The following is a 55821-nucleotide window of genomic DNA, read 5'->3' on the forward strand; positions in this document are numbered from 1 at the left end:
CAGCCAGGTAATCATGCGCTGGGCCATGTGGACTTCAGCATCCCGCGTGAGGCGGTGATTGAGGCTGCCGGTGAAACGGTCACGATCAACTACACGGTAACGAGTGCGTGCAAACTTGCGACCTCCGAGTGTCTGGCGTTGCACATCAGCCTGCCGGTGCGTTTGCCCACGCCTGGGGTGCCACAGGCAACGCCGCCAGCGACCCAGGGCGGTATTTTGGACCTGCGTACCTTTGCAGGCGATGCCAGCATCACCGTGGAAAAATGGTGGTTCATCCTATTAGGGCAGGTGGGTTGGCTTGAGTGCCGAGGCACCCAGGAAGATGGCTCTTCCTACACCATTCATGTGATGGTCAACCAGCCGATCAACGCGAATGATCTGGCCAATGGGTTGTCACGCGTGCTCAAACGCGATGAGTTGAACAAACTGCGCAACAGGACGCCGTTGGACGTCGTATTCAAGTGCACCACAAAGGTCGGCGGCCATGCCGGGAACGCAGTCGAGTTTCCACTTTTGCACTTGGAATTTCGTAAGGCGTTTTACGACTACACGGATTTTGATCCGGACGGTAAAGGTTGGAACGGCTGGCAAAGAGGCTTGGGCGCCGCCTCCCCGGCTGATTTGGTACATGAGCATGAAGCGGGGCCGCCTCCAGGGCCGAACCCGGTACATTTCCTGAAGGACTGGGGGTATACCGACACGAGGGATCCTGCTACCCAGAGTGAGAAAATGTACAAGGAGTTCAATGAACTTGAACAGGGGCGTACTTACACGTTCAGGGCCAGAGTTCGTGACAGTTACGGCTTTGCTTATAAACCCCGCTTGGTACTGCTGGCGAACGGAACTGAGATTAGCCCGATTGTAGAGCCGGGCCTTGCTTGGCAATTCATCGAGGGGGTGTTCACCGCCAGGTCAACCTCAACTCGGCTCAGTTTTGATAATCGCCGAATGGGGATTGCGCCCGGCAATGATTACGACGTTGAGTCGTTTCTCATAGAGGAGGTCTGATCAGATAACGCGGAAGGAATCAGGACAGGCCTCCATTTGAGGGAGGCCTTTTCTTTGCAGGCTTATTTAGGCCCGAGGATCTTCACCAACTTATCCGGCGAAGGCGCCCCCTGCTGTTGCTGCAAGCCACCCTTGTCATCCAGATAGAAAATCGCCGGCGTCGCCGACAATTCCAGTTCATCCATCAACTTCATATTGGCATCGAGCTTGGCCTCGATATCCGCCGGGATCTTGGCCAACGCCTGCAACTTGCTGCCCTTGCCGGCGGCTTCGTGTTCTTCCAAGGCTTTCTGCGGGTCTTTGGCCGCGAACAGCGCGGCGGATTTGCCTGGGCTGTCTTCGCGGATGATGCCGACCATGATGTGGCGCAATTGCACCTTGCCGGCTTTTACCCAAGGACGGGCTTGTTCCCAGAACATATTGCAGTAAGGGCAGTTGGGGTCGCTGAACAAGTAGACGATGCGTGGGGCTTTAACGTCGCCGTCCTGGATCCAGCTGCTTTTTTCCATCTTGGCCCAGACTTCCTTGGCCATCGGTGCGTACACCAGTTTTTCCAGCGGTGCGCTGCTGAGGTCATTGCCCTGGGCGTCGTACAGGTTGCCGGCGATCACGCTTTTGCCGTCGGCGGTCAGGTACAGGGCCATGCCCCGGTTCTGGTATTGGGCGGCGTAGCCGGTGAGGCCGCTGGGGGCGTCGAATGTGCCGAGGATCCTGGCGCCTTTGGCCTCGATCTGTTTGATCGGTGCCGGCCAGTCGTCGGCCTGGGCCAGGGTGGCGGCAAGCGTCAGCGGCAGCAGGGTCAGCAGGTGGCGGAGGCGGGGCATGTCGGTTTCCTTGTGGCGGCGGGAGCGGTGTCGAAGGGTTCCATGGCACGGGCCAGGCTGGCCTGGGACAGTTCACCCAGGTGGCTGTTGATCAGGCGTCCATCGGCGCGGTAGAACAAGGTGGTGGGCAGGGCCATTGAGCCCACGGCCTGGCCGAGGCGGCCGCTGGCGTCGAACAGCACGTTGTCGAGGGTCAGGCCTTGGGTGGCGAGGAAGGTGCTGACGCTTTGCATGCTTTCGGCCTGGTTGACGAACAGGAAGGTCACGTCGGGGCGTTGGTGCTGAGCGCGTTCGAGTACCGGCATTTCGCGGCGGCACGGCGGGCACCAGGTGGCCCACAGGTTGATCACCAGCGGGCCACCCTTGTAGTCGGCCAGTTGCACCACGTCGCCATTGGCATTGCGCAAGGTGATGTCCGGCAGTTGCGAGCCTTTGTCATACAGGTTCAGGGACACACTGGTCATGCCCCAGAACACCAGGCCGGTGATTACGCCGGCGCTCAGCGGCTTGCGCAGCGCCGGGCGCCGCCAACCGTAGGCCAGTGCGCCCAGGACCAGCGCGATCACGCCGGGCCAGGCGAGAAAACCGCCGTCGCGCAGGTCGACCATCTGCAGCCAGTCGTAGCTGTAGTCGCTCCAGTACATCAGCACAAAACTGACGCGGGCGACCAGCATGCCCAGCAGGAACAGGCTGAACAGCACCGATTCCGGGTTTTCACCGCCACGCTTGGCCACGCGCCAGCCCACCAGGGTGGCGATAATCAGCGCACTGATCAGCAGGATGTGATTCAGGGCGATGGCGAAGGTGCCGATGGTCAGGGTCAGCATCAGAGGGCGTCCCGGGTTTGCGTCCAGCGTTGCAGGAAAGTGGCGGCATCCACTTCGCCGGTGATGCGGTGGGCGCGGCGTTCTTCACCGTCCGGGCCGATCCACACAAAGCTCGGTGGGCCGGGGACTTTGTAGCGGCCGAGCAGCTCGCGGCTGGCGGTGTTGTCAGCGGTGACGTCCAGGCGCAGCAAGCGCACGTCCTTCAGGGCATCGAGTACTTCAGGTTTGCCGAACACCTGTTTTTCCATGATCTTGCATGCCACGCACCAGTCGGCGTAATAGTCGACCAGCACCCACTGGCCTTGGGCCTTGGCGCTGTCGAGTTGGCTTTGTAGCACGGCCGGGTCGTTGAGGGTCATGAAGGCGTCGTGGGCGGTGGGAGCGGCGGCGGCCCGCGAGCCGCTGTAGACCTTCAGCGGTTGCCACAGGTCATCGCTGCCCCCCGCGGCGCCCACCACCAGCACGGCGCCCCACAGGCCCAGCACCAGGGAGCCGGCGCCGAACACTTTGGCGGCCAGGCCGTACTCGCGGGCCAGGGTCCAGCCGCTGTAGGCCATCACCAGCGCGAGTGCGCCCCATAAACCGATCCACAGGTTTTCGCCGACCACCGGGCGAATCATCCACACAGCGGTGCCGAGGAACAGGAAGCCGAAGATACCCTTGAGCACGTTCATCCAGGTGCCGGGTTTGGGCAGGAAGCGATTGCCCACGGTCACCAGCAGCAACAGCGGAATACCCATGCCGATGCCCATGTAGAACAGAATCAAGCCCCCGTGCAGTGCATTGCCACTTTGCGCGATATACAGCAGCACGCCCGCCAGTGGCGCGGTCATGCAGGGGCCGACCAGCAGGCCGGACAGCGCGCCGAGTACGCCCGCGCCCATCAGGCTGCCGCCGCTTTGCTGGCGGCTGACGTTGTCCAGGCGGTCACGCAGGAACGCCGGCAGTTGCAGTTCGAAGAAGCCGAACATCGGCAGGGCCAGGATCACAAACAACGCGGCGAAACTGCCGAGGATCCAGGGGGTTTGCAACAGCGCGGCGAGGTTGCTGCCGAGCAACGCGGCCAATACGCCCAGCGCGGCATACACCAGCGCCATGCACACCACGTAGCTGCTGGCCAAGGCGAAGCCGCGACGCGGGCTGGCGCCACTGCCCACCACCAGGCCGGCCAGGATCGGCAGCATCGGCAACGAGCACGGGGCAAACGCCAACAACAGGCCAAGGCCGAAGAACACCAACAAGCTCCAACCCAGGCTGCGTTGTTGCAGGCCGCTGGCCAGGCTCTGGTCCTGGGCTTGGGCGGTAGCGGCGACTGCCGGGTTGCCGCCCAGGTCCACGGTGATCGACTGCGGTGGGTAGCACAGGCCCGCATCGGCGCAGCCCTGCCAGCCCAGCTTGACCTGGCCGGTGACCCCTGCCGGAATCTTCACTTCCAGGCCCTGGCGATACACTTGCTGCTCGCCGAAGAACTCATCGCTATGGGCTTCGCCCTGGGGCAGCGTCGGTTTTTCGGCGAGGCCGTCGAATTTCATGCGTTGTTGGTACAGGTAATAACCGTCGGCAATCTGCCAATACAGCTGGGTCTCGCCACTTTCAAGACGTTCGGAGGTAAAGGTGAAGGCCTTGCCCACCGGGAGGAAATCGGGTTTGGTCTCAAACGGGTTGCCCGGCGAAGCCTGGGCGAACCCCGCGAAAAAAACCAGCAGGAAGGTAAACAGATACCGCATCGTCAAGCCTTAGTTCGTTGCAAGTAGGCACACAATGTGTGGCGTTGATTAACCGATGATTAACCCAGGCTATTCTAGAGGGAGTGTGGATCGTTTAGCGGCATAATCTGCGCTTAATCCGCTGCACTTTTAATCACCCCCATCTTTCATGAAGGGTTCACCATGCACGTACTGGTCTGTGAAGACGACGAACTGATCGCCAGCGGCATTGTGGCCGGCCTCACCGCCCAGGGTTTTACCGTCGAGCGCGTGGCCACGGCGGGCGCTGCACGCGCGATGCTCAAGGCGGCCACCTTCGACATCATGGTGCTTGACCTCGGCCTGCCGGATGAAGACGGCCTCAAGCTGTTGCAGCAGCAGCGCAGCCAGGGCCTGGAAATCCCGGTGCTGATCCTGACCGCACGGGACTCGGTGACCAACCGCGTCGACGGCCTGCAGGCCGGCGCCGACGACTACCTGCTCAAGCCCTTCGACCTGCGTGAACTCGCCGCGCGCCTGCAAACCCTGTTGCGTCGGGTGGCGGGGCGCAGCGTCAACCTGATCGAGCATGGCCGCCTGGCCTACAACCCCAGCAGCCGCGAAACGTTCCTGGGCGGCCAGCCGGTGGACCTGTCGCGCCGCGAACAGGCGCTGCTGCAAGCCCTGCTGCACAACAAAGGTCGGGTGCTGTCCAGCGAGCAGCTCAAGGACAGCGTCTACGGCTTCAACGACGAATTGGAAAGCAACGCCCTCAACGTGCATATCCACCACCTGCGGCGCAAATTGGGCAATGGCATCGTCGAGACCGTGCGCGGCCTCGGGTACCGCCTGGGCCCGGCTGACGGGGGCGAGGACGCATCGTGAAAAGCCTGCGCCTGCGCCTGACGTTCAAGCTGGGCGCCGCTTTTGTGTTGATCTGGGCCCTGGCGGCGGCGTGGATGCTCAACGATCTGCGCAACCAGATGATGTTCTCTCTCGACCAGCGCCTGGTGGCGTCGGCGCGCATGGTGGCAGGCCTGACCGAGCAGATGCCGGGGCTGGCCAGTGTGAGCGGCGGTGCGCATTTCAGCGCCGAACAGCTGCACGTACCCGGCGGCATGGCCTGTCAGGTCAGCTCCTTGCGTGGCGAAGTCCTGGCGCGCAGCCATACCACTCCGGAGGAGGGGCTGGAGTCGCGCAAGAGCGGTTTCCGGGACCAGGTCATCGATGGCGTGGGCTGGCGCAGTTTTACCTTGTCCCGTGGCGATCTGTTGATCACCACCGCCGACCGCCAAGTGGAACGTGAGGCGCTGAACCTGTCGATCCTGCTGGCGGCGTCGGTGCCGGTGGGCGTGGCGATGCTCGGCTGCCTGTGCCTGCTGTGGCTGGGTATCGGCCAGAGCCTGCTGCCGCTCAATCGCATGCGTGACGCCTTGATGCGCCGCAGTGCCGATTCCCTGGAGCCGCTGCAGATCCACCCGTTGCCCAGCGAACTCAAGCCGCTGCTCGACACCCAGAACCAACTGTTGCAACGCATCGCCAAGACCATCGAACGCGAACGCCGCCTGACCGGCGACGCTGCCCACGAACTGCGCAGCCCGCTGACGGCGATCAAGACCCACCTGCAAGTGGCGCGCATGACCGAAGGCGCGGCCCGCGACCAGTCCCTGGCCCATGCCGAGGAGGGCGCCGACCGCCTGCACCGGACCCTTGAGCAATTGCTGTTACTGGCACGGGTGGAAGGCAGCCTGTCCTTCGACGATGGGTTGCAATCGAGTGCCGAGGAAGTGGCGCGGTTGGCCATTCAGGATGCGAACGCCGGCGACAACTCGCGCATTGACCTGATTCTGCCGGATAACCTCTCCGGCGCCCCCGTGGAAATGCCGGTGGGCCTAGCGGTCGCCGCCTTGCGCAACCTGTTGGACAACGCCTTGCGCCACACACCGGCGGACACCCGGGTGGAGCTCAGTGTGTTCACCTCTGCCGATAACGTGGTGTTCCGCGTGCGTGACCACGGCAAGCAGATCTCCACCGAGGACCTGCAATACCTGACCCAACGCTTCTGGCGCAATGGCAACAGCGAAGGCTGCGGCCTGGGCCTGGCGATCGTGCAAGCGATTGTGCAGCGCTGTTCCTGCTCCTTGAAGTTCGACAGCCAGCCCGACGGCCTGCGCGTCGATTTGGGCATGCCGCTGCGGCGCTGATCACTTTTCTCTCACGTGCCAAATAGTTACCGCCCTCCTGGGGTTCAAATCTTCAGGATGGCGGTAATTTTTTTGCGCTTGAACGGGCTGAACGACTCGGCCTGTATTGAAAAGGACGGTTCTTATGTTGGTCATCGATACCAGTTTCCCAGCCAAAGGCTTTAACGAACGTAACGGCGAGCCGGTGCGGCAGGTGATCCTGCATTACACCGCCGCACCTTTTGGCTCCTCCCTGCGCACCCTGACTCAGGATGGGGTCAGTGCGCACTACTTGCTGCCCGACCCTGATGAGCCCAGTTACCGGGCTGCTGGCTATGAAGAGTTGCGTGTCTTTCGCCTGGTGGAGGAAGGCAAGCGTGCCTGGCATGCCGGTGTGAGCCATTGGGCGGGCCGCGATAACCTCAATAGCCGCTCGATTGGCATCGAGATCGTCAACCTGGCGCGGGATGACGGCGGGGTGTTTACCTTTCCGGCCTACGGGGAGGAACAAATCGAGGTGTTGATTGCGCTGGTTCGCGACGTTCTTGGGCGTTACCCGCAGATCGGCCCCACCGACATCCTCGGGCACTCGGACGTGGCGTACGGGCGCAAGAGCGATCCGGGGCCTCGGCTACCGTGGCAGTGTTTGCATGAGGCGGGGGTTGGAGCCTGGTTTGATGAGGTGACGCGGGCCATGTACCAGCGACGGTTTTGCCTTGGGTTACCGCCCGAGGTCGAGGTGGAGCGGGCGTTTCAGCGTTATGGGTATGCGCCGGCAAAGAATCGGCAGGCATTCGAGCAGAGGACGCGGGCGTTTCAGATGCACTTTCGGCCGCGGGATTATTGTGGGTTCCTGGATGCGGAGACTTGCGCGATTTTGTATGCGCTGAATGAAAAATACCTTGGGTTATGAAGCTTGGCGCGGTTCAAATGTGTGGGCTTGCTCGCGAAAGCGGCCTGACAGCGGACCTGGATGTTGGATCAGACAGGGTACATATCCGTTATTTGGGTAACGGCTGCTATGGGTTCCGCTCTTACAGCGGGTCACTTTTGGAAGAGCGCCAAAAGTAACCCAAAACGCTTCGCCCCAACACTCGGCACCTCGCCTGGGCTCGGTGTGCCCGTAATCCGACAGGTATTTGGGGGGCCGCCTGAGATCAAAAGCCAAAGCGCGGCGGCCTTAGAGCCGACCGGGTTCTTGCTGCTGATCTCGGTCAAATGTGGGAGCGAGCAGGCCCATTCCCATACTTGGCTCCTCATCCATCAGTTAAAGATCGGTGGTGACTAAATCCCTCCCCTGCTGGTGCGTTTCCAGAACAGGAAATCCGTGCGCATGCCCCCTTGGGCCAGACGCCAGCGGATCGGCAGTTTGGTCACCATCATCAGCGTATTGAGGGATCGAGAAATGTCAGTCGCTACCAGCCGTATCGAAGACGCCCAGGTGCATGAAACGCTCTACCAGTTTGACGAAAACCCGCTGCTCGCCCGTCAGCGCCAGCAGGAGTCCAACGCCCGCAGCTACCCTCGGCGCATTCCCTTGGCGCTCAAGCGCGCCAAGGGGATTTACGTGGAAGACGTGGAGGGCCGCAGTTTCATCGACTGCCTGGCCGGCGCCGGCACCCTCGCGTTGGGGCATAACCACCCGGTGGTGATCGAGGCGATCCAGCAAGTGCTGGCCGATGAGCTGCCGTTGCACACGCTGGACCTGACTACGCCGGTCAAGGATCAGTTCGTGCAGGACTTGTTCGGCCTGTTGCCGCCAGCGTTGGCGCGCGAAGCGAAAATCCAGTTCTGTGGCCCCACCGGCACCGATGCGGTGGAAGCCGCGTTGAAGCTGGTGCGCACTGCCACCGGGCGTAGCACAGTGTTGTCCTTCCAGGGCGGTTACCACGGCATGAGCCAGGGCGCCTTGAGCCTGATGGGCAGCCTGGGGCCGAAGAAACCCTTGGGCGCGTTGCTCGGCAATGGCGTGCAATTCTTGCCGTACCCCTACGACTACCGTTGCCCGTTCGGCTTGGGCGGCGCGGAAGGGGTGCGGGTCAACCTGCACTACCTGGAAAACCTGCTGAATGACCCAGAGGCTGGCGTTTTGCTGCCGGCGGCGGTGATTGTCGAAGTGGTGCAGGGCGAGGGCGGTGTGATTCCGGCTGACCTGGACTGGCTGCGCGGTCTGCGCCGCATCACCGAACAGGCAGGTGTGGCGTTGATCGTCGATGAGATCCAGAGCGGTTTCGGTCGCACCGGCAAGATGTTTGCCTTCGAACACGCCGGCATCATCCCGGATGTGGTGGTGATGTCCAAGGCCATCGGCGGCAGCCTGCCGTTGGCGGTGGTGGTGTACCGCGACTGGCTCGACACTTGGTTGCCGGGCGCACACGCCGGGACTTTCCGTGGCAACCAGATGGCGATGGCGGCGGGTTCGGCGGTGATGCGCTACCTCAAGGACCACGACCTGGCCGGCCACGCGGCGGCCATGGGCGAGCGCCTGGGTGAACACCTGCGCATCCTGCAGCGCGACTTCCCGCACCTGGGGGATATCCGCGGCCGTGGGCTGATGCTTGGCGTGGAACTGGTTGACCCCAATGGCCCGCCAGACATCCAGGGCCACCCGCCCGTGCATCGCCAATTGGCGCCGCTGGTGCAGCGCGAATGCCTCAAGCGCGGGCTGATCCTGGAACTGGGCGGCCGTCATGGCAGCGTCGTGCGTTTCCTGCCACCGTTGGTGATCACCGCCACCGAAGTGGACCGCGTGGCGGATATCTTCGGACGTGCGTTGGCGGCGGCGGTTGCCAGCCTCTAATTTTTTTGCAACTTGGTACGTTTCTACAGGTATCAGTGCTGCGCGCGTTGCGCAGCCAGCCTTTGAGCGATGGAGAACAGCAATGACCTCAGTATTTGACCGCGACGACATCCTGTTTCAGGTAGTGGTCAACCATGAAGAACAGTATTCCATCTGGCCCGACTACAAGGCTGTGCCGGAAGGCTGGCGCACCGTGGGCAAGAGCGGCATGAAGAAAGAGTGCCTGGCGTACATCGAAGAGGTCTGGACCGATATGCGTCCGTTGAGCCTGCGCCAGAAGATGGACGGCGCTGCGCTGGGTTGAAGAGGGTGCGCTTACTGTGGTGAGCGGGCTTGTCCCGCGCTGGGCTGCGCAGCAGCCCCAAAGAAGCCGGGAGCGCTTCGCACTCCAGCGCGAGCAAGCTCGCTCACTACAATGATCCTGTTAACCGCAAGAACGCATTTCGGCGGTTACTGGGTGTAGAGGTAATCCGTTGCCAGCGACGCCAGCGTCCGCACGCCCACCACCAACGCCGACTCATCCACAAAGAACCCCGGATTGTGGTTCGGTGCTGCCTTGCTCATGTCCTGATCCCTCGGCGTGACCCCCAGGAATACAAACAGCCCCGGCGCCTCCTTGGCATAAAACGAGAAGTCTTCGGCGCCGCCCACCAGTGGGCCCTGCACCACGTCATCCTTGGCCGCCCAGCGCAGGCTCGGCAGCATTTTCTCGGTCAATGCCGGGTTGTTGATGGTGGGGTCGTACTTCTCGATGATGGTGACTTCGGCCTTGGCGCCACCGCTTTCGGCGATTTTTTCCACGGTCTGCCGTACGTCCGCGTGCAGCTTCTGACGGATGCCGTAGTCATAGGAGCGAATGGTGCCGGTCATGTCCACCGACTCAGGGATGATGTTGTAGCGCGTGCCACCGTTGATGGTGCCAATGCTCACCACCGAGGGGAACGAGGAAATGTCGGTGCGGCGGCTGACCACGGTCTGCAAGCCAACGATGGTCTGCGCACCCACGGTGATCGGGTCGATGCCGTCCCAAGGGCGACCGGCGTGGGTCTGTTTGCCGAGGATCTTGATACGCAAATCATCCGAGCTGGCCAGGGTCGGTCCCGGGCGGTAGGCAATCTGGCCGGCGGGCACACCGGCCCACACATGCAGGCCGAATACCGCGTCCGGCTTGGGCGCTTTCATCACGCCTTCCTGCACCATCATTTTGGCGCCCCAGGTATTTTTGCCGTCGGGAATGAAATCACTCGGGCCTTCCTCGGCCGGTTGGAAGTAGAACACCACGGTGCCGGGCAGGCGCTCGCGCATGCCGGTCAGGATCTTCGCCGTGCTCAGCAGGATGGCGACATGGGCGTCGTGCCCGCAGGCGTGCATCACGTCGACTTCCTTGCCCAGGTAGGTGCCCTTGGCGTTGGAGGCGAAGGGCAGGTCGGCGACTTCCTTCACCGGTAGCGCATCCATGTCGGCACGCAGGGCGACGGTCGGGCCGGGCAGGGCGCCTTTCAGCACGGCCACCACACCGGTGCGGGCTACGCCGGTCTTGACCTCAAGGCCGAGGTCGCGCAGTTGTTTGGCGACCAACTCGGCCGTACGGGTTTCGGTGTTGCCCAGTTCAGGGTGGGCGTGAAGGTCGCGTCGGGTTTCCAGCAACGCCGGTTCAAGCGCTTTTGCCTGGGCGGCGATTTCCTCCCGGGCACTGTCCTGGCCGCTGCTGGCGGCAATCACGGCACTGCTGGCAACGGCGCACAGCGCGCCGAAAACCCACGTGTGTGTCAGACCGGTTAAACGCATAAGGACCTCTCCTGAGTTTATTGTTGTTGATCTTTCTCCTGCACCGTGCCGGCGGTCACCACCTGCACACTCAAGCGCGGCGTGGCCAGGTCCAGCCCGGCTTCGTCCAGATGACGCTTGAGCGACAGGTTGAACGCCCGCGACACTTCCCACTGCTTGATCGGCGCGGTCTTGAACCGTGCGCGCAGGATCGCGCTGCCCGACTCGAAACTTTCGACACCCTGTATCTCCAGCGGCGACCAGATATTGCGGCGTTGCAGCGGGTCGTTGCGCATTTTCTGACCGACATCGCGCATCAGCTTGATGGCATCGTCAATTTCCATGTTGTAGGGGATCGCCACCCGGAAGATCGCGTAGCCGAACTCCCGCGAGTAGTTCTTGATGCTCTTGATTTCGCTGAACGGGATGGTGTGCACGATGCCGTCGATGTCGCGCAGGCGCACGGTGCGGATGGTCAAGCCTTCTACGGTGCCCAGGTGGCCGCCCACATCCACGTAGTCATCGATGGCCAGGGAGTCTTCGATGATGATGAACAGGCCGGTGATCAAGTCCGCCACCAGCGACTGCGCGCCGAAACCAATGGCCAGGCCGATCACACCGGCACCTGCCAGCAGTGGCGTGACGTTCATGCCCATGTTCGCCAGGGCGACAATCGCGGCAATGATAAAGATGGTCACGAACAGCACGTTGCGGATCAACGGCATCATGGTCTGCGCTCGTGCGTTGGCCAGGCCTTTGCGCGAGCGGGTGAGGGCGTGGTGGATCGCCGTGTCGCTGAGGATCCAGATCAGCCAGGCGAACAGCAAGGTGCCACCCAGGCCGAACAGCTTGACGCTGATTTCATGGCCGTCGCCTTCGGTAAAGCGAATCAGCGACAGGCCCCACACCCGCAGGCCCAGCTCGATAAACACCAGCCACACCACCAGGTGGGCCAGGGTGTAGACGAAGCTTTTCAGGCGCTCGGAGTACAGCGCGTGGCGCTTGTGACCGCGTTGCGGCTTGAGGGCGTGACGGCGGACCAGGCCGTTGATGACCATGCACAGCACCAGCAACACGGTGCACAGCAGCGACTGACGCAAGGCGGTGCTGGTATCGCCGGCAGAGACAAAGGTGGCGAACAGCGAAATGCCCACCAGCAGCAATGCGGGGATGTACCAGAAGGAGCCGATGATTTCGATGGTGTCGCTGAGGGCCCTGCGGGTCAGGCGACGGGACAGCGGCTGGTTGCGGATCAGGTGGGCGATGGGCCGGCGGAAACGCAGGATAAACACACCGGTCGACAGCGCTGCCATCACATTGGCGATCGTCGCGGCGGTGTGTGACAGGTGCTGGCCCAGAGCCAGGACGAGACGCGGGTCGCTCAAGGCCTCACCGAAGGCGGCAAAGCTGCCGATCCACCACAGGGGACGGAACGCCTGGTGACGCAGGATGTACAGCGCGCGATGGCGATGCGGGCCGTCGAGCACCGAAAAGGCAATCACGCAGATGGCAGAGAAGCAGGTACCGACCACCAGCGCGTAGGCCAAGACCATCGCCAGGGATTTGCCCAGGGACGAGGGCAGGGCGTAGCTCAGGTAGACCGTGATCACCAGGGCGATCAGCCATGGGCCGAGCTTGCGCAGCGCGAAGCGCACCATGTCCCAGGTGCGTGGGTGTTGCGGCAATTCTTCGGGCAGGCCGAAGCGTTCGCGGACGCGGTGGCTGAGCCAGATCAGCGCGGCGGCGAGCAGGCTCCACACCGCCAGGATCAGGGCAAACCCGAAAATGATCGGCAGCCATTCGTTGGCCGGCAGCATCAGCGCACTGAGTTCTTCCTTGGCCAGGTCGACTTCGTTGGACCAACGCCCCACCGGGCTGTCTTCGCCGGAAAACTGCTGCTCAAAGCCCGACAGCGTACTGCCGATGAGCCCCAGTACGCCTTGCTCGGCGGCGGGCTGGGCTTTTTGCGTGGCGGCGCGCAGCTTTTTCAGGTCGCTCAGCAACTGAGTGCGCTGCTGGTCGTTTTCCAGGGTCTTGATCACCTCGTCCAACGACTGCCCCAGCGGCACGTCGGCCTGGGGCTGGGTTTTGCTGTTGTTACCCAATAGGCCGGGCAGGCCCACGGCTTGGGCAGGCGTGAGCGGCAGCAAGGTGAGCAGGGCAATCAGGCAATAGCAGGGCAGGGCAAACAGACGGGAAAGCACGAGGCGGTCAACCTTGAAAACGACGGGTTGAGCGAGTGTACGAGTGCAATCGTCATTCGGCCAGTTTGGCGAGGATCTTGTACACCACGGTGCCCAGGATCAGCAGCATGCCGACCCACATGCCGAACACGCCGACAGGCTTGTCACGAAAGTTGAAGCCTACAGCCAACAGGATCATGCCGATCAGAATCGGGATAAGCATGGCGTGGAAGGAGGACATGGAGATCATGGTGCGACGGCCTTGTCGGAGTGGGAATACTGACAAGTCTAGGTCGGATTGCAGAAAGTGCAGGTGATGCAGGTCAGGTATACGCAGATCTAATGTGGGAGGGGGCTTGCCCCGATTGCAAAGGGTCAGACTACAAATAGAGTCACTGATCCGCCGCCACCGGGGGCACGCCCCCTCCCACATTTTTGACCGAGTCAGCCCAAATTATCAGGGCAAGTCGTGGCTCGCGTAGAACGCGCCCAGCACTTTCACCAAATGCGCCAAGTCATGGCTGCCGCACAGCTCGCGAATGGAGTGCATGGCAAATGTCGGCAGGCCGATGTCCACGGTGCGCACGCCCAGGTGGCTGGCGGTGATCGGGCCGATGGTCGAGCCGCAGCCCATGTCGCTGCGCACCACGAAGCTCTGCACCGGTACTTCCTGGGCCATGCACAGGTGGCGGAAGAACCCGGCGGTTTCGCTGTTGGTGGCGTAGCGCTGGTTGCTGTTGACCTTGATCACCGGGCCGGCGTTGAGCTTGGGACCGTGGTTGGCGTCGTGCTTCTCGGCGTAGTTCGGGTGCACGCCGTGGGCGTTGTCCGCAGACACCAACAGGGATTTCTGAATGGTACGTACGAACTCATCACCTTCCGGCAGCAGACGGCGCAGGGTCTGTTCGAGCATCGGGCCATCGGCACCGCAGGCTGAGCAGGAGCCCACCTCTTCGTGGTCGTTGCAGACCAGCACGCAGGTTTCATCGGTCTCGCTGGTGAGCAAAGCTTGCAGGCCGGCATAGCACGACAGCAGGTTATCCAGGCGCGCGCCGGCGATGAAGTCGCCGTTCAGGCCGATCACCGCAGCGCTTTGGGTGTCGTAGAAGCTCAACTCATAGTCGAGCACCACGTCGGCGTTCAGCCCATGCTCACGCGCCAGTTGATCGGTGAGCACGGCGCGGAAGTCCACGCGCTCATCACCGGCAAACTGCGCGAGGATCGGCGGCAGCTCGGTCTGGGCATTGATCGCCCAGCCCTGGTTGGCTTCACGGTTCAGGTGAATGGCCAGGTTGGGGATGATGGCGATGGGCAATTTGAAGTCGATCAGTTGGCTTTCGACCTTGCCGTCGCGGCGGAACGTCACGCGGCCGGCCAGGGACAGGTCGCGGTCGAACCACGGTGCCAGCAGCGCGCCGCCGTAGACTTCCACGCCCAACTGCCAGAAACCCTGGCGCTGCAGCTCCGGCTGCGGCTTGACGCGCAGGCACGGGCTGTCGGTGTGGGCGCCGACCAGGCGGATACCGCCTTGCAGCGGCGAGTGGCGGCCGAGCTTGAAGGCGATGATCGAGGAGTCGTTACGGGTCACGTAATAGCGCCCGTTGGCCTCGGTGGTCCAGGTCTCGCGCTCGTCGAGACGCTGATAGCCGGCCGCTTCCAGGCGCTGGGCCAGGGCAGCTGTGGCATGAAAAGGAGTAGGGGAGGCCTTGAGGAAGTCGATCAGGCCTTGATTCAACGCTTCGCGCATAAATAGCTCCAGACAGCAATGCGCGGAGTTTACCGTTCGAGGGTGAGAAGTGCACAGAACAAATGTGGGAGGGGGAAAGCCCTCTCCCACAACAGCTTTAAAATGGCGCCGGGCACTCGAAGCGCAGGCGCTCGCCGCTTTGCGGGTGAGTGAAGCTCAGCATGCTCGCATGCAGGCACAGGCGCGGCCACGCAGCCAGGGCCTGTTCATGGGCATACAGGCCATCACCCAACAGCGGATGACCGATGGACAGCATGTGCACGCGCAGCTGGTGCGAGCGCCCGGTGATCGGCGTCAGCTCGACGCGGCACCAGTCACCACAGCGTTCCAGCACCTTCCAGAAGGTCAGTGCATGCTTGCCGAACTCATGGTCGACCACGTGGCGTGGCTTGGTGGGCGGGTCGTAGCGCAGGGGCAGGTCGATGCTGCCGCTGTCCAGTTCCGGCTGGCCCCAGGCCAAGGCGGTGTAGGCCTTTTCGGTTTCTCGGTCGTGAAACTGGCGGGACAGTTCGCGGTGTGTATCGGCGTCCCGCGCCAGCAGGATGATGCCCGAGGTTTCCCAGTCCAGGCGATGGACGATGCGGGCTTCGGGGTAGCCGTTCTCCTGCAGGCGGGTGATCAGGCAGTCCTTGTTGTCGTCGGCGCGGCCAGGCACCGAGAGCAGCAGGGTAGGCTTGTTCACCACCAGGACGGCGGCATCCTGATAGAGGATATGGATGTTGGACAGCGGCATTAAACAGCCTCGTAACAAACGCCAACGGCGGCTCGCCCACCCGGTCCGCAAAAAGGGATCAGGGTGAACGAGCCGCCGTGGCGGCCGCCTGTTCGATCAACGATCAGGCAGGGTGATATTGAGTTCCAGAATCGAGCAGCTGCCGTCATTTTCCAGGGCGACATGCACGTCATCGTTGCCGATATTGACGTACTTGCGGATCACCTCGACCAATTCCTTCTGCAAGGCTGGCAGGTAGTCCGGCGTGCTGCGTTGGCCGCGTTCGTGCGCCACGATGATCTGTAGACGCTCTTTCGCTACCGACGCGGTACTTGGCTTTTTGTTGGCGCGAAAGAAGTCGAGAAATTTCATTGTTTAGTTGCCTCCAAAGATACGCTCGAAGAATCCCTTCTTCTTAACATCGAGGAAGCGATGTTCCACGGTCTTGCCCAGCAAGCGATCAACCGCATCGCTGTACGCCTGGCCGGCGTCGCTCTGGTCGTCAAGAATGACTGGAACGCCTTGGTTGGAAGCCTTCAGGACGGCCTGGGATTCCGGGATCACACCCAGCAGGGTCACGGCGAGGATGTCCTTCACGTCTTCAACGCCCAGCATTTCGCCGTTGCTGACGCGCTCAGGGTTGTAGCGGGTGAGCAGCAGGTGCTCCTTGATCGGGTCTTCGCCTTTTTCGGCGCGCTGGGACTTGCTGGCCAGCAGGCCGAGCATGCGGTCCGAGTCACGTACCGAGGAGACTTCCGGGTTGGTCACCACGATGGCCTCATCGGCGAAGTACATCGCCAGGTGAGCACCGGTTTCGATACCGGCCGGGGAGTCGCAGACTACGTATTCGAAAGTTTCCTTCAGCTCAGCCAGGACTTTGCCTACGCCTTCTTTGGTCAGCGCGTCTTTGTCACGGGTCTGGCTGGCGGCCAATACGTACAGGTTCTCAAGGCGTTTGTCCTTGATCAGGGCCTGTTGCAGGTTGGCTTCACCGTTGACCACGTTGACGAAGTCATACACCACGCGGCGTTCGCAGCCCATGATCAGGTCGAGGTTACGCAAGCCGACGTCGAAGTCGACGATAACTGTCTTGTGGCCGCGCAGAGCGAGACCGGTACCGATAGCGGCGCTGGTGGTGGTCTTACCCACACCACCCTTGCCGGATGTAACCACGAGAATCTTGGCCAAGGTGTTTCACCCCTAAGGAAAAAGGACTTTTGAGTCCCTGAAAAACATCTCTTGAAACTCGCTGCAGGCGGACAGTCTTTGTAGGAAAAAGATGGGGTTTCCCGAGGAAAAACGCCACTTTCAATTATTCCTACGCAAGTCTTGCCGGTTTCGCTGTGCTATCAGAGTCTAGAGATGCTTGGAAAATGCGGCAGTATCCGTTAAAGACGGATGATGTTCAACACATCGCCCGACAGGTTGACCTGCACCGAAGCCCCCCACAGCGGGTCGCGACGCAAATCTTCTGAAACCTTGTACTGGCCCGCGATGGACACTAGCTCAGCGGTCAACTGCTGGCAAAAAATACGGGCCTTGGTATCACCCTTGATGCCGGCGAGGGCACGTCCGCGCATCGGGCCGTATACATGGATGTTGCCATCGGCAAGAAGTTCCGCCCCCGGGCTGACCGAGGAGATCACGACAAGGTCGCCACCCTGGGCATAAATCTGCTGCCCACCACGTACGGGCGAGGTGATGATCTTTGTCGGCTTGATCGTCGGCTCGGGTGGTTTTTCCGGTTTTTTCTTCTCTTCACCGACCAATGGTTCAAGCGGTCGCTCACGCGCGCCGGACGGTGGCAGTACTGGCAGTTCAATGGCGATGGCGGCGGCAATGTCTTCAATTCGACTGGCGCGGATGGCCAGGGTACGCAGGCCATGGGAGCGGCACACGCGCATCAGCCCAGGCAAGTCGATCACCCCTTGGCCGGCGGGCAGTTTGTCCAAGGCCAGCACCAGCGGGGCGTTGTTGAAGAAATTCGGCGCCAGGGCGACCTTGGCGGCGAGCTGGCGGTCCAGGGCGTCGAGGTCGTTGCGGGCAAGTTCCAGCACGGTGATGGCGAGCATGCTGCCTTTCAGCTGGAACACGGGATCTTGGTCTAGCGGTTCGGTTTGGCTCATGGTCGGCAAAAGCGGCTTGTCACGAAAAGTGTCGAGACTTATAACGAGAACACTCACCCGCCGCAAGCCGAGTCGAACCGTTGTAGAATGCGCGGCCCTTGTCTTTACCGGAATCTGTAATGGATCGCCCGCGTTTTCGAGCTGTATTTTTTCACCCGCGTTTTTGGCTGTTATGGCTGGGGCTCGGCCTGCTGTGGCTGGTTACCCAACTGCCGTACCGCGCCCTGCTGACCATTGGTCGCCTGCTGGGTGCCGGCATGTACCGCGTGGCCGGCGAACGTCGCCGCATCGCCGCGCGCAACCTGGAACTGTGCTTTCCGGAAAAATCCGCCAAAGAGCGTAAACGGTTGCTCAAGGAAAACTTTGCCTCCACCGGCATCGCGTTCTTTGAAATGGCCATGAGCTGGTGGTGGTCACGTCAGCGTTTGGCGCGCCTGGCCCACGTCGAAGGCCTGGAACACCTCAAGCAGGCTCAATTGGACGGCAAGGGCGTGATCCTCATGGCGCTGCACTTCACCACCCTGGAAATCGGCGCAGCGCTGTTGGGGCAGAAGCACACCATTGATGGCATGTACCGCGAGCACGGCAACCCGCTGTTCGACTTCGTCCAGCGCCGTGGCCGCGAGCGTCACAACCTCGATTCCCTGGCCGTGGAGCGTGAAGACGTGCGTGGCATGCTCAAGCTGCTGCGCGCCGGCCGCGCCATCTGGTACGCACCGGACCAGGACTACGGCGCCAAGCAAAGTATCTTCGTGCCGCTGTTCGGCATCCAGGCGGCGACCGTGACCGCCACCAGCAAGTTCGCCCGCCTGGGCAAGGCGCTGGTGGTGCCGTTCACCCAGGAGCGCCTGGCTGATGGCAGCGGCTACCGCCTGGTGATCCACCCGCCGTTGACCGATTTCCCCGGTGAAAGCGACGAAGTCGACTGCCTGCGTATCAACCAGTGGGTCGAAGCTTCGGTACGTGAATGCCCCGAGCAATACCTGTGGACTCACCGCCGCTTCAAAAGCCGGCCACCGGGTGAAGCCAAGTTGTACGAAAAACGCCGCTGATAAGATGGATAAGTACTGCACGTGTGGCGAGGGAGCTTGCTCCCGTTGGGTCGCGAAGCGGCCCCAGCGTTAGGCGCAAGAAGATTAGGACTGCTGCGCAGTCCAACGGGAGCAAGCTCCCTCGCCACAAAGACAGACCTTTCCCTACATGGAGTGACGCAATGCGCCCAGCTGAACCGGTTACTGGCTTGATTCTTTCCGGCGGCGGGGCGCGAGCGGCGTATCAGGTAGGGGTATTGGCGGCCATTGCCGAGCTGTTGCCGCCGGGGGCACCCAATCCTTTCCCGGTGATCGTCGGCACCTCGGCTGGCGCGATCAATGCTGTGACCCTGGCCAGTGGCGCCATGGACTTTACCGCGGCCATCCAACGCCTGACCGCGTTCTGGCAGGGCTTTCGCAGCCATCTGGTGCTGCGCAGCGATTGGCCGGGGGTGATTCGCCAGGCGGGCCGCTTTTTCATCCACAGCCTGCTGGGCATCGGCGCTCAGGTGCCGGTGGCACTGCTCAACAGCTCGCCGCTGCGCGACCTGTTGCAAGAGCGCTTGAACCTCGACGGCATCGACGAGGCTATTCGCCACAAACACTTGCACGCAGTGGCGGTGACGGCCTTCGGTTATGAGTCCGGGCAAGCGGTGACCTTCTACCAGGGCGGCGGCACCATCGACGCCTGGTTGCGCCACCGCCGCATCGGCGTGCCGACCCAACTGACGGTGGAGCACCTGCTGGCCAGCTCGGCGATTCCTTTGCTGTTTGCCCCGGTGAAACTCGACCAGGAGTATTTCGGCGATGGCGCCGTGCGGCAGTCGGCGCCGATCAGCCCGGCCTTGCACCTGGGGGCCAGTCGCGTGCTGGTGGTGGGGGTCAGTGGCAACCCGCGTGGCATTGAGCCGGTGACGCAACGCACCTACACCGGCCAGGAACCGACCCTGGCGCAGATCGGTGGGCACATGCTCAACAGTACGTTCATTGATAGCCTGGAAAGCGATATCGAATTGCTGGAGCGCTTGAACCAGTTCAGCCATGCCGCGCCTGGGGTGGCGGCGGTGGAAGTGCTGGTGATTGCGCCCAGTCAGCCCATCGACGAAATCGCGGCACGGCATCGCCAGGAATTGCCGGCGGCGTTGCGGTTGTTTTTGCGCGGGCCGGGGGCGACCAAGACGAGTGGGGCGGGGGTGTTGAGTTACTTGTTGTTCGAGGCGGGGTATTGCAGCGAGTTGATTGAGCTGGGGCGGCGGGATGCGTTGGCCAAGCGCGAAGAAATCACTCGGTTCCTCGGTTTGAAACAGGACTAAATGTGGGAGGAGGCAAGCCCCCTCCCGCATTAGATCTGCAGTGTTCTGTCAGAAGTGGTACTTGACCAGGAAACTCGCCGTGTCCTGGTTGGTCTTGAACGCGCCGGAATCTTCGATCCCGTACTTGTTCTTCCAGTAGTCGTACTCAAAGCCCACATACAACTGCTTGTCGCCCCAATGCAGCGCTTTACCGAGGTCATATTTGACCTGTGGGTTGAAGTGCAGGTTGGCGTGGTAAGTGCCACGGGCGTTCTTGTCGTTGTCCGTCACCCAGTCCATGAAACCATCGATCAGCACATCGGAGTTGCCGACCGGAATCGTGTACGACCAGACCGGGGTGATCTGCCAAACGCCGTCACCCGGGCGATTGCCTTCGGTCTGGCGCTGGTAGAAGTTCAACTGGAAGTAATCGAAACCGGGGATGTTCAAGTCAAAGCCGGGGCCGACCAGATACGACTCGTTATCGCCTTCGCCGAACTCGTAAGTCAGTGCCAGCAGCACATCTTTGATCGGGCCGAAGGACAAGTCTTTGTCCAGGATTTTGCCGAATGATAGCCGCGGGCTGATTTCGCCGTAATACGTACTTGGGCCGACGTTGCCGTCTTCCTTGCCGTTGTAAAAGATGCGGTCGACAAAGAGGAAGTTGTCGCCGTACTTCCAGGCATCGGCATGTTCGAACGTGACGGTTTGCTGGATCTGCGGGTTGACGGTAAAGCTCTTGCCCCACAGGTAAGTCAGGCTGTTGTTCTGCCACTGCAACAGGTCACCGGCCACGGCTTGGCCACCGGCCAGCAGGGATCCCGCCAGCATCAGGCCTTGGAACATAGGTTTCATTCGGTTGCTCCCGAGTTAAAGTTTTATGGTTTTTCTTCTACGCAGGCGCTCTGGTGTGGCGCCTTTGGCTTCGCTGCAAAAATCGTCTGTTTGGTCAGCTTTAGTGCTTTTAGCAAGAGCTGCGCCAAGGTGTTTAAAAAGCCAAAAAATCCCCGTCGGCTGCATCGGATGCAGTCGAATTCAGAGGACGTTTGCGCACGTTGGCCGCAGACATAAGGCCGGGATAAGTTGGCCTTGCAGTCAGCTTTTACATTCGCTGTTTTTTTTTGAGTTGATTCGAGCGGGCGCGGAGAATACTGGCTCCAAAGCTTGGGCTCAAGTGCGCTGTAACAGCGCGCGTGGGGCGAGAATGGGGCACGGCTTGTGGCCGGCCCCAGGTGAAGGGTGTGCATGTGAGGGTTCCCTGTCTTGTTATTGTTTTACTAACAAAGGAATCAATGCGTGTGAGCAACGGCAGGTCGTTCTGCGCCGCCGAAAATGTTGAACAGGATATTCAGCGACAACGCGCTGAGGGTGGCCATGGCGATGCCGCTGTGGGTAATTGGGCTCATCCACAGCGGCAGCTGCGCGAAGAACTCCGGGCGCACCACTGGGATCAGGCCCATGCCGATGCTCACCGCCACTAACAATTGGTTGCGACGGTCGGCGATGTCGGCTTCCTGGAGGATCTTGATCCCGGTGGCCGCCACCATCCCGAACATGGCAATCGCCGCGCCCCCCAGTACCGCCGGTGGAATCGATGCCACCAGGTAGGCGGCCTTGGGCAGCAGGCTGAGTACGATCAGAAATGCGCCGGCCATCATCGTCACCGAGCGGCAACGCACGCCGGTCATCTGCACCAGGCCGATGTTCTGGGCGAACGAGGAGTGGGTGAAGGTATTGAAGAAGCCGGCAAAGAACGACGCACCGGCATCACACAGCAGGCCGCGACGAAGCATCTTCGGCGTGACGTCCTGGCCGGTGATCTTGCCCAACGCGAGGAACATCCCAGTGGACTCGACAAAGATGATCACCACCACCAGGCACATCGACAGTATCGGCGCCAACTCGAACTTGGGCATGCCGAAGTGCAGCGGCGTCACCATTTGCACCCACGGCGCCTGGGCCAGGCCGCTCAGGTCGACCATGCCGATAGCCCCGCACAAGGCGTAGCCCAGGCCCATGCCGATCAGCACCGAGATATTCACCCAGAATCCGCGCATGAAGCGGTTGATCAGCAGGATGGTGGCCAGTACCAACGCGGCAATTGCCAGGTAGATGGGGGAGCCAAACGTCGCAGCGGCACTGCCGCCACCGGCCCAGTTCACGGCGACCGGAAACAGCGACAGGCCGATCGCAGTGATCACCGTGCCGGTCACCAACGGTGGGAAAAAGCGTACGACCTTGGACATGAACGGCGCGATCAACATGCCAAAGAACCCGGCGGCGATGGTTGCGCCGAAGATCCCCTGCAAGCCGATACCCGGCATGCCAGCCATGGCGACCATGCTGCCGACGGCGGCAAAACTGGCGCCCATCATCACCGGCATGCGAATGCCCACCGGGCCGATGCCGAACGACTGCACCAGGGTGGCGATGCCGGCCACCAGCAGGTCGGCGTTGATCAGAAAGGCGATTTCTTCACGACTCAGGCCGGCGGCCTGGCCAATAATCAGGGGCACGGCGACGGCGCCGCCGTACATCAGCAAGACGTGTTGCAGGCCTACCAGAATCAGTTGCAAGAGGGGCAGCCGCACCATGGCGGGCGCGGCAGGAATCTGCGGTTCGACTAACTCGGTCATGCAACACCTCGGATCTTTTTATTGTTGTGTTGTTCGGCATTCAATTGCCGGGTGTAACTCGATCTTCAAAACACGGCAGGCCCAAAGGTGGGAGGGGGCAAGCCCGTCCCACACTGGATCTCTGTGAATCAGTTAATGGGTGCGCGCTCCCTGGTTGATCCAGGTGCCGATCAGATCCCGCTCCTGCTGGGTCATTTGGGTGATGTTGCCCAGCGGCATGATCTGGCTCGCCACGGCCTGCGCTTGAATACGCGCGGCCTGCTGCTGGATCTGCGCCGGGGTGTCGAACATCACCCCGGCCGGTGCGGTGCTGAACAACGGGCTGGTCGGTTTGGCCGAATGGCATACGGCGCAGCGTTCCTGGATCACGCCATGGACCTTGTCGAAATCAATCGTCGCCTGGGCAGGTGCCGCAGGGGCGGTAGCCGGTTCGGCAGGCGCAGCGGGCGCGGCGGGTTTCAAACCTCCGCCCAACGCCGTTTCCGGCAACGGCTGATACTCGATGGCCGCCGGCGCCTTGGCCACTTCCGGGGTCGTCGACACCGGTTTCGGCCCGGTCACGTACGCCAGGCAAATCATCGCCAAGGCGCCTACCGGCAAGGTCCACGCATACTTCTGGCTGTTATGCCGCGTGTTGAAGTAGTGCCGCACCAACACCGCCGCCACCGCAATACCGGCCAGGATCAGCCAGTTGTATTGGCTGCCGTAGGTGCTCGGGAAGTGGTTGCTGATCATGATGAACAGCACCGGCAAGGTGAAGTAGTTGTTGTGTCGCGAACGCAGCAGGCCTTTGGCTGGCAGCGCCGGGTCCGGTGTGCGGTTCTCGGCAATCGCCGCGACCAGTGCGCGTTGCGCCGGCATGATGATGCGGAACACGTTGCCGACCATGATAGTGCCGATCACCGCACCCACGTGCAGGTAGGCGCCACGGCCACTGAACACTTTGCTGAAGCCGTACGCGGCGGCAATCAACAGCACGAACAGGATGAAACCGAGCAGGGCAGGGCGCTTGCCCAGGGCCGAGTCGCAGAGGAAGGAGTAGATGAACCAGCCGGCGAACAATGAGCCAATGCCCAGCAATACGCCTTCCGGACCACTGAGGCTGCTGCCCGGTGCCAGCAGGTACAACGTGGGGTTCCAGTAGAACACCACACACAGCAGCGCTATCCCGGACATCCAGGTGAAATAGGCTTCCCATTTGAACCAGTGCAGGTTGTCCGGCATGGTCGGTGGGGCCAGTTTGTATTTTTCCAGGTGGTAGATACCGCCACCGTGGATCGCCCACAAGTCACCGGCCAGGCCGCTCTTGGGGTTGACGCGATTAAGGTTGTTTTCCAGCCAGACGAAGTAGAAAGAAGCGCCGATCCACGCGACGCCCGTGATCATGTGAACCCAGCGCACGCTCAGGTTCAGCCATTCCATCAAATGTGCTTCCACAGTCTTTACCTCTCGCCTGTCACCCTTGTTGTCGGGTGATCCGGCCTTCTCTTATTGGTGGGGGGCGAGGATCAACCGCTCATCCTCTTCAAAAAAATGCTCATCGCAGTTATTGCCTGTGCCACTGCGATCAACCACCAGGAAGTCATCCCGCTTTTCGATCGTCAGCACCGGGTGGTGCCAGACGCCGCGATGGTAATTAATGCCCTGCCTGCCGTTGGTGACGAAGGCGCGGACCAAGCCCGATACAGGTGCATCGCCAAGTGGCGCGACCACGATCAGAAAGGGGTTGCCGAGCAGCGGAATGAAAGCCTGGCTGCCCAGCGGGTGTCTCTCCAGCATGCACACGGTCAATGGCATATCCAGCGCGTCGGCGCGGAAGATGCTGATGATGGCGTTGTCTTCCGGCTTGGCGGTTTCGACCGTTGCCAGTTTGTGAAAGCGCATGGTCGACCCGTTGTTGATCATGAAGTGATCGCTGCCGTCGGTTTCGATAACGTCTCCGAAAGGGGCGAAGGCTTCTTTGGTCAGGGGTTCGATCATCAGTGTGCGCATGGCTGTCTTCTTATCCGGATTCTGTGTGTTTGTTTTGCTTCTGTAGTGAGCGGGCTTGCCCCGCGCTGGGTGGCGAAGCCGCCCTAAAACCAGGCGCCTGAGTTCTGTCTGACAGAACGCGGTGGCTGGATTGGGGCGGCTTCGCCACCCAGCGCGGGGCAAGACCGCTCACTACAGGGTTCACCGCTTACTTCGAAACTTTACCCAGTACGCGCAGGCGACTCACGCCACCATCCGGGAACACGTTCAGGCGGATGTGGGTAATCGGCCCCAGCGCCTTGATCTGCTCGGCGAAGGTGTGTTCGGCGTGCATTTCCAGCTTCTGCGCCGGCAGCAGTTCGCGCCAGAACAGCGATTGGGTTTCGATCTGGCTGTCGGTGCCGCCCTTCACGAACGCGCCCTGGATCGAGCAGGTGTCCGGGTAGTTGCCCTTGAAGTGCAGGGTGTCGACGATGATCTTCTCGATCTCGCCCGGGTGGCCCAGGGCGACGATCACCCAGTCATTGCCCGGTGTACGACGACGCGCGGTTTCCCAGCCGTCGCCCATGTTGACGCCACGACCTGGGTTGAGGATGTTGCTCATGCGCCCGAAGTGTTCGTCGGAGCACGCCAGGGCACGCCCACCGTTAAGTGCGGCAGCCAGGTCGACCTGTTCGTTGTCGCCCACCGAGGACCAGTCGCGGAACGGCACGCCGTACACACGCAGACGCGCCACGCCGCCATCCGGGTAGATGTTGAAGCGCAGGTGGCTGAACGCCTGGTCGTTGTTGATCTCGTGGTAGTGGTGGCTGTTGCCTTGCAGCTCGACGGCCGACAGCACTTCCACCCACTGGGTGGTTTCGTCAGGCTCGCCCGAGGCCAGGAAGCAGGCTTCCAGGGAGGCCGACGGCGGGTAGTTGCCGGTGAAGAATGAAGTGTCGATGTCCACGCCCTTGATCGAGCCCGGTACGCCCAGGCGGATCACCGCGCTGTCGTAGCCTTCGAAGCGCTTGCGGCGCGACTCCCAGCCGTCCATCCACTTGCCGTTGTCATCGAAAACGCCCTCCTTCCACACGGCCGGGGTCGGCTGGAACAGGCGGTTGGCGTCGGCGAACCAGTCATCGGTGACAGAGATGATCTTGGTGCCCAAGCGGGCGTCGGCCAGGTTGACGAACTTCTCGAAAGGTGCGGCGTAAGCTTTCATTCTTCTTGTCTGCCTTAGATAAAGTGGCTGGGGATGGTCGTTTAGAGGGTCAGTAAGCGGAACAACGCGATCTTGTTGATCTCGTCCAGCGCGCACTTGAACTCGGTGTCCACCGCGTTGTGGATGCGCGTTTCGAACGCGGCGAGTATCTGATGCCGGTTGCTGCCTTTTACCGCCATGATGAAGGGAAACTTGAACTTGGCCTTGTAGGCATCATTCAGCTCGGTGAAGCGCGAGAACTCTTCGGCCGTGCATTGGTGTATACCGGCGCCAGCCTGTTCATTTGTGCTGGCTTCGGTCAACTGGCCCTGGACGGCGGCTTTGCCGGCCAGGTCCGGGTGAGCGTTGATCAGTGCAAGTTGCTTGGCATGATCGGCGCTCAACAGGATGTCGCTCATGCGCTGGTGCAGGGTTTCGATCTGGTCGATCGACGCGTCCTGGCCCAGGTCGAAGGCCTTTTCGGCCACCCATGGCGAATGTTCGTAGATGTCGGCGAAAGCCTGGACGAAGGTGTCGCGGCTCAGGGTCGACGGTTTCAGCGTTTGGAACGCAGTCATTTCGCTGCTCCCGTGTACGGATGGGTTGCGTGCCAGTGACGGGCAATGTCGACGCGGCGGGTGAACCACACCTGTTCATGGCCCTTGGCGTATTCGATAAAACGCTTCAAGGCGGCCAGGCGGGCAGGGCGGCCGATCAGGCGGCAATGCAGGCCGATGGACAGCATCTTCGGCGCTTCGGCGCCTTCGGCGTAGAGCACGTCGAACGCGTCCTTGAGGTACTCGAAAAAGTCATCGCCCTTGTTGAAACCCTGCACCTGCGTGAAGCGCATGTCATTGGTGTCCAGGGTGTAGGGGATCACCAGGTGCGGCTTGCCGGTGGGGTTGTTGGGTTCCCAGTAGGGCAGGTCGTCGTCGTAGGTGTCGCAATCGTAGAGGAAGCCGCCTTCCTCCATCACCAAGCGTCGGGTGTTGGGGCCGGTGCGCCCGGTGTACCAGCCCAGCGGGCGTTCGCCGGTCAGTTCGGTGAGGATGCGGATGGCTTCGAGCATATGCTCGCGCTCCTGGGCCTCGTCCATGTACTGGTAGTCGATCCAGCGGTAGCCGTGGCTGCAGATTTCGTGGCCGGCCTCGACCATCGCGCGGATCACATCCGGGTGACGCTGGGCGGCCATGGCCACGGCGAAGATGGTCAGCGGGATATCGAATGCTTTGAACAGCTTGAGGATGCGCCATACGCCGGCACGGCTGCCGTATTCGTACAGCGACTCCATGCTCATGTTACGCGCACCTTGCAGCGGCTGGGCCGAGACCATTTCCGAGAGGAAGGCTTCGGATTCCTTGTCTCCGTGCAAAATATTGCGCTCGCCGCCTTCTTCGTAGTTGAGTACGAAAGACAGCGCAATGCGCGCCTTGCCCGGCCAATGGGGGTGAGGAGGGTTACTGCCGTAACCGATCAGGTCGCGTGGGTAGTCAGCGCTCACTGCAGTCTTCCTTCTTGTTCGTCGAAGTAGCGATGAGTGATTGTATACAACTTATTGCTCAGTTTGTAAGCCTGCATTTCTGCATTTTTTCCGAATGGCATGCGTTTAAGTTACTGCAAGAAACCTGCCTGACTGGTCAGCTAAAGCCTAAAAACTTTTTGGTAGACGCCCACCTGTAGGCGTCAGCTTACCGGCAAGCATTCTAACTGGGTATAGCAGGTGCACCCCTGTCGCCACCCTGGTCGTGACTCACGGGGACCGGGTGTTTGTTAAATTTATTGTGTACAAGTTTTTTGAAAAGTGTCTTAATCGTTCGTCGCCGGCTTTTTTGATGCCCTGAAAGAGTGCGGTTTCCTCTATTACTGACCACGGGAGGCGCACAGACGCCATGGGACGTTTGACCACACACGTTTTGGACGCCGCACACGGCTGCCCCGGCAGCGCAATCAAGGTCGAGCTGTATCGCGTCGAAGGCGCGCAGCTGGAACTGGTTGCCACCGCACAGACCAACAGCGACGGCCGCTGCGATGCCCCCCTGCTGCAAGGTGATGACTACCGCAGCGGTGTCTATCAGCTGCAGTTCAGTGCGGGTGACTACTACCGCGCTCGAGGCGTGCAATTGCCGGAGCCTGCGTTTCTTGATGTGGTGGTCCTGCGGTTCGGCATCAGCGCCGAGCAGGACCACTATCACGTCCCACTGCTGATTTCGCCCTACAGCTATTCGACTTACCGCGGTAGCTGACTAACGTACACCACTGACTTCGTTGGTTTTGGCCCGCCCACACTGCGGGCTTTTTTTCGAGTGTTGTTCAAGGAGGGCGATCCGGCACGGGCGCTTTCTAAGGTTTCCCTGGCATACGAACAGGGAGAGCGCCCGCGATATTTTTATTAGGCCAAGGTTATTTATGTACATCGGGAGCAGTCGTCGATCTGCGTAGCCTCGTGTTTTTCAGAGCAACGGAGGCGAAGATGAGCGAGGTACCCGACTCTCAGGCAGGACGTGTCGACGATGACCCTATCAAGGACGGCTTGACCCGCCGAATCAATTCCAGCGCTTCGCCCAGCCGCACGATCAACGAGCTGCACGCCGCCAGCCTGCGAGCCCGGGCATCGACCAAACGCCTGAACACCTTACTGAGCCGTGCCCCACGCATTCGCCGGATTACGCGCGTGGCATTACAAAAGGCCTTCGGCGTTAACCTTGAAACCCTAACGGGCAAAGTGCCGATGCCGGAGGGCCAGGTATGCTCACTGCCGGACTTGATCGAGGCGAGCCTGAGGTTGCTGGCGTCGGAGCCCGATGATGATGGCGTGCCCCCGTGTACGCTGGATGACACGTCCCAGGCGGCCTTGTTGGATGCTCTTGGAGAGTGGGACCACGCGCAGCTTGATGAGGCCCAGGCGGATTACTGGACGGGATTGGCGGGCGACTCCTGGCTGTCACGCCAGGCACGTTGGCGTGAGGTCTACAGCGAGTGGTTAGCCGACCAGGCGTTGCTGGCTCACGGCGTGTTGGAGCTGTCGGATCATGGCGTGGAGATGGTCCAGGGCATCCTCGACGCGCCCACCTTGGCGGCGCGGCAGCAGGCGGGTGGGTTTTGGGGCGGTTTGCAGGTTTCACCGCTATTTTGGCCGGCCAAGGGAGCGGTCCGCGTGCTGTTGGGCGGCGCCTTGCATATCTATCAGGACGAGGGGCGCAGCCATCAGCGGCAGGTGATTGTTCTGCCGGGGTTGGCCCAGGTGTTTCACGAATTTGGCTCCTTGATCAGCTTGCAAGAGCAACTGCCGAGGTTGATCAATCGGTATTTGGAGGCCGTGTGGCCACGTTTGCCCCTGAGTCGTCGACACGAATTACCGGACGTTGTCTCACAGGATGCCGTTCCTCTCACCGTCCAGCCCCCGCAACCGCTGACGGATAACGCACTGCACCACAGCGCCGATAGCGTGGTGCGCGTCCAATGGGAAAATGAGCGCGATTGTGTCCGGCAGATCAACTTGGTCCTGGTGTTTCCTCGCGACGCGGCACGCGGCAGCGAGGGGAGTATTATCCAGCGCTTGCAGCGGGTTGAGCAGGAGCGCAAGCAGTGGATCCAGCCACGACCGGACCTTCACGCTGCGTTGGAGCAAATGCTGGAATGGGACCGGCTGCGTCGGTTGCAGCACATCGATTTTGCCAGCCTGGATTTGGACCTGGCGATCAAAACCCGTGAAGCCAAGCTGCTGCGCTATGAGAAAGCGCTGTCGGGGCTGTTGGACCCCACGGACCTGAACCAGGAGACCTCCGCGCATAGCGACTTCCAAGCGCTGCACCGGCAGTGGCAGGAGGCCTTTGCCGCTGCGCAAACGCTGGTCTCTGACTCGCGCCTGGCAGACCTCGAATACTGGAAGTATAGCCCCGCAGGCCAGCGTTCACGGGCTTCGCAACTGCTGAAGGCATGCCATACGGCTTTGGATGCCGAGGTGCGCCTGCAACACCAGTTGAAGCTGATTGGGCCCCGCCATCTGAAGGTCGGGCTTGAAGCCCTGGAAAAAAAACCAGCCACCGCCGATGCACGCAGTACAACGCGGTGGCTGGGTGTCTCGATCGGCAGCGGCCATCGCTTGCTCGGAGCATGGGTCATCACCACTGCCGAGTCTGTGGCTCGGCCGATTCGCCAAGAGCCGGTGCTGTTTTATTTGCCGGGTATCCACGGTGGGCTTCAAGGGTTCAATTCACTGGAGCAACTGTCTGCCGCGCTGGACGCCAGTCTTAAAGACGCGGACGGCTCACCCCTGTGGCGCAGCGTTCACCGTCCGAAGCGCGCACGGGCCATGGCTGAAGTCAACGCTTTGGCGACCGACCAGCCGTTGACGGTGACCTGGTCGGTGATTGAAGGGCACGCGCTGATGCTGGCGATTCGTGAGCAGCTCGAAGGCTTCAATCAACTGCGGGTGAGCGTGGAAAAAGGCGAGCAAGTTTTTGGCGAAGTCAGTGACACCGCCTTGGCCAAAATGCTGTTGGCCGATGAAGCGGCCAGCAGCTTGCAGATCCCACCCAACGACACGCGGGACCAGGCGTTGGCCAATGTCGAGGTCTTGCGCCTGGCGGCGGCGCAGGTCAAGCGTTTGCCCGCCTGGATGGCCCAGGCCGCAGTGGCCCAACGCAGGCAATATGGACGGCTGCAAACCCAGGCACTGAGTGCGCGCCAGGCCCTCGAGCGCGGCCTGTTGCACCAGTTGCCGGCGCTGGCGACGTTTGCTCGCCAAGCGCTGATCGCGCAGTTGACCGCCGATGGTTTTTATCCCGAGGTGAACATCGACCAACCGATGCTGGAGTTGCCCGATGATGTCAGCACCCACTGGGAAGGCCACCCACAACGCCCGGCGGGCGGGTCGGGGATCAAGACGGTGGTCAGCCAGCAACGCAGCCAGTTCAGCCTGTTACAACTGGCCCTGAGCAACCTGGATGCCGAGGCGCCCTGGACACGACAGAGATTGCGCCATGGGCGTTACTTGGAACCCTCCTGGAAGACTCGCCTGACCCCTGACTATTTGCTTGAAACGATTTCGGCCCTGGACCTGGGCGGGCAGTACGACCACCAGATCAGTCAGGCGTTTTATGGCGATGGCGAGGGTTCGACTGGCCTGCGGGCTGTCCTGTTACGGGCGTTTCGGTTGGCGGCGCGATGGGAGCTGTTCAGTGCCGTCAACGCGGGGTTGAGTGCCCGTGCGCAAAGCCTGTTTGACGTTGCGCTGAGCGCCCGCTCGGTGTCTGACCTGGAACGTAACGGTCATCGGGTTCAGTTGTGTTGCGTTCGGCTGGAGGCGTTGACGTTACCCCAGCCGCGACATGTGGCCGGCATTGTGGTGATCCTCGATCAAGTCGATGGCCGGTGCTTGGTGTATTGGCCCGAGGCAACAGGGCACCCGGCGTTAACCGAGCATCTGAACCTGGCGCGAGCTCGTCAGGCACTGATCGACCTTGCGGCTGAACCGGACATCTGTCTGGACATTGCCCGCAAAATCGCGCCGGGTTGGGAGGCTCAGGCCCTCGGCAGTTACCCGGAAGTCCTGCACCGTGTTGCCGAACCATTGAGCTGGTTGAGGGTCATCCACGGGTTTGCAAGCAACGGTTGGCCGGGCATCGCAAAGGCTGTGCGGCGATGGTTCATGACCTGGCGCGTACAGCCGGCCAAAGCCTTGACGGAGATCGAAGCCGAAATCAGTGAGCAACAGGCCGCAGCACCGCGTCAGTGGTTGGGGATTACCCTCAGCAACGGCTGTCACCTGTTGGCCATGGTGGCCCATGCTCGGGTACTCGGTGTCCAGCGCCAGGCGCGCAGTGAGTCCAACTCCCGTGAAGAGTTGCAGGCCTATCGCGAATGGCGCTTGGGTGAACAGGTCGACGCCAGGCGGCGCGGGCTATTGTCCTACGTGCCGGGGGTGGGCCTGGGTGTCAAGGTGTACGAAGTATTGCTGGCTGCCAGGCGGGTGTATCAACGCGCCTCGCCACATGCAGTGTTCGACCTAGTGTCGAGTGTCCACATGGCCGTGGTCGAAGCGCTCATGACCTTAAGCCCCGGCATCCTGGCGCGGGGCAGTCGTGGCCTCAGCACCGCGACCCTGCGCCAGGCACTCAAGCAGTTGCACCGCCAGCAGCGAATGGCACATGGCGGCCACTTTTATTTGCGTTCGTCGCCCGGCGCGCGTTCGCTCAAGGGCCTTGACGGCTATAGCACCTCGACCACCGTCGACGGTGCGATTGCCCTTCGTGGCCACAGCAAGGGCAGTTATGTGAAAGGCGGCGAACAGTTTGTGGTCGACGGTGCAGAGCGCTACGCCGTTTATCGTCGCCCAGGGGAGCGCGACCTGCGCATGAAAAACACCAAGGCCGGCGGTGAGAACGAACTGGTGCTACGTATTCAAGAACCCTCCGAGTGGCTACTGGGGGCCGACGCTCCGGAACCGACGCCCGGTCCCAGCTCCGGGCGGTGGAGGCCTTGGGATACAACGGAGGGGAACACCGGCTGGTCGGCACCGCAGGCTCCTCCCCGCACCGGTTATCGGGACCGCGCCGTGCTGGCGGATCATGCCTGGCAGGGCTGGGGGCAGGAAGTACCGGCCGAGCCACCGCAGGCGATATCCGAGTCCAAGCGCTTGTACCGTATGCCTGGCCCCCGACCTTACGACGCACTGCTGTTGGGCAACAAATATTACGAGATCCTCCCCGCAGGCGCGAAGGCACCGGACGATCTGGTTTTCGTGAGGCGTAGCGTACGCATGGGAGAAGGGTCTTATGACGAACTGGTCCACTGGCTCAGCGATGACCTGGCTTCCCAGCCCATTCCTTTTACCTTGGGGGCCGACGGCCTGTGGACGCCGCGTCAACCGCTGTTCGTTGGGCCCTTGGTCGAGTCGGTGGCTACGGCTTTTCCTGGCTTGACCCGTTCGAGTCAGTACGCCGTAGCCCATCGTCTGGTAGAACTGGCCGATACGGGGAACTCAATGACCGCCACGCGCCTGCTCAATATTCGCGCGACCCTCGATGATTGGCTGCCGCCGGTGCCCCGCGTTCTGGGGCAGACGGATGACCTGTTAAGGATGCTCAAGCCGCTGCGACTGGAGAAGCGAGCGAGCATCAACATCGCCACTGAAAGCACTGGGATGGGGTTTGCCCGCGTGGACTTCATCGTGCCTTTTCGACTGCCTCCTGCACTGTCTGGCCCAAAAGGCACCGCGAGTACGCACACCAAAAACTTGACCGTGCGCAAGGCCGTCAGGCAAGTGCTTGAGCGCCAGGGTTTTACCGTCACGGCAGTGGAGAAACGCAAGATGGGCAACCAGTACAACTTTATCTGCACCCATCCCAAATCCAGCAATGTGTACTTCATGATGACGCGCTGGACGGAGTCGAGCAGCCTGAATATCCAGTCCACGGATGTGCTGCAGTTGTCCGACACCTGGTTTCGACGAACCCTGACCCATAGCCCTGCCAGCAAGAAGGGGCTGTACGAGTCCGTCAAGCAAGCCATGAAGGACAAACGCCTGGTCAAAATGCTGGTGGGCGTACAGCACAACCGCAGCGCGGGTTACTTTACGGTGTTCATGATTAAGGTGACGGACTAGGTAACGATCAGCGACTGAGCAGTGACGCCGCGCCCGCACCACTGAACAACCCTGCGCTGATGCGGTTGAACCAGCGTTGCCCCTTGCCGCTGCGCAGGTACTGCGCTGCGCCATGGGCGCCGAGGCCGTAGGCCAGCTTGCACAGCAGGTCGAGTACGGTCCACGTGGCGATCATGATCAACAGCTGTGGCACAAACGCCTGCTGGGCACTGAGGAACTGCGGCAGGAAGGCGGCAAAAAACAGGATGTCCTTGGGGTTGCTGGCGCCCAGTATAAAGGCGCGGCCAAACAGCGTGCGAAAGCGCGGCGTAGCGACGGCCTGCGGTACCACGGCACCTTGGGCCGGTTGGCGCGATTGCTGCCAACTCTGCCAGGCGAGATAAAACAGGTAGACCGCGCCGACAATTTTCAACGCGCTGAACAGGTGTTCCGACGCCAGCAGCAGGGCGCCCAGGCCTAATGCCGATGCGCTCAACAGGCAGATCGAGGCAGACACGCCACCGAGAAATGCCGGGTAGGAGCGGCGCAGACCGAAATTCAAACTGTTGCTGATCATCAGCAATGACAGCGGTCCTGGGATCAGGATCACTACCAGCGCAGCGCCGCTGAACAGCAGCCAGGTTTCCAGACTCATTGCGTTCCTCCCTTCATACAAAAGCCCCACCCGACGGGGTGAGGCGGGGTCAAACCGGTGTCCCTACAGGAACGCGAACTTGGCAATGAAGATCGCGCAGAGCACCCACAGGCTGACAGAAATTTCCCTATGCTTGCCGGTACCGGCCTTCAGTGCCACATAGGTGATAAAACCCAGGGCGATCCCGTCGGCAACCGAGAAGGTCAGCGGCATCATGATCGCCGTAACAATCGCCGGGATGCTGTCGGTGGCGTCGTCCCAGTTGATATGGGCCATGCCGCTCATCATCAGCATTGCGACATAGATCAACGCGCCGGCCGTGGCGTACGCAGGAATCATGCCGGCCAGCGGCGCGAAGAACATCGCCGCCACAAACAGAACGCCCACGGTCACGGCCGTCAGCCCGGTGCGGCCACCGGCGGCGACACCGGCAGCACTTTCCACGTAGCTGGTCACCGGTGGCACGCCGACCATGGCACCGAACACGCTGGAGGCACTGTCGGCCTTCAACGCGCGGGACAGGTTATCGATCTTGCCATCGGCATTGACCAGCCCGGCTCGTTGCGCGACGCCCATCAGTGTACCTGCGGTGTCGAACATGTGTACAAAAAGAAAGGCAAATACAACGCTGATCATGCTGACATTGAACACACCTTTCACGTCCATGGCCATCCAGGTCGGCGCCAGGCTCGGTGGGGTTGAGATCATGCCGTTGTAGTGCACCAGCCCCAGCCCCCATCCGGCCAGGGTGACGGCGATGATGCTGATCAGGATCGCGCCAAACACGCGGTGGTAGCTGAGAATGGCGATGAGCAGGAAACACACGGCCGCGAGCAGTGGCGCGGGTTCATGCAGCGAGCCGAGCTTGATCAGCGTGGCCGGGCTGTCGACGATGATCCCGGCGGTTTTCAAACCGATCACCCCGAGGAACAAACCGACGCCCGCGCCCATGGCATGGCGCAGGCTGACCGGAATGCTGTTGAGCAACCACTCACGCACCCGCGAGAGCGTCAGGCCCATGAACAACACGCCGGAGATAAACACCGCGCCCAGCGCGGTTTCCCAGGTGTAACCCATGGTGCCGACCACGGTGTAGGTGAAAAACGCGTTCAACCCCATGCCTGGTGCGAGACCCACTGGCCAGTTGGCGTACAGGCCCATCAACAGGCAACCCAGCGCGGCGGCGATGCAGGTGGCGACGAACGCCGCGCCATGATCGATGCCGGCGTCGGCCATGATGTTCGGGTTGACGAAGATGATGTACGCCATGGTGATAAAGGTGGTGAGGCCGGCGATCAGCTCGGTCTTCACTGTGGTGCCATGCAAGCGCAGTTTGAACAGGCGTTCCAGCCAGCCGGTGTGGGTGGGTTGGAGGTCCAGGGGTGAGGCTTCGGATTTGCGGCTATCCACAGCGAGTACTCCTCAAGCATTTTATTGTTATGGCCAGCGCGTAGGCGCTGAGAGGTACTGGCGGGTTTGTTGACCAATAGGTCAGGAACTCGCACGAAGCGGATTATGCTTTTGTATACAAATAAAGCAAATAATGTTTTCGATTGTCTGCGTAAAAGGGGATGAAAGGCTAATTAGCCGCACTTAACGCCTGATTCACCGCCAGCCATCCCGCCACCGCGTCTTCGCCCGCTTCACTGAACGCGCGCTGTAACAGCTTCACCTGTTCACGGCGTAATGACTGCTCGAAACGCCGACCTTCCTCTGTCAATTCCAGCAGGCGTTTGCGCTTGTCGGTTTCGGACGCAACGCTGTCCACCAGGTGCATTTCCTGCAATTGACGCAACGGCATGTTCAGCGCCTGTTTGCTCACCCCGAGCAATTCGAGCAGTTCCTTCACGCTCAGGGCGGGGTAGCGTGCGATAAAAAACACGATGCGCTGGTGCACCCGGCTCAGGCCACGGCGCTCAAGCATTTCGTCGGCCTTGGCGGTAAAGGCCTGGTAGCCGAAGAAGAACGCCTCCATGGCTGTTTGCTGGCTGGTCGGGTTTTTAAGGTCAAGCATATTGACGTATCCACTGAAGTCGTCGTAATTTCGGTCAACCAGTTTGACGTATTTTCTACAGTCTTCGCTACCGGTGACCCTAATGGCCTTCTCTGAACGTGTTACGCGCCTCAAAAGCTCCCTGATCCGTGAAATCCTCGCGGCGGCCCAGCGTCCGGAAGTGATGTCGTTCGCCGGTGGCCTACCCGCGCAAGCCATGCTGCCCGCCCTGGACTGGGATGACATGCCGCTCACTATCGGCCAATACGGCATGAGCGAAGGCGAACCCCACTTGCGCGAACTGCTCGCTGCGCAAGCTCGCGCCTTGGGCGTACCGTGCCAGGCCAGCCAGGTGCTGGTGGTCAGCGGCTCCCAGCAAACCCTGGACCTGGCCGCCAAACTGTACATCGACAAAGGCACCCAGATCCTGCTGGAAGGCCCGACCTACCTGGCTGCTTTACAGATCTTCCAACTCTTCGGTGCCGACTGCCTCACCGTGCCACTGGAAACCGACGGTCCCGACCTGGCCGCGTTGCGCGCTAACCTCGAACGCCACCACCCGGCGTTTATCTACCTGATTCCAACCTTCCAGAACCCGTCGGCTGTACGCTACAGCGAGGCCAAGCGTGCAGCGGTCGCCGCCTTGCTCGACGAGTTTGGGGTGACGCTGATCGAAGACGAGCCCTACCGCGAACTGACCTTTGACGGCGGCAGTGCCAATCCCATCGTTGGCCGCCTGAAAAAAGCCAGCTGGATCTACACCGGCACTGTGTCCAAGACGTTGTTGCCCGGTTTGCGCGTGGGTTACCTGATCGCCAGCCCGGACCTGTTCCCGCACTTGCTCAAGCTCAAGCAATCGGCGGACCTGCACACCAACCGCGTCGGCCAATGGCAGGCGATGCAATGGGTCGGCACGGAAAAATACCAACAGCACTTGGTAGAACTGCGCAGCTTTTACCGCGAGCGCCGTGACGCATTCCAAGTGGCGCTGGCGCATCACTTCGCTGACCTGGCCGACTGGCAGGTGCCCCAGGGTGGATTATTCTTCTGGCTGACCTTGAAACAGCCGCTCGACACCCGCACCTTGTTGGCGCAAGCGTTAGAACAGAACGTCGCGTTCATGCCCGGTGAACCGTTCTTTTCCGAGCCGGACCAACACCTGGGTTCGCTGCGGCTCAATTTCAGCCATATCGACCCGGCCCGCCTGGACGAAGGTCTCAAGCGCCTGGCCGCGGTGGTCCGTCAAGCACAGCACGCGCAAGCGGCATAAGGGGAGCCCCATGTACAAAGTTTATGGCGATTACAAGTCGGGCAACTGCTACAAGGTCAAATTGATGCTCAGTCTGCTGGGCATCCCGTACCAATGGATCGATGTCGATATCCTCAAGGGCGACACCCAGACCGCCGAATTCCTGGCCAAGAACCCCAACGGCAAGATCCCGGTACTGGAACTGGAAGACGGCACCTGCCTGTGGGAGTCCAATGCGATCCTCAACTTCCTCGCCGATGGCAGCGAGTTCCTGCCGACCGAACCGCGCCTGCGTACCCAAGTGTTGCAGTGGCAGTTCTTCGAGCAGTACAGCCACGAGCCGTACATTGCGGTGGCGCGGTTTATCCAGTTCTACCTGGGGCTGCCCGAGGAACGCCTGGAGGAATACAAGAAGCTGCACAAGGGTGGCTACAAGGCGCTCAAGGTCATGGAGCGCCAACTGCAACTGACGCCGTACCTGGTGGGTGATCAGTTCTCCATCGCGGACGTGGCCTTGTATGCCTATACCCATGTGGCCCATGAGGGTGGTTTTGAGCTGGACGCTTATCCGGGTGTGCAGGCGTGGTTGAAACGTGTTGCCAGTCATCCTAAGCATGTGGCCATGCTGGACTGATTCACTCGGTCAAAATGTGGGAGCTGGCTTGCCTGCGATAGTATCGCCGCAGTGCAACTGGCAGACAGTGTCGTCTGCATCGCAGGCAAGCCAGCTCCCACATTCAGCTCAGTGGTGTGTCAGAGAGTTGTTCTTTCAACAGGTCAAAGCAGCGTTGCGCCGCCGGGCTCAACCCCATCCCGCTGCGGCTGATCAACCCGATCTCCCGGTTCACGCCGGGGTGATCGATGCTGATGCGCTTCAACCCTTCCAGGCTGTCCGCCGCCGATTCCGGCAGCACACTGATGCCCAATCCCTGGCGCACCAACGCCAGCACTGTCGACATGTAGTTGGCTTCCATGCCGGCGTTCATCGTCAGGCGTGTCTCATCGAATAGCGCATCCACTTGCTCCCGCACGCTGCTGTCACGGCCAGTGAGGATGATCGGCTGGTCCGCCAACTGTTCCAGGCTCAGTTGACGGTGGCGAGTGAGGGGATGATCCACCGGCACGAATGCACACAAGCGATCATTCAATACCGGCACGAACTCCAGGCCATGGATGAGCCGTGCGCGCACGCCGATGCCGAAATCCACCTCGCCGGAACGCACCTGGGCATGAATCCGGTGGGCCACCAGGTCATGCAGGCGCACTTCGATCCCGGCAAAACGCTCGCGAAACAGGCGCAGCGCCGGCGGCAGGGTGCCGGCGCAGACCGAGGGCAGGGCGGCGATGGTGACCACGCCCCGGCGCAGGGCGGCCAAATCGCGGGAGCCGGTGACGATGTTGTCCAGGTCCAGCAGCAGTTTTTCCATGGGCCCGCGGGCTTCCTGGCCGGCGGCGGTGATGCTCACATGGCGCGGGCTGCGGTCGAGCAGGGCAACGCCGAGCCAGTCTTCCAGTTGCTGGACCTGCACCGTCAGTGCGGAAGGCGACAGATGCAGTTCATTGGCCGCCTTGGTGAAGCTGCCTGTGCGAGCCACCGCAAGAAACGCTTGAATGTGTTGGATACTGTTCTTCATTTTGTTTTTCCGAACACTAGCTGGTGAATATTCCAATTTACAAAGACTACCTCGCTTCCAATACTCCAGGGAAAACAATAACCGGCCACCAAGGCCGCTCTGGAGTAACCCATGCTCGCTACCCTGGGTGTCATCACCATCCTGTGCCTGCTCGCTGCTGTCATGAGCAAACGCCTTTCACCGCTGGTGGCGCTGATCGCTTTACCGATCATCGCCGCGCTGCTTGGTGGGTTCGGCCTGCAGACCAGCGCCTTCATCATCACCGGTATCAAGAACGTCGCCCCCGTGGTGGGCATGTTTGTGTTTGCGATCCTGTTTTTCGGGATCATGACCGATGCCGGCATGCTCGACCCCATCATTGACCGCATCCTGCGTACGGTAGGCACGCGTCCTACGCGGATTGTCGTCGGCACCGCGACCCTGGCGCTGCTGGTGCACCTGGATGGCTCCGGTGCGGTGACCTTCCTGGTGACGGTGCCGGCGATGTTGCCGCTGTATACCCGGCTGGGCATCGACAAACGTATCCTCGCCTGCGTCTGCGCGATGGCGGCCGGGGTCAACTTTCTGCCATGGACCGGTCCGGTGTTGCGCTCGTCGGCGGCGCTGCATGTGCCGGTAGCCGACCTGTTCCAACCGCTGATTCCAGTGCAGATCGTCGGCCTGGTCTTCGTCTTCGGCTGTGCGTGGTGGCTCGGCCGTCGCGAAGAAAAACGCCTGGGCCTGGGCGCCGGTTCAACCGTCGATGCGGTGCCGCAACGGGTACTCAGCGACGATGACATCAAGCTGCGTCGCCCTCGGCTGTTCTGGGTCAACCTGATCCTGACTGTGCTGGTCATGGTGGTGATGATCGCCGGCTGGGTCGACCCGGTGGTGATGTTCATGCTCGGCACGGTGCTGGCACTGTGCATCAACTACCCGAACGTGGATGCCCAACGCGCCCGCATCGACGCCCATGCAAAAACCGCCCTGACCATGGCCAGTATCCTGCTCGCCGCCGGGGTGTTTACCGGGATCATGCAAGGCACCGGGATGCTCAAGGCGATTGCCGAAGTGGCAGTGGCACAGATTCCCGCCGGCCACGGCAAGCTGATCCCGGCCGTGGTGGGCTTTATTTCCATGCCTCTGAGCATGCTATTCGACCCCGATTCCTACTATTTCGGTGTAATGCCGGTGATCGCCGAAGTCGGCAAGGCCCTCGGCGTCGACCCGCTGCAAGTGGCCCAGGCCTCGTTGCTGGGCGTACACACCACCGGCTTCCCGGTCAGCCCGCTGACCCCCGCGACCTTTCTGTTGGTGGGCTTGTGCAAGGTCGAATTGGCCGATCACCAGCGCTTTACCATCCCTTTTCTGTTTGCCGCGTCGGTGTTGATGACCCTGACCGCGTTGCTCCTGGGAGTGATTTGAGATGAAAACCTTGCGCATCGGTTCCGGCGCCGGCTACTCCGGCGACCGTATCGAACCTGCCGTGGAACTGGCCGAGCAGGGCGACCTGGATTACCTGGTCTTCGAGTGCCTGGCCGAACGCACCATCGCCCTGGCGCAGCAGGCGCGGATCACTGACCCCGCTGGCGGTTATGACCCGTTGTTGAGTGAACGCATGCGTCGTGTGCTGCCCTTCGTGGGGATAAGCGCCGGGCGTCGCCGTCTGCGGGTGATCACCAATATGGGCGCGGCCAACCCGCTGTCGGCGGCTGTTGAAGTGCGGCGGATTGCCGGCGAGCTGGGCCTTGATCTCAAGGTGGTTGCCGTGGTCGGCGACGACGTGTTGGCGGTGCTGCAGCCCGAGTTTCTGCTGGATAACGGCCAGACTGTCGGTTCCCTGGGCGAGCGGATCATTTCTGCGAATGCCTACCTGGGCGTCGATGGCATTCTGGAGGCGTTGCGCGCGGATGCGGATGTGGTGATCACTGGGCGTGTGGCCGACCCCTCGTTGTTCCTGGCGCCGCAGATGTTTGAGTTCGGCTGGGCAGCGGACGATTGGCAGCGCCTGGGACGCGGTACGTTGGTGGGGCATTTGCTCGAGTGCGCCGGGCAAGTCAGTGGCGGCTATTTTGCCGACCCTGGTCGCAAGGCGGTGGAGGACCTGGCCCGCCTGGGCTTCCCCTTGGCCGAGATCGATGCCGAGGGTGAAGCGCTGATCACCAAGGTCGCCGGCTCCGGTGGCCGGGTCAGCCGCGCCACGTGCACGGAGCAACTGATCTACGAAGTGCACGACCCGGCGGCGTACCTCACGCCTGACGTGACCGCTGATTTTTCCCACGTGGGATTTGTCGAAGAAAGCGCTGATCGCGTTCGCGCCGTGGGTGCGGGTGGCCGTGCGCGACCCGAGCAGTTAAAGGTCAGCGTCGGTTATCTGGACGGTTGGATCGGCGAAGGGCAGATGTCCTACGGTGGCCCCGGTGCTGTCGCACGAGCGCAGCTGGCGCGGGATGTCGTCCTCAAGCGTCTTGAGTTGACGGGCGTGAAGATGCAGGACGTGCGTGCCGAACTGATCGGCATGGACGCGCTCCACGGACCGCGCAGCACGGTCGAGCCCTGGGAGGTGCGCCTGCGCGTGGCGGCCCGCTGTGAAGCCCGCAGCGAAGCGGTGCGTGTGGGCAATGAAGTGGAAACGCTCTACACCAACGGCCCGTCTGGTGGCGGCGGCGCCAGCAAAAGCGTACGCCAGGTGGTGGCAGTGGCATCGTTGCTGCTGCCGCGTAACGTGGTCAACCCGAGGATCGAAGCATGAAGCTGCACACGCTGGCCCATTCCCGGACCGGGGATAAGGGCGATACGTCGAACATTTCGATTATTGCGTACCGTGCCGAGGACTATCCGCTGCTGTGCGAAACGCTGACCGCCGAGCGCGTGGCTGAGTTTTTTGCGGACCAGCTGGAGCCCGGCGCTGCACCGGTGCGGCGTTATGAATTGCCTAACGTGCAGGCACTGAACTTCGTGCTGCCGGGGATCTTGCGGGGGGGCGTCACGCGTTCGCTGGCGCTGGATGCCCATGGCAAGTGCCTGGGCTCTGCATTATTGGATCTCGACCTGTAAATACCGTAACTGTGGGAGGGGGCTTGCCCCCGATGGCGGTGTATCAGTCAACTTATGTGTGACTGACACTCTGCTATCGGGGGCAAGCCCCCTCCCACATTGGTTATCCAGTGTCTGTCAGACCGCCGCGAAACGTTTGTCGAGGTAATCAATGATCACCTTGGAGTCATACATCCAGGTGGTCTGGCCGTTTTCTTCAATGCGCAGGCATGGCACCTTGATCTTGCCACCTTGCTCCAGCAGGGTCTGGCGGTCTTGCTCATTATTCTTCGCATCCTTCAAGGCCACCGGTACGTTCAGGCGGTGCAGGGTGCGGCGGGTCTTCACGCAGAACGGGCAGGCGTGGAACTGGTAGAGGGTCAATTCCTTGGCCGCTGCGTTCACCTGCGCCTGCTGTTCGGCGGGGCGCTGTTTTTTGCGCGGGCGGGTCAGGTAGTCGCCCGCGATGATGACGTGGCCGAGGCCGACTCGAAGTGCTTTGACGAACATGGCTGAAACCTCTTGCCCATGACAGATGGGGCCGCAGCTTACCTTAATTCTGCAGGCGAAAAAAAACCGGCGATGAACGCCGGTCTTTTCCTACGCAGCCTGTTACTTGATCAGGCTGAGGAATTCGCTACGGGTGGCCGCGTTTTCGCGGAACTCACCCAGCATCACCGAGGTGATCATTGACGAATTCTGTTTTTCCACGCCGCGCATCATCATGCACATATGCTTGGCTTCAATCACCACGGCCACGCCCAGGGCACCCGTCACTTGCATCACCGCGTCGGCGATCTGGCGGCTGAGGTTTTCCTGGATCTGCAGGCGGCGCGCATACATGTCGACAATCCGCGCGACCTTCGACAGGCCCAACACTTTGCCGCTCGGGATATAGGCGACATGAGCCTTGCCGATAAACGGCAGCAGGTGGTGTTCGCACAGCGAGTACAACTCGATGTCCTTGACCAGCACCATTTCGCTGTTGTCGGAGCTGAACAAGGCACCGTTGGTGACTTCTTCCAGTGTCTGCTCATAGCCGCGGCAGAGGTACTGCATGGCCTTGGCGGCACGTTTTGGCGTGTCGAGCAGGCCCTCGCGGGAAACGTCCTCGCCGAGTTGGCCGAGGATCGCGGTGTAATTCTGTTCCAGGGACATGAAACTACCTGTGGGATTTTCGCAAAGCGCAAGGTTACGGTGGCGGACACATCGCTGCAAGCCTGACGATGGCACTTGTTACTCGTCGCGCCCTTCCATCATGGTGCGCTTGAGCATCACATACACCGCACCCGCGCCGCCGTGGCGGGCCTGGCACGAGGTAAAGCCGAGCACCTGCGTGTGCTGGCGCAACCAAGTGTTGACGTGGCTCTTGATCATGGGGCGTTTGCCGTCCAGCCGCACCGCCTTGCCGTGGGTAACGCGTACGCAGCGGATTTCGAACTTGGTCGCTTCGGCGAGGAAGGCCCACAGGGTTTCCCGTGCTTTCTCCACGGTCATGCCGTGCAGGTCGAGGCTGCCCTCGAACGGGATCTGGCCGACCTTGAGCTTGCGCATCTGGCTTTCCTGTACGCCGTCGCGGGCCCACATCAGCTCGTCTTCGGGGCCGACGTCGATCACGAACTGGTCCGACAGGCCGTCCACCGTGGTGGCATCGGTGCGTACGGTCGCGGCCTGGCGCAGCTTGGCGATCTGCGCACGGTCAGCCTTGGGTTTGCCCGTGTCGGCGCGGTCGTGTTTGATCGGCTTGACGCCGCGCAGCTCATTTTTGAACAGGGAAAAATCGTCGTCTTGCATGTCAGCCTCCGCGAAGGGCGGGCAGTTTACCTAAATCGCGGCGGCCAGGGCGCAGGAAACGCTATCCAAGCGCCATCAGTCGTGCTTTTTCATCAGGTGTGAAGCGATGTTCAGCGACAACGGCTGACGCATCTTCCGACGGCTACGGCGCCACAACCACACGCCCAACCACAGCACCAATAGTCCGATCACTGCCAGGATTGCCGAGCCACCTGGGCTGGCATTCAGTTCGCCAAGGGCCGGCGAGTGACCGAACAGACCGGCGCCACCAGCGCCGGCCAACAGCACACCTACAATCGCCAGCAGCGCGGCAATGCCGGCCACCAGGCGCAGACGCCAGTTGCTCGGGCCCTTAGGGCGCAAGCGACGAGCATCAAAACCATCGGATATCTTCATTCCGACCTTTCCTCCAGGGTATCGGCCCTTCGACCGGACAATACACAGGTTGTTCCTGTACCCGAGGCAATTGCAGCAAATGACAGGCATTTGCTGATGAGCGGAGACATAAACAGGTCGCGCCGCTCATCAGAAGAACGATCAGATCAGATCTTTGGTCAGCGCCAGGGTGGCGAAGTTGTCGGCCATGATGGCCATTTCGGTCTGTTGCACATGTTCGGCGCTCAGGATGCCGCCTTTGTAAGGCAGGTCACGGGTGGCGCAGGCGTCTTCCACGAGGGTGCAGCGAAAGCCCAGGTTCTTGGCGGCGCGCACGGTGGTGCTGACGCTGGAGTGGCTCATGAAACCGCAGACGATCAGGTCCAGCGAGCCGAGGTCCTGCAGGTGCTTTTCCAGCCCGGTGCCATGGAACGCGCTGGGCAGCAGCTTGCCGATGATGGTTTCGTCGCCTTCAGGCGCGAGCCCCGGGATGAACTCGCCGCGCTCGCCCTGCGGGTCAAACAGGCCGCCAACGGTGCCCAGGTGGCGCACATGCACGATCGGGCGCCCGGCGTTGCGGGCTGCGGCGACCAGTTGCTTGATATTGCCAACCGCTGCGTCCATGCCCGAGAGGGCGAGTGGACCGCTGAGGTATTCCTTCTGGGCGTCGATGATCACGAGGGTCGCATGGCTGAGGTTCGCTGCTGCGTAACCACGACCGCTGAGTTGAAACATCGTCTTTGGAACGGACATTCTGGGGCTCCTGTGAGGGGGGCTTTTGTGACATTGTCCACTGGCTGAGCGGTTCTGTGAATCGCTACCATCGTAAGGTACGCCGTTGTTGGCGTGCAGCCATGTCAAGAGGTGTGCGTGTTTAACCCAATGATGGCAATTTGGATGAATTCCGACGGATGGCGAAGGGGTTTCGTACATCGTCGGTACCGGTGAAGACTGTTAGAATCGCCAGTCGTTTTTTCCAGGAGTTTGCCCCCGTGATCACTTCCCGCCTGCGCACCTTGCGCGACCACATCCGATGGGCTATCAGCCGTTTCCATGGGGAAGAGCTGTTTTTCGGGCATGGTACCGACAATGCCTGGGACGAAGCCCGGCAATTGGTGCTCGGCGCCTTGCACCTGCCGTGGGAAATTGCCGACAGCTACCTGGATTGCAACCTGGAAGAAGAAGAGATTTCCCACGTTCAGCGTTTGCTGCATCGCCGCATCCATGAGCGCGTGCCCACCGCTTACCTGCTGAAAGAGGCCTGGTTCTGTGGCATGTCGTTTATCGTTGATGAGCGCGTGCTGATCCCGCGTTCGCCGATCGGCGAGCTGATCGAAAACCGCTTCGAACCCTGGCTGGCCCAACCGCCGGCACGCATCCTCGACCTGTGCACAGGCTCCGGGTGCATCGGCATCGCTTGCGCCTATGAGTTCCAGGACGCCGAAGTGGTGCTGGGGGACTTGTCCTTCGAAGCCCTGGAAGTGGCCAACCAGAACATCGAGCGCCATGGCGTCGACGAGCGCGTGTACACCGTGCAGGGTGATGGTTTCGACGGTCTGCCGGGCCAGCGCTTTGACCTGATTGTGTCCAACCCGCCGTATGTGGATGCCGAAGACTTCGCCGACATGCCGGATGAATACCAGCACGAACCGGAACTGGGCCTGGCCTGCGGTGATGATGGCTTGAACCTGGTGCGGCGCATGTTGGCCGAGGCGGCGGACCACTTGACCGAGAAGGGTTTGCTGATTGTTGAAGTGGGCAACAGCCAGGTGCATGTCGAGGCGCTGTACCCGGAAGTGGACTTCGCCTGGCTGGACTTCCAGCGCGGTGGGCACGGGGTGTTCATGTTGACGGCGGAGCAGTGCCGCCAGCATCAGGCCGTCTTCGCCGCCCGCGTTTAAACCGGTCAATGTGGGAGGGAGCAAGCCCCCTCCCACCGCTGGAACCGGTACAGTCAGGTACGCCCCGACTTACCGGTGCGTGGCAATCCAGATCAACAGCCCGGCCTGAAACACCGTGAACGCCACCAGGCACGTGATGGTAAAGCGCAGCCCGCTGTCTTCACGCTTGAACTTGGTGACCTTTTCCTCTTCCTTGCGCAGCTTCACTTCCTGCTCCATCAGGTTCTGCTCGGCCTGTTGCAGCATCTGCGCCGCTTCGAGAATCTCCACGAACTGCACTTTTTCGGTGTTCCAACTGTCCAGCACATCGCTGACCTTGCCGGGCTGCACGTTGCCCTTCAGGTGCTGCACATCGGCGTAGGCCACATCAAAACCCTGGACACGCAGGAAATGATCGCGGCGCAGGCGGGTGGCTTCGTTCAACGCGTCTTTGTTGGCCAGGTCGACACCGTCGACGCGGTAATGTGACCACTTCTTCTTCGCCCAGGCGGCGCCTTGAGCGACCAGGAAGCGCCCGATGCCTCGGTTGGCCGGTTCGATTTCCAGGCTGTTGCCAGGGCCGAAGTGCACGCGGTGTTTGTCGTGATCGACCCAAATGTCCAAGTGGTTCTGCTCACGGCGCACCCGCTGGCCCGGCAGTTGGATGACCATGCGCAACAGGCTGTGGTGTTTGTCATTGCGCTCGGCATAGCCGAACTGCACGAACCGCAACGGCCGCACACCGGTGGCGCGGTCGATGGCCAGGGGCGCCAACCGCAGCATCTTGAAATGCTCGGCCTGAACCTCCGCCCACGGCAGGGGCGCCGTGTCGACGGCCTCGGTTTTTTCAGCCGGGCTCTCGGCAGTCGGTTCCGGTGTTGCTTCAGTGGTTGTCATGCGTGCGATCCTGTCCAAACCCAGCCAGTCGACAGTCTTTTTACTGTCGACCCTGGGCTTATCGGCCGTTTTTGTCAGGACTGGAGGCAATTTGTCGTTTAACGGGGCTGAAGTCCGTCGATAAAGCGCACCAGGCGACTGCCCAGCTCGGCGGCGAGAGGCAGTTGCGGGTCATTGTAGGAGGCCAATTGTTGCTTTACGTCGTTGGGCACGATGCGCATCACGTGGTTCATGCCTTCGATCACCGTCAACTGGGCGTCGGGCTTGGCTTTTTTCAGCTGTTGGGCGTCGCCGACGCCCACCTGGATGTCGTTGGTGCCCTGGATGATCAGCGCGGGCATACGCAGCTTGGCGAAGGCTGCCGAGGGATCGGCGCGAAACAGGCTGATCAGGTAGGGCTGCACACTGGGTCGGAAAATACCTTCCAGCGGGCCAGGCACATCGGCATCCACCTGGCCGGCCTTGAGGTGATCGAGGATCTCATTACTGCGCAGCAACAGGGCCGGGGGCAAATGATCAGCCAGTTGCTGGCGGATCACCTGGTCCACGGGGCGAGCGCTGCCGGACAATGAAATAACGCCTGCCGGATCGAGTTGCGGCGCGGCAAGGGCGGCCACCAGGGCGCCTTCGCTATGGCCCAGCACAATCAGCGGGCCCATGCGTTTGTCGGCCTTGAGCAGTTTGCCCCAGGCCACTGCATCGGCCACATAGGCGTCCAGGGTCAGGTTGCGTTCATCCGGCGTGGCGGCCAGGCTCGCGGCCACACCGCGCTTGTCGTAGCGCACGCTGGCGATGTTATGCCGCGCCAGTACCCAGGCCAGGCGCTTGAGGCTGTCGTTGCGCGCGCCGTCGGCGCTGTTGCCATTGCGGTCGGTGGGGCCGGAACCGGCGATGATCAGCACCACCGGCAGGGGGGTGTCCGACTGGGGCAGCAACAGCGAGCCAAACAGCTCGCCACTGCCGGTGTCCAGGCTGATGGGCCGTTGCAGCACGACAGGGGAGGCGGCGAAGCCAAGGCTGGAAAACAGAGTGAGGGTCAAAAGCAGAACTCGAAGCATCATCGCGCCATCATGAGGAAGGTGCCGGTTGGACCAAGGTCTACCGGTAAGGTTTCGAGGATGAACTAGTCGGTTAGCCTGCGTATACTGGCCGCCTTAAGTTATTACGGTTGACTTGATTCAACTGATTTCACGGAGCGCCCTGCATGTCCGGCAATACCTTCGGCAAGCTGTTCACTGTCACCACCGCGGGCGAAAGCCATGGCCCGGCGTTGGTCGCCATTGTCGACGGCTGCCCGCCCGGCCTCGAGCTGTCCTTGGAGGACTTGCAGCGTGACCTCGACCGCCGCAAGCCCGGCACCAGCCGCCACACCACCCAACGCCAGGAACCCGACGAAGTCGAAATTCTCTCTGGCGTGTTCGAAGGCCGCACCACCGGTTGCGCCATCGGCCTGCTGATTCGCAACACCGACCAGAAGTCCAAGGACTACTCAGCGATCAAGGACCTGTTCCGCCCGGCTCACGCCGACTACACCTACCACCATAAATACGGTGAACGCGACTACCGTGGCGGCGGCCGCAGCTCGGCCCGCGAAACGGCCATGCGTGTGGCCGCGGGTGCCATCGCCAAGAAATACCTGGCCACCCAGGGCATCATTATTCGCGGCTACATGAGCCAGTTGGGCCCGATCGAAATCCCGTTCAAAACCTGGGACAGCGTCGAAGACAATGCTTTCTTCAGCCCCGACCCGGACAAAGTACCGGAGCTGGAGGCCTATATGGACCAGCTGCGCCGCGACCAGGATTCCGTCGGTGCCCGAATCACGGTGGTGGCCGAAGGCGTTAAACCCGGCCTGGGCGAGCCTATCTTCGACCGCCTCGACGCTGAACTGGCTCACGCGCTGATGAGCATCAACGCGGTCAAGGGTGTAGAGATCGGCGCCGGCTTTGCCTGCGTGTCCCAGCGCGGCACCGAGCACCGCGATGAGCTGACCCCGGAAGGTTTTCTCAGCAACAACGCAGGCGGCATCCTCGGCGGTATTTCCTCCGGCCAGCCGATCGTGGCGCACCTCGCGCTCAAGGCGACTTCCAGCATCACCACGCCGGGCCGTTCGATCGATGTGCACGGCAACCCGGTGGACGTGATCACCAAGGGCCGCCACGACCCGTGCGTCGGCATCCGTGCCACGCCGATTGCCGAAGCAATGATGGCCATCGTGCTGATGGACCACTTGCTGCGCAACCGTGGGCAAAACGCCGATGTACGCGTGAGTACGCCGGTATTGGGCCAGCTGTGACAGCCTGTCATGGCAGGCGCGCTTGCTGTCGTTGTAGTGAGCGAGCTTGCTCGCGCTGGGCTGCGAAGCAGCCCCAAAAATCGACATGACGCCCCCACTTCCCTACTGGCGCCTCTCCAGCTTCTACCTCTTCTACTTCGCCCTCCTCGGGGCGACCGCGCCTTTCCTGGCGCTGTACTTCGATCACCTGGGGTTCTCCAGCGCGCGCATCGGCGAGCTGGTGGCCATCCCTATGCTGATGCGCTGCGTGGCGCCCAACCTGTGGGGCTGGCTGGGCGACTACACCGGTCGGCGCCTGGCGATCGTACGCTTTGGCGCGGTGTGCACCCTGGCAAGTTTTTCGCTGATCTTCGTCAGCCACACCTACGCCTGGCTGGCCCTGGTGATGGCTTTGCATGCGTTCTTCTGGCATGCGGTGTTGCCGCAGTTTGAAGTGATCACCCTCGCGCACCTGCAAAAACAGACCTCCCGCTACAGCCAGGTCCGCCTGTGGGGCTCCATCGGTTTCATCCTCACCGTGGTAATCATGGGTCGCCTGTTCGATTGGCTGAGCCTGGACATCTACCCGGTCGTCGTCGTGGTGATCATGGCCGGCATCATTGGCGCCAGCCTGTGGGTGCCGAATGCGCAGCCCACCACCCACGGCAATCGCCTGGCTGGCGATGGCTTCCTGAAACAATTGCGCAGCCCTGGCGTGCTGGCGTTTTATGCCTGTGTGGCGTTGATGCAAATGAGCCATGGCCCGTATTACACCTTCCTGACCCTCCACCTTGAGCACCTGGGCTACACCCGTGGCGTGATCGGCCTGCTGTGGGCCTTGGGCGTGGTGGCGGAAGTGCTGATGTTCCTGGCGATGAGCCGCATCCTCTCGCGCTTTTCGGTGCGCCGGGTGCTGCTGGCCAGTTTCCTGTTGGCGGCGCTGCGTTGGTTGCTGTTGGGCTCGTTTGCCGAGTTTTTCTGGGTGTTGTTAGTGGCGCAGGTGATGCACGCCGCCACTTTCGGCAGTTTCCATGCCGCGGCGATTGCCTTTGTGCAACGCAGTTTTGGCGATAAGCAACAAGGCCAGGGCCAGGCGTTGTACGCGGCCTTGGCGGGGACCGGCGGTGCGCTGGGTGCCCTTTATTCCGGTTACAGCTGGAACCTGTTGGGGCCGACCCTGACCTTCAGCATCGCCAGCGTCGCGGCCCTGGCCGCCGCCGCTATCATCGGTTTTCGATTGCAAGAGCAGAACCAAGGAACCCTTCAATGAGCTATGTCGCTGTTTACTCCGCCGCTTCACCGGACACGCCGAACAAGGTCCTGACCCATTTTGACGATATCGCCGCGACCCTGGCGGAGCACGGCGTGCGCTTTGAGCGCTGGCAGCCAAGCCCGATAGGGCAAGGGGCCAGTGACGCTGAAATGATTGCGGCGTACCAGATGCACATTGATGCCCTCGGCTACGAGGCTATTGAGGTGGTACGCGTGACCAGCGATCACCCGCAGAAGGATGAGCTGCGTGCGCAGTTTCTTGACGAGCGCTGCTACAGCGAAGATGAGGTGCGTTTTTTCATCGCGGGGCAGGGTTTGTTTTCCCTGCACATTGGCGACTACGTGTACGCCGTGCGCTGTGAAAAAAATGACCTGTTGGTGATCCCGGCCGGTATCAAGCACTGGTTCGATATGGGCGAGAACCCGCATTGTGTTGCCTTGCGGTGTTTCAATACCGCACAAGGGCAGGTGCCCCTATTGACGGGCGACACTATCGCCCGGCACTTCCCTGGCTTAGACGACTAACCGCGATTTATCAGAAACTACAATCCCTATAGGTTGGAAGTTGCTGTGGGAAGAAACTTAAACTTCTGTAAGGCTCGGCTGTTTATTCTGGGCCCTGCGCCTTAATACCACTCGTTATGTAACTCTCTCCGGCATCAACGTTTATGTCGCCTGTCAATAGGAGGAATCCGAATGTGGCGCGGCAGAGACAGAAAATAAGGAGAGGATTGAATGAGCGCCCCAACGGAATTATTGATACCACCGTATTCGGTGCCCAATGCGGTCAGACGACGTCTGAACCTGGCGGGAAAACCGCTGACCCCGGCGGAGTTAGAGATCCTGCGCTGGGCCTCGGAAGGCAAGACCGTCTGGGAGATCAGCCAGATTCGCACCACGTCCGAAGCCACGGTGAAATTTCACTTGCGCAATATCTACGGCAAGCTGGAAGTCAGTAACCGTGTGCAGGCGATGAACGAAGCGGCGCGTCAGGGACTTTGCTGAAGGCAAAAAAAGGGCCGCGACACTCAACGGTGTCACGGCCCTTTTTACTGCCTGGCGTTTAAGCCGAATGATAAGTCGGCAGGGCAAAGCGGTTCTGGCTTTGCAGCATGGAAATCTGCGGCAGCTCGCTGGCTTGTTCCGCCAGGTCGCGGCGAATGGCGCTGATCACCCAGGTCAGCTGATCGGCAGTGTGCAACTGCTGATAGGAAATCGAACGCTTGACCTGTTTACCTTCGCTGTTGCGCAGCGTCAGCAGGATACCGCCGTCTGGGCGAGGCTGGGTGGTGACGTCGTAGTTGGAGAATACTGAAGCGAATTTATCTTGGATCAGGCTCATGTCTATCAGCTCCGTTGGCTCAAGTTGGCAAGCATGGAGTGATAGGTGCAGTGATTGTGCCATCTAGCGGTTAGCTAAAATATCGTTATAAAACAATCACTTAAAAAAATAACAAATTTTCGATTTCGTGCAATTTGCATGAATGGCCATCATGCATCCTGCATTTTGCGTGGCTCAGCCGGGTTGAGTGGGCGCGCCTCATTCTTAAATGACTGCGCCAGCACCGCGAAATTCCTTTTATCAGCGGTCGCCCCTTGGGATACAAAACTTTTCAAATCCCGCGTGTACAGCCGAAGAAGGGCTGACGTATTTTCCTGCAATGCACTCGGTCTCTCGCCTATGGGCGCGCGGGTGTTACAGGATCATTCGAAGAATAAGAAAAAGGACGTTCCTCCATGAGCCACTCGCAAAATGACATGATCACCTGGCGCATGATGCTGCGTAAGGTGCCCGCGATTGTGCGTGCCTTGCCGCGCGTGGTGCGAGGGATGCGTGCTGCCAATGTCACCGACCCCGAGCAGCCCTGCGGACTGGGCTGGCACTTCGAACAAGCCACCCTGCGTAACCCGCAGGGAACCGCCTTGCTGTATGGCGACCGTGTGATCAGTTACACCGAAGCCAACCAGCAGGCCAATCGCATCGCCCGCCACCTGCAAGAAAAAGGCATCGGCAAGGGCGATGTGGTGGCGATGTTTATTGAAAACCGTCCCGAATTATTGTTGAGCGTGCTGGCCGTGGCCAAGCTGGGCGGTGTCTGCGCCATGCTCAATACCGCGCAAACCCACGGGGCGCTGGTGCACAGCCTGACGCTGGTGAGCCCGGCGGCGATTGTGGTGGGGGCGGAATTGGTGGCCGCCTATGAGGCGGTGCGCGATCAGGTGGCGATCCCTGCGCAGCGCAGCTGGTTCGTCGCGGAGCAGCAGGGCGCGGCGGTGCCCGAGGGGTACAGCGACCTGATGGCCGCCAGCGCTGAATGTCCGGTGGAGAACCTCGCCAGCGCAGCGCAGATCTTCTTTAACGATCCCTGCTTCTATATCTACACTTCCGGCACGACGGGATTGCCCAAGGCCGGCATCATGAAACATGGCCGCTGGACCAAGACCGCCATCAGCTTCGGCCGCATTGCCCTGGACATGGGGCCGGACGACGTCCTCTATTGCACCTTGCCGCTCTACCATGCCACCGGCCTGTGTGTGTGCTGGGGCTCGGCAGTGGTCGGGGCGTCGGGCTTCGCCATTCGGCGTAAATTCAGTGCCAGCCAGTTCTGGGGCGATGTCCGCAGATTCGAGGCGACCACCCTCGGTTATGTCGGCGAGTTGTGCCGGTACTTGCTCGATCAGCCAGCCAGCGAAAACGACCGTGATCACCGCGCGACCAAGATGGTCGGCAATGGCTTGCGTCCTGGCGTGTGGGCGCAGTTCAAGGCGCGTTATGGCGTCGAGCATGTGTGCGAGTTGTATGCCGCCAGCGACGGCAATATCGGCTTCACCAACGTATTGAATTTTGACAACACCGTCGGCTTTTGCCTGCAGCACTGGGCGCTGGTGGACTACGGCCACGACACCGGTGAGCCGCTGCGTGGCAGCGATGGTTTCATGCGTAAAGTGAAGAAGGGCGGGCAGGGGCTGTTGTTGGCAAGGATCGATGAAAAATCTCCTTATGACGGCTACACCGACCCGGAAAAAAACCGCAAGGTGATCCTCACTGACGTGTTTGAGAAGGGCGACCGCTATTTCAACACCGGCGATCTGGTGCGCAGTATTGGCTTCGGCCACGCGCAATTTGTCGACCGCTTGGGGGATACCTACCGCTGGAAGGGCGAAAACGTCTCCACCACCGAAGTGGAAAACGTCCTGTTGCAGCACCCACAGATCGCCGAAGCAGTGGCCTATGGGGTGGAAATCGAAAACACCAATGGTCGCGCCGGGATGGTTGCCATCACCCCGAGCGAATCCCTGGCCGCGCTGGACATGCGTGAGTTACTGCAATTTGCCCACGGTCAGTTGCCGCACTATGCGGTGCCGCTGTTTCTGCGGATCAAGGTGAAGATGGAAACCACGGGCACCTTCAAGTACCAGAAGGTACGGCTCAAGGAGGAAGCGTTCGACCCGGACAAGGCGGGCAATGATCCAGTCTACGCCTGGCTGCCGGGGTCGGATTGCTACGTGCCAGTGACCGGCCAGTTGTTGGCGCAGATTCAGGGTGGGCACTTTCGTTACTAAAGGCAGCGCTATTGAATATGCCTATGGGGGCTTTTGACAAAAAAGCCATGACAGGTGGGAACTCCATCGCGACACTGGGCGCCTATAAAGGACCACACACGGAGCCGTCCCACATGTCAGACCAAGCCAAACAGATGACCGACGACGAAGCCGCAGAATTTGCCGAGCAGGTGTTTGACGTTGCCCGCAAAGGCGACGCCGCCATGCTCGCCGCGTTGCTGGCCAAAGGCTTGCCGGCCAACTTTCGTAACCACAATGGCGACACCTTGCTGATGCTCGCGGCCTACCACGGCCATGCCGAGGCGGTAAAAGTGCTGCTGGAATTCAAGGCCGATCCGCTGATCGCCAATGACAAGAACCAATTGCCGATCGCCGGTGCGGCGTTCAAGGGCAACCTGCCAGTGGTCAAGGCGCTGATCGAAGGCGGTACGCCGGTCGAGGCGGCCTCTTCCGACGGCCGTACCGCGTTGATGATGGCAGCGATGTTCAATCGCGTTGAAATGGTCGACTACCTGCTCGGCCAGGGCGCGAACCCCAAGGCCACCGATGCCCAGGGCGCGACGGCATTGGCCGCCGCGCAAACCATGGGCGCGGTGGATACGGCGGCGCAATTGCAAAAACTGGTGTAGGCTTTGCGCCCTCGAAAACCAGCCCGCTACAGGATCACCCCATGAAAGCCGCCCTCGTCGAACTTATCAGCAACATCAGCGCCGGCGTCATGGGCGAGGACGAGGTGGCGCGTATCGCCGATGAAGCGGCGCAGGCCTACGCGGACCCGGTGGCGTTTCTGGCGGCCAACCCGGATATCAACTACGACGACACATTCCCCATTCCGTTGGGGGAGTGGGTCGTGGTTGGCAGCCTGCCGGACACCGTGGTGTTCCAGGCCGACACCTACGGCGACCTGTTCGCGCAGATCGTCGCGTCGTTCGGCCCAGGCGTGGCGTTCAATCTCACGCCCAAGCAACTGGCCAAGACCGAAGCCCTGACGGCCCTGAACCGTATCCAGATCCAGATGAGCGCGCTCAGCCCGGAAGACGGCGGCTATGTGCTGCTCAACTTCAGCCAACCGTTGGATGACGAGATCCAGGCCGTGTTGGTCTACGGTAACGACCTGCCGCGCGTGCTCGAGCTGTGTGCCGAAGTCGGCATCAAGGCCGAACCCTCCCTGGAAGCGCTGAAAGTTGCCGTCCACGTCTGAAATAAAACGGAACCCCGGCCAGGGCTGGCTATCCTAAAGGTGCATGCCCTCACTTTAGGAGCAACACCATGGGTTCCACTTTTAATGGCTTGATCGGGCTGATTATCCTGGCGCTGGATATCTGGGCGATCATCAACGTATTCAAAAGCGGCGCGAGCACGGGCGCCAAGGTGCTGTGGATCCTGTTGATCCTCCTGCTGCCGGTGCTGGGCCTGATCATCTGGGCGATCGCCGGGCCACGGGGAAATGTGCGGCTCTAGAGTGAGCACAATCCATGTAGGCGCGGGCTCGCTGTGGTGACCGCGCTTGTTGTGGTGAGCGGGCTTGCCCCGCGCTGGGCTGCGAAGCAGCCCCATCCGATCTACAGTAAACCCTCACCACACCCCTGAGATTTGTGTATCGAAATATTCGCTGCACACAATTTTCACATCTTATCCAAGACAATTCGCCGGTTGAA

General features: G+C 61.2%; 55 protein-coding genes (1 of these 55 running past the window's edge). 24 read left to right on the forward strand and 31 right to left on the reverse strand.

The window, feature by feature from the left end:
- Nucleotides 1–1008: the final stretch of a hypothetical protein gene (locus tag BM403_RS16305; protein ID WP_093543737.1), read on the forward strand. 1725 nt of this gene lie to the left of the window's left edge; the window shows 1008 of its 2733 coding nt (coding positions 1726–2733); its start codon lies off the left edge, out of view; the stop codon is at nucleotides 1006–1008.
- Between the two features lie 62 nt (nucleotides 1009–1070).
- Here the strand turns inward: BM403_RS16305 and dsbG are convergent, their stop codons facing one another.
- The 3 genes from dsbG to dsbD are packed head-to-tail and all read right to left on the reverse strand — an operon-like array spanning nucleotide 1071 to nucleotide 4386.
- Nucleotides 1071–1832: a thiol:disulfide interchange protein DsbG gene (gene dsbG / locus BM403_RS16310; protein ID WP_093543740.1), complete on the reverse strand. Its 762-nt coding sequence runs from the start codon at nucleotides 1830–1832 to the stop codon at nucleotides 1071–1073.
- Nucleotides 1808–2659, reverse strand: a complete 852-nt coding sequence (locus BM403_RS16315) for a TlpA disulfide reductase family protein (RefSeq protein WP_015885144.1) — start codon at nucleotides 2657–2659, stop codon at nucleotides 1808–1810. The genes dsbG and BM403_RS16315 overlap by 25 nt, the downstream gene beginning before the upstream one ends.
- On the reverse strand, nucleotides 2659–4386 hold the full coding sequence (gene dsbD, locus BM403_RS16320; protein ID WP_093543743.1) for a protein-disulfide reductase DsbD: 1728 nt from the start codon (nucleotides 4384–4386) through the stop codon (nucleotides 2659–2661). The genes BM403_RS16315 and dsbD overlap by 1 nt, the downstream gene beginning before the upstream one ends.
- Nucleotides 4387–4548: 162 nt before the next feature.
- Between dsbD and BM403_RS16325 the strand changes: the two genes are divergently transcribed.
- From BM403_RS16325 to BM403_RS16350, 5 genes are all read left to right on the forward strand, one after another.
- Complete coding sequence (locus BM403_RS16325; protein WP_015885142.1) at nucleotides 4549–5229, forward strand: response regulator; 681 nt, start codon at nucleotides 4549–4551, stop codon at nucleotides 5227–5229.
- The gene (locus tag BM403_RS16330; protein ID WP_015885141.1) at nucleotides 5226–6548 is read left to right on the forward strand and encodes an ATP-binding protein; all 1323 of its coding nucleotides are present in this window, start codon (nucleotides 5226–5228) and stop codon (nucleotides 6546–6548) included. The genes BM403_RS16325 and BM403_RS16330 overlap by 4 nt, the downstream gene beginning before the upstream one ends.
- 124 nt (nucleotides 6549–6672) lie before the next feature.
- Nucleotides 6673–7440, forward strand: a complete 768-nt coding sequence (locus BM403_RS16335; RefSeq protein WP_093543746.1) for an N-acetylmuramoyl-L-alanine amidase — start codon at nucleotides 6673–6675, stop codon at nucleotides 7438–7440.
- Between the two features lie 492 nt (nucleotides 7441–7932).
- Complete coding sequence (locus BM403_RS16345) at nucleotides 7933–9327, forward strand: aspartate aminotransferase family protein (RefSeq protein ID WP_093543751.1); 1395 nt, start codon at nucleotides 7933–7935, stop codon at nucleotides 9325–9327.
- Nucleotides 9328–9409: 82 nt separating this feature from the next.
- A complete protein-coding gene (locus tag BM403_RS16350) occupies nucleotides 9410–9631 on the forward strand; it encodes an MbtH family protein (protein WP_015885138.1) in 222 nt (73 codons plus the stop codon).
- A gap of 146 nt (nucleotides 9632–9777) precedes the next feature.
- Here the strand turns inward: BM403_RS16350 and BM403_RS16355 are convergent, their stop codons facing one another.
- The 8 genes from BM403_RS16355 to minC all read right to left on the reverse strand — a co-directional run bounded on the left by BM403_RS16355 (nucleotide 9778) and on the right by minC (nucleotide 17862).
- Nucleotides 9778–11115 (reverse strand): amidohydrolase, encoded by a 1338-nt coding sequence (locus BM403_RS16355; protein WP_015885137.1) that lies wholly within the window; start codon nucleotides 11113–11115, stop codon nucleotides 9778–9780.
- A gap of 17 nt (nucleotides 11116–11132) precedes the next feature.
- Entirely contained in the window at nucleotides 11133–13298 is a 2166-nt protein-coding gene (locus BM403_RS16360; protein ID WP_015885136.1) for a mechanosensitive ion channel family protein, read from the reverse strand.
- A gap of 52 nt (nucleotides 13299–13350) precedes the next feature.
- Nucleotides 13351–13527, reverse strand: a complete 177-nt coding sequence (locus BM403_RS31890; RefSeq protein WP_015885135.1) for a hypothetical protein — start codon at nucleotides 13525–13527, stop codon at nucleotides 13351–13353.
- A 207-nt stretch (nucleotides 13528–13734) separates the two neighbouring features.
- A complete protein-coding gene (locus BM403_RS16365) occupies nucleotides 13735–15024 on the reverse strand; it encodes a M18 family aminopeptidase (RefSeq protein ID WP_046036055.1) in 1290 nt (429 codons plus the stop codon).
- A 97-nt stretch (nucleotides 15025–15121) separates the two neighbouring features.
- On the reverse strand, nucleotides 15122–15757 hold the full coding sequence (locus BM403_RS16370; protein ID WP_015885133.1) for an RluA family pseudouridine synthase: 636 nt from the start codon (nucleotides 15755–15757) through the stop codon (nucleotides 15122–15124).
- A gap of 96 nt (nucleotides 15758–15853) precedes the next feature.
- A complete protein-coding gene (gene minE / locus BM403_RS16375) occupies nucleotides 15854–16108 on the reverse strand; it encodes a cell division topological specificity factor MinE (RefSeq protein ID WP_003175252.1) in 255 nt (84 codons plus the stop codon).
- A 3-nt stretch (nucleotides 16109–16111) separates the two neighbouring features.
- Nucleotides 16112–16924: a septum site-determining protein MinD gene (minD, locus tag BM403_RS16380; protein ID WP_017737535.1), complete on the reverse strand. Its 813-nt coding sequence runs from the start codon at nucleotides 16922–16924 to the stop codon at nucleotides 16112–16114.
- Nucleotides 16925–17124: 200 nt separating this feature from the next.
- On the reverse strand, nucleotides 17125–17862 hold the full coding sequence (gene minC / locus BM403_RS16385) for a septum site-determining protein MinC (RefSeq protein ID WP_015885132.1): 738 nt from the start codon (nucleotides 17860–17862) through the stop codon (nucleotides 17125–17127).
- Nucleotides 17863–17981: 119 nt separating this feature from the next.
- Here minC and BM403_RS16390 point away from each other — a divergent pair, with 119 nt between their 5' ends.
- Together BM403_RS16390 and BM403_RS16395 are read left to right on the forward strand one after the other, a co-directional pair.
- Entirely contained in the window at nucleotides 17982–18914 is a 933-nt protein-coding gene (locus tag BM403_RS16390) for a lipid A biosynthesis lauroyl acyltransferase (protein ID WP_015885131.1), read from the forward strand.
- A gap of 161 nt (nucleotides 18915–19075) precedes the next feature.
- Nucleotides 19076–20206 carry a patatin-like phospholipase family protein gene (locus BM403_RS16395; protein ID WP_093543754.1) on the forward strand — a complete coding sequence of 377 codons (1131 nt, stop codon included), beginning with the start codon at nucleotides 19076–19078 and terminating at the stop codon, nucleotides 20204–20206.
- 48 nt (nucleotides 20207–20254) lie between these two features.
- Here BM403_RS16395 and BM403_RS16400 read toward each other — a convergent pair whose 3' ends face one another.
- The 8 genes from BM403_RS16400 to puuE all read right to left on the reverse strand — a co-directional run bounded on the left by BM403_RS16400 (nucleotide 20255) and on the right by puuE (nucleotide 27476).
- Complete coding sequence (locus BM403_RS16400) at nucleotides 20255–21040, reverse strand: outer membrane protein OmpK (RefSeq protein ID WP_046036057.1); 786 nt, start codon at nucleotides 21038–21040, stop codon at nucleotides 20255–20257.
- Nucleotides 21041–21063: 23 nt separating this feature from the next.
- Entirely contained in the window at nucleotides 21064–21432 is a 369-nt protein-coding gene (locus tag BM403_RS31545; protein WP_139237980.1) for a hypothetical protein, read from the reverse strand.
- A 42-nt stretch (nucleotides 21433–21474) separates the two neighbouring features.
- Complete coding sequence (locus BM403_RS16405) at nucleotides 21475–22821, reverse strand: nucleobase:cation symporter-2 family protein (protein WP_093543756.1); 1347 nt, start codon at nucleotides 22819–22821, stop codon at nucleotides 21475–21477.
- A 132-nt stretch (nucleotides 22822–22953) separates the two neighbouring features.
- The gene (locus BM403_RS16410) at nucleotides 22954–24258 is read right to left on the reverse strand and encodes a urate hydroxylase PuuD (RefSeq protein WP_093543758.1); all 1305 of its coding nucleotides are present in this window, start codon (nucleotides 24256–24258) and stop codon (nucleotides 22954–22956) included.
- Between the two features lie 51 nt (nucleotides 24259–24309).
- A complete protein-coding gene (locus tag BM403_RS16415; RefSeq protein WP_015885126.1) occupies nucleotides 24310–24813 on the reverse strand; it encodes an ureidoglycolate lyase in 504 nt (167 codons plus the stop codon).
- A gap of 187 nt (nucleotides 24814–25000) precedes the next feature.
- Entirely contained in the window at nucleotides 25001–25996 is a 996-nt protein-coding gene (alc, locus tag BM403_RS16420) for an allantoicase (protein ID WP_015885125.1), read from the reverse strand.
- Nucleotides 25997–26037: 41 nt separating this feature from the next.
- Nucleotides 26038–26553, reverse strand: coding sequence for a 2-oxo-4-hydroxy-4-carboxy-5-ureidoimidazoline decarboxylase (gene uraD, locus BM403_RS16425; protein ID WP_046036060.1), 516 nt, complete (start codon nucleotides 26551–26553; stop codon nucleotides 26038–26040).
- Entirely contained in the window at nucleotides 26550–27476 is a 927-nt protein-coding gene (puuE, locus tag BM403_RS16430; protein WP_064052759.1) for an allantoinase PuuE, read from the reverse strand. Before puuE ends, uraD begins: the two co-directional genes overlap by 4 nt.
- Nucleotides 27477–27864: 388 nt before the next feature.
- On the opposite strand from puuE, the gene uraH reads away from it, so the two are divergent.
- Together uraH and BM403_RS16440 are read left to right on the forward strand one after the other, a co-directional pair.
- Complete coding sequence (gene uraH, locus BM403_RS16435) at nucleotides 27865–28218, forward strand: hydroxyisourate hydrolase (RefSeq protein WP_015885122.1); 354 nt, start codon at nucleotides 27865–27867, stop codon at nucleotides 28216–28218.
- Between the two features lie 227 nt (nucleotides 28219–28445).
- Nucleotides 28446–33581: a dermonecrotic toxin domain-containing protein gene (locus BM403_RS16440; protein WP_256577174.1), complete on the forward strand. Its 5136-nt coding sequence runs from the start codon at nucleotides 28446–28448 to the stop codon at nucleotides 33579–33581.
- Nucleotides 33582–33588: 7 nt separating this feature from the next.
- On the opposite strand, the gene BM403_RS16445 is transcribed toward BM403_RS16440, so the two are convergent.
- The 3 genes from BM403_RS16445 to BM403_RS16455 form a co-directional block, all read right to left on the reverse strand.
- Nucleotides 33589–34215 carry a LysE family translocator gene (locus BM403_RS16445; RefSeq protein WP_046036061.1) on the reverse strand — a complete coding sequence of 209 codons (627 nt, stop codon included), beginning with the start codon at nucleotides 34213–34215 and terminating at the stop codon, nucleotides 33589–33591.
- Between the two features lie 63 nt (nucleotides 34216–34278).
- On the reverse strand, nucleotides 34279–35625 hold the full coding sequence (locus BM403_RS16450; protein ID WP_015885119.1) for an NCS2 family permease: 1347 nt from the start codon (nucleotides 35623–35625) through the stop codon (nucleotides 34279–34281).
- Nucleotides 35626–35794: 169 nt separating this feature from the next.
- Entirely contained in the window at nucleotides 35795–36229 is a 435-nt protein-coding gene (locus BM403_RS16455; protein ID WP_015885118.1) for a MarR family winged helix-turn-helix transcriptional regulator, read from the reverse strand.
- Nucleotides 36230–36311: 82 nt separating this feature from the next.
- Between BM403_RS16455 and BM403_RS16460 the strand changes: the two genes are divergently transcribed.
- On the forward strand, nucleotides 36312–37478 hold the full coding sequence (locus tag BM403_RS16460; RefSeq protein WP_093543762.1) for an aminotransferase-like domain-containing protein: 1167 nt from the start codon (nucleotides 36312–36314) through the stop codon (nucleotides 37476–37478).
- A 10-nt stretch (nucleotides 37479–37488) separates the two neighbouring features.
- Complete coding sequence (locus BM403_RS16465) at nucleotides 37489–38091, forward strand: glutathione S-transferase family protein (protein ID WP_015885116.1); 603 nt, start codon at nucleotides 37489–37491, stop codon at nucleotides 38089–38091.
- A 103-nt stretch (nucleotides 38092–38194) separates the two neighbouring features.
- Here BM403_RS16465 and BM403_RS16470 read toward each other — a convergent pair whose 3' ends face one another.
- Nucleotides 38195–39091, reverse strand: coding sequence for a LysR family transcriptional regulator (locus BM403_RS16470; RefSeq protein WP_046036063.1), 897 nt, complete (start codon nucleotides 39089–39091; stop codon nucleotides 38195–38197).
- 111 nt (nucleotides 39092–39202) lie between these two features.
- Between BM403_RS16470 and BM403_RS16475 the strand changes: the two genes are divergently transcribed.
- Genes BM403_RS16475 through BM403_RS16485 form a run of 3 tightly spaced genes read left to right on the forward strand, consistent with a single transcriptional unit; the run spans nucleotide 39203 to nucleotide 42127 of the window.
- The gene (locus BM403_RS16475; protein WP_015885114.1) at nucleotides 39203–40495 is read left to right on the forward strand and encodes a CitMHS family transporter; all 1293 of its coding nucleotides are present in this window, start codon (nucleotides 39203–39205) and stop codon (nucleotides 40493–40495) included.
- A 1-nt stretch (nucleotide 40496) separates the two neighbouring features.
- Nucleotides 40497–41822: an acyclic terpene utilization AtuA family protein gene (locus BM403_RS16480; RefSeq protein ID WP_093543765.1), complete on the forward strand. Its 1326-nt coding sequence runs from the start codon at nucleotides 40497–40499 to the stop codon at nucleotides 41820–41822.
- Entirely contained in the window at nucleotides 41819–42127 is a 309-nt protein-coding gene (locus tag BM403_RS16485; RefSeq protein ID WP_015885112.1) for an AtuA-related protein, read from the forward strand. Before BM403_RS16480 ends, BM403_RS16485 begins: the two co-directional genes overlap by 4 nt.
- 117 nt (nucleotides 42128–42244) lie before the next feature.
- Here the strand turns inward: BM403_RS16485 and BM403_RS16490 are convergent, their stop codons facing one another.
- From BM403_RS16490 to BM403_RS16510, 5 genes are all read right to left on the reverse strand, one after another.
- Nucleotides 42245–42616, reverse strand: a complete 372-nt coding sequence (locus BM403_RS16490) for a glutathione S-transferase N-terminal domain-containing protein (protein WP_015885111.1) — start codon at nucleotides 42614–42616, stop codon at nucleotides 42245–42247.
- Nucleotides 42617–42718: 102 nt separating this feature from the next.
- A complete protein-coding gene (folE, locus tag BM403_RS16495) occupies nucleotides 42719–43264 on the reverse strand; it encodes a GTP cyclohydrolase I FolE (RefSeq protein ID WP_003442011.1) in 546 nt (181 codons plus the stop codon).
- A gap of 78 nt (nucleotides 43265–43342) precedes the next feature.
- Nucleotides 43343–43900 (reverse strand): Smr/MutS family protein, encoded by a 558-nt coding sequence (locus BM403_RS16500; protein ID WP_015885110.1) that lies wholly within the window; start codon nucleotides 43898–43900, stop codon nucleotides 43343–43345.
- 75 nt (nucleotides 43901–43975) lie between these two features.
- Complete coding sequence (locus tag BM403_RS16505; RefSeq protein ID WP_015885109.1) at nucleotides 43976–44296, reverse strand: hypothetical protein; 321 nt, start codon at nucleotides 44294–44296, stop codon at nucleotides 43976–43978.
- 141 nt (nucleotides 44297–44437) lie between these two features.
- The gene (locus tag BM403_RS16510) at nucleotides 44438–45028 is read right to left on the reverse strand and encodes a cysteine hydrolase family protein (protein WP_015885108.1); all 591 of its coding nucleotides are present in this window, start codon (nucleotides 45026–45028) and stop codon (nucleotides 44438–44440) included.
- A gap of 239 nt (nucleotides 45029–45267) precedes the next feature.
- On the opposite strand from BM403_RS16510, the gene prmB reads away from it, so the two are divergent.
- A complete protein-coding gene (prmB, locus tag BM403_RS16515) occupies nucleotides 45268–46176 on the forward strand; it encodes a 50S ribosomal protein L3 N(5)-glutamine methyltransferase (protein WP_093543767.1) in 909 nt (302 codons plus the stop codon).
- A 69-nt stretch (nucleotides 46177–46245) separates the two neighbouring features.
- Here prmB and BM403_RS16520 read toward each other — a convergent pair whose 3' ends face one another.
- Together BM403_RS16520 and BM403_RS16525 are read right to left on the reverse strand one after the other, a co-directional pair.
- On the reverse strand, nucleotides 46246–47052 hold the full coding sequence (locus BM403_RS16520) for a hypothetical protein (protein WP_015885106.1): 807 nt from the start codon (nucleotides 47050–47052) through the stop codon (nucleotides 46246–46248).
- 98 nt (nucleotides 47053–47150) lie between these two features.
- On the reverse strand, nucleotides 47151–48113 hold the full coding sequence (locus BM403_RS16525; RefSeq protein WP_093543769.1) for an alpha/beta hydrolase: 963 nt from the start codon (nucleotides 48111–48113) through the stop codon (nucleotides 47151–47153).
- Nucleotides 48114–48256: 143 nt separating this feature from the next.
- On the opposite strand from BM403_RS16525, the gene aroC reads away from it, so the two are divergent.
- From aroC to BM403_RS16545, 4 genes are all read left to right on the forward strand, one after another.
- Nucleotides 48257–49348, forward strand: coding sequence for a chorismate synthase (gene aroC, locus BM403_RS16530; protein WP_064052765.1), 1092 nt, complete (start codon nucleotides 48257–48259; stop codon nucleotides 49346–49348).
- A gap of 85 nt (nucleotides 49349–49433) precedes the next feature.
- Nucleotides 49434–50597 carry an MFS transporter gene (locus tag BM403_RS16535; RefSeq protein ID WP_093543805.1) on the forward strand — a complete coding sequence of 388 codons (1164 nt, stop codon included), beginning with the start codon at nucleotides 49434–49436 and terminating at the stop codon, nucleotides 50595–50597.
- Nucleotides 50594–51124: a 1,2-dihydroxy-3-keto-5-methylthiopentene dioxygenase gene (locus BM403_RS16540; protein WP_093543771.1), complete on the forward strand. Its 531-nt coding sequence runs from the start codon at nucleotides 50594–50596 to the stop codon at nucleotides 51122–51124. Before BM403_RS16535 ends, BM403_RS16540 begins: the two co-directional genes overlap by 4 nt.
- A gap of 210 nt (nucleotides 51125–51334) precedes the next feature.
- Entirely contained in the window at nucleotides 51335–51604 is a 270-nt protein-coding gene (locus tag BM403_RS16545; protein ID WP_093543773.1) for a response regulator transcription factor, read from the forward strand.
- Nucleotides 51605–51662: 58 nt separating this feature from the next.
- Here BM403_RS16545 and BM403_RS16550 read toward each other — a convergent pair whose 3' ends face one another.
- Entirely contained in the window at nucleotides 51663–51941 is a 279-nt protein-coding gene (locus BM403_RS16550; protein ID WP_003172952.1) for a DUF3509 domain-containing protein, read from the reverse strand.
- 395 nt (nucleotides 51942–52336) lie between these two features.
- Between BM403_RS16550 and BM403_RS16555 the strand changes: the two genes are divergently transcribed.
- From BM403_RS16555 to BM403_RS16570, 4 genes are all read left to right on the forward strand, one after another.
- On the forward strand, nucleotides 52337–54163 hold the full coding sequence (locus BM403_RS16555; protein ID WP_093543775.1) for a long-chain-acyl-CoA synthetase: 1827 nt from the start codon (nucleotides 52337–52339) through the stop codon (nucleotides 54161–54163).
- A 113-nt stretch (nucleotides 54164–54276) separates the two neighbouring features.
- Nucleotides 54277–54792 carry an ankyrin repeat domain-containing protein gene (locus BM403_RS16560; protein WP_015885099.1) on the forward strand — a complete coding sequence of 172 codons (516 nt, stop codon included), beginning with the start codon at nucleotides 54277–54279 and terminating at the stop codon, nucleotides 54790–54792.
- A gap of 41 nt (nucleotides 54793–54833) precedes the next feature.
- Nucleotides 54834–55364, forward strand: a complete 531-nt coding sequence (locus BM403_RS16565; protein WP_015885098.1) for a hypothetical protein — start codon at nucleotides 54834–54836, stop codon at nucleotides 55362–55364.
- A 68-nt stretch (nucleotides 55365–55432) separates the two neighbouring features.
- A complete protein-coding gene (locus BM403_RS16570; protein WP_015885097.1) occupies nucleotides 55433–55624 on the forward strand; it encodes a PLDc N-terminal domain-containing protein in 192 nt (63 codons plus the stop codon).
- Nucleotides 55625–55821: the final 197 nt, after the last annotated feature.

It is taken from the genome of Pseudomonas sp. OV546, assembly GCF_900116845.1.
In the GTDB taxonomy this organism is placed as follows: domain Bacteria; phylum Pseudomonadota; class Gammaproteobacteria; order Pseudomonadales; family Pseudomonadaceae; genus Aquipseudomonas; species Aquipseudomonas petroselini.

What these genes read in the sequence shown, in the direction of transcription:
- BM403_RS16315 (WP_015885144.1), bottom strand. Translation starts at nt 2,659, where the DNA reads ATGCTGACCCTGACCATCGGCACCTTCGCCATCGCCCTGAATCACATC.
- BM403_RS16350 (WP_015885138.1), top strand. Translation starts at nt 9,410, where the DNA reads ATGACCTCAGTATTTGACCGCGACGACATCCTGTTTCAGGTAGTGGTC.
- BM403_RS16390 (WP_015885131.1), top strand. Translation starts at nt 17,982, where the DNA reads ATGGATCGCCCGCGTTTTCGAGCTGTATTTTTTCACCCGCGTTTTTGG.
- BM403_RS16415 (WP_015885126.1), bottom strand. Translation starts at nt 24,813, where the DNA reads ATGCGCACACTGATGATCGAACCCCTGACCAAAGAAGCCTTCGCCCCT.
- BM403_RS16405 (WP_093543756.1), bottom strand. Translation starts at nt 22,821, where the DNA reads ATGACCGAGTTAGTCGAACCGCAGATTCCTGCCGCGCCCGCCATGGTG.
- BM403_RS16545 (WP_093543773.1), top strand. Translation starts at nt 51,335, where the DNA reads ATGAGCGCCCCAACGGAATTATTGATACCACCGTATTCGGTGCCCAAT.
- BM403_RS16355 (WP_015885137.1), bottom strand. Translation starts at nt 11,115, where the DNA reads ATGCGTTTAACCGGTCTGACACACACGTGGGTTTTCGGCGCGCTGTGC.
- dsbD (WP_093543743.1), bottom strand. Translation starts at nt 4,386, where the DNA reads ATGCGGTATCTGTTTACCTTCCTGCTGGTTTTTTTCGCGGGGTTCGCC.
- BM403_RS16365 (WP_046036055.1), bottom strand. Translation starts at nt 15,024, where the DNA reads ATGCGCGAAGCGTTGAATCAAGGCCTGATCGACTTCCTCAAGGCCTCC.
- BM403_RS16470 (WP_046036063.1), bottom strand. Translation starts at nt 39,091, where the DNA reads ATGAAGAACAGTATCCAACACATTCAAGCGTTTCTTGCGGTGGCTCGC.
- BM403_RS16455 (WP_015885118.1), bottom strand. Translation starts at nt 36,229, where the DNA reads ATGCTTGACCTTAAAAACCCGACCAGCCAGCAAACAGCCATGGAGGCG.
- dsbG (WP_093543740.1), bottom strand. Translation starts at nt 1,832, where the DNA reads ATGCCCCGCCTCCGCCACCTGCTGACCCTGCTGCCGCTGACGCTTGCC.
- BM403_RS31545 (WP_139237980.1), bottom strand. Translation starts at nt 21,432, where the DNA reads ATGCACACCCTTCACCTGGGGCCGGCCACAAGCCGTGCCCCATTCTCG.
- BM403_RS16440 (WP_256577174.1), top strand. Translation starts at nt 28,446, where the DNA reads ATGAGCGAGGTACCCGACTCTCAGGCAGGACGTGTCGACGATGACCCT.
- BM403_RS16550 (WP_003172952.1), bottom strand. Translation starts at nt 51,941, where the DNA reads ATGAGCCTGATCCAAGATAAATTCGCTTCAGTATTCTCCAACTACGAC.
- alc (WP_015885125.1), bottom strand. Translation starts at nt 25,996, where the DNA reads ATGAAAGCTTACGCCGCACCTTTCGAGAAGTTCGTCAACCTGGCCGAC.
- BM403_RS16345 (WP_093543751.1), top strand. Translation starts at nt 7,933, where the DNA reads ATGTCAGTCGCTACCAGCCGTATCGAAGACGCCCAGGTGCATGAAACG.
- BM403_RS16395 (WP_093543754.1), top strand. Translation starts at nt 19,076, where the DNA reads ATGCGCCCAGCTGAACCGGTTACTGGCTTGATTCTTTCCGGCGGCGGG.
- BM403_RS16555 (WP_093543775.1), top strand. Translation starts at nt 52,337, where the DNA reads ATGAGCCACTCGCAAAATGACATGATCACCTGGCGCATGATGCTGCGT.
- BM403_RS16400 (WP_046036057.1), bottom strand. Translation starts at nt 21,040, where the DNA reads ATGAAACCTATGTTCCAAGGCCTGATGCTGGCGGGATCCCTGCTGGCC.
- BM403_RS16485 (WP_015885112.1), top strand. Translation starts at nt 41,819, where the DNA reads ATGAAGCTGCACACGCTGGCCCATTCCCGGACCGGGGATAAGGGCGAT.
- BM403_RS31890 (WP_015885135.1), bottom strand. Translation starts at nt 13,527, where the DNA reads ATGATCTCCATGTCCTCCTTCCACGCCATGCTTATCCCGATTCTGATC.
- BM403_RS16445 (WP_046036061.1), bottom strand. Translation starts at nt 34,215, where the DNA reads ATGAGTCTGGAAACCTGGCTGCTGTTCAGCGGCGCTGCGCTGGTAGTG.
- minC (WP_015885132.1), bottom strand. Translation starts at nt 17,862, where the DNA reads ATGAGCCAAACCGAACCGCTAGACCAAGATCCCGTGTTCCAGCTGAAA.
- BM403_RS16570 (WP_015885097.1), top strand. Translation starts at nt 55,433, where the DNA reads ATGGGTTCCACTTTTAATGGCTTGATCGGGCTGATTATCCTGGCGCTG.
- BM403_RS16490 (WP_015885111.1), bottom strand. Translation starts at nt 42,616, where the DNA reads ATGTTCGTCAAAGCACTTCGAGTCGGCCTCGGCCACGTCATCATCGCG.
- BM403_RS16335 (WP_093543746.1), top strand. Translation starts at nt 6,673, where the DNA reads ATGTTGGTCATCGATACCAGTTTCCCAGCCAAAGGCTTTAACGAACGT.
- BM403_RS16560 (WP_015885099.1), top strand. Translation starts at nt 54,277, where the DNA reads ATGTCAGACCAAGCCAAACAGATGACCGACGACGAAGCCGCAGAATTT.
- folE (WP_003442011.1), bottom strand. Translation starts at nt 43,264, where the DNA reads ATGTCCCTGGAACAGAATTACACCGCGATCCTCGGCCAACTCGGCGAG.
- BM403_RS16510 (WP_015885108.1), bottom strand. Translation starts at nt 45,028, where the DNA reads ATGTCCGTTCCAAAGACGATGTTTCAACTCAGCGGTCGTGGTTACGCA.
- BM403_RS16465 (WP_015885116.1), top strand. Translation starts at nt 37,489, where the DNA reads ATGTACAAAGTTTATGGCGATTACAAGTCGGGCAACTGCTACAAGGTC.
- uraD (WP_046036060.1), bottom strand. Translation starts at nt 26,553, where the DNA reads ATGACTGCGTTCCAAACGCTGAAACCGTCGACCCTGAGCCGCGACACC.
- BM403_RS16525 (WP_093543769.1), bottom strand. Translation starts at nt 48,113, where the DNA reads ATGATGCTTCGAGTTCTGCTTTTGACCCTCACTCTGTTTTCCAGCCTT.
- BM403_RS16535 (WP_093543805.1), top strand. Translation starts at nt 49,434, where the DNA reads ATGACGCCCCCACTTCCCTACTGGCGCCTCTCCAGCTTCTACCTCTTC.
- uraH (WP_015885122.1), top strand. Translation starts at nt 27,865, where the DNA reads ATGGGACGTTTGACCACACACGTTTTGGACGCCGCACACGGCTGCCCC.
- BM403_RS16500 (WP_015885110.1), bottom strand. Translation starts at nt 43,900, where the DNA reads ATGCAAGACGACGATTTTTCCCTGTTCAAAAATGAGCTGCGCGGCGTC.
- BM403_RS16480 (WP_093543765.1), top strand. Translation starts at nt 40,497, where the DNA reads ATGAAAACCTTGCGCATCGGTTCCGGCGCCGGCTACTCCGGCGACCGT.
- BM403_RS16370 (WP_015885133.1), bottom strand. Translation starts at nt 15,757, where the DNA reads ATGCCGCTGTCCAACATCCATATCCTCTATCAGGATGCCGCCGTCCTG.
- BM403_RS16325 (WP_015885142.1), top strand. Translation starts at nt 4,549, where the DNA reads ATGCACGTACTGGTCTGTGAAGACGACGAACTGATCGCCAGCGGCATT.
- BM403_RS16505 (WP_015885109.1), bottom strand. Translation starts at nt 44,296, where the DNA reads ATGAAGATATCCGATGGTTTTGATGCTCGTCGCTTGCGCCCTAAGGGC.
- aroC (WP_064052765.1), top strand. Translation starts at nt 48,257, where the DNA reads ATGTCCGGCAATACCTTCGGCAAGCTGTTCACTGTCACCACCGCGGGC.
- BM403_RS16460 (WP_093543762.1), top strand. Translation starts at nt 36,312, where the DNA reads ATGGCCTTCTCTGAACGTGTTACGCGCCTCAAAAGCTCCCTGATCCGT.
- minE (WP_003175252.1), bottom strand. Translation starts at nt 16,108, where the DNA reads ATGAAATTTCTCGACTTCTTTCGCGCCAACAAAAAGCCAAGTACCGCG.
- BM403_RS16540 (WP_093543771.1), top strand. Translation starts at nt 50,594, where the DNA reads ATGAGCTATGTCGCTGTTTACTCCGCCGCTTCACCGGACACGCCGAAC.
- BM403_RS16565 (WP_015885098.1), top strand. Translation starts at nt 54,834, where the DNA reads ATGAAAGCCGCCCTCGTCGAACTTATCAGCAACATCAGCGCCGGCGTC.
- BM403_RS16475 (WP_015885114.1), top strand. Translation starts at nt 39,203, where the DNA reads ATGCTCGCTACCCTGGGTGTCATCACCATCCTGTGCCTGCTCGCTGCT.
- BM403_RS16520 (WP_015885106.1), bottom strand. Translation starts at nt 47,052, where the DNA reads ATGACAACCACTGAAGCAACACCGGAACCGACTGCCGAGAGCCCGGCT.